The organism is Leucobacter chromiireducens subsp. solipictus (assembly GCF_016758195.1).
Classification (GTDB): domain Bacteria; phylum Actinomycetota; class Actinomycetes; order Actinomycetales; family Microbacteriaceae; genus Leucobacter; species Leucobacter solipictus.
Genome location: NZ_QYAC01000001.1, coordinates 113,807 through 161,368 on the forward strand (window position 1 = coordinate 113,807; position 47,562 = coordinate 161,368).

At 69.5% G+C, this 47,562-nt stretch carries 45 protein-coding genes and 1 tRNA gene (1 of these 46 running past the window's edge); 28 read left to right on the forward strand and 18 right to left on the reverse strand.

All coding sequences use genetic code 11. The annotated features are described in order from the left end of the window. The 6 genes from D3230_RS00505 to D3230_RS00530 form a co-directional block, all read left to right on the forward strand. On the forward strand, nucleotides 1-413 hold the final stretch of the coding sequence (locus D3230_RS00505) for a glutamate-5-semialdehyde dehydrogenase (RefSeq protein WP_202343065.1). Its footprint begins 841 nt before the window's first position; 413 of the gene's 1,254 nt are visible here — the last part of the coding sequence; its start codon lies beyond the left edge, outside the window; it ends in the stop codon at nucleotides 411-413. A 57-nt stretch (nucleotides 414-470) separates the two neighbouring features. Continuing rightward, nucleotides 471-680: a hypothetical protein gene (locus D3230_RS00510; protein WP_202343066.1), complete on the forward strand. Its 210-nt coding sequence runs from the start codon at nucleotides 471-473 to the stop codon at nucleotides 678-680. Beyond that, nucleotides 661-1,299, forward strand: coding sequence for a nicotinate-nucleotide adenylyltransferase (gene nadD / locus D3230_RS00515; RefSeq protein WP_202343067.1), 639 nt, complete (start codon nucleotides 661-663; stop codon nucleotides 1,297-1,299). The genes D3230_RS00510 and nadD overlap by 20 nt, the downstream gene beginning before the upstream one ends. Further along, nucleotides 1,292-2,887 (forward strand): hypothetical protein, encoded by a 1,596-nt coding sequence (locus D3230_RS00520; protein ID WP_202343068.1) that lies wholly within the window; start codon nucleotides 1,292-1,294, stop codon nucleotides 2,885-2,887. Before nadD ends, D3230_RS00520 begins: the two co-directional genes overlap by 8 nt. A 95-nt stretch (nucleotides 2,888-2,982) precedes the next feature. Further along, entirely contained in the window at nucleotides 2,983-3,348 is a 366-nt protein-coding gene (gene rsfS, locus D3230_RS00525) for a ribosome silencing factor (protein ID WP_337249020.1), read from the forward strand. A gap of 102 nt (nucleotides 3,349-3,450) precedes the next feature. After that, nucleotides 3,451-3,523 (forward strand) — tRNA-Ala (locus D3230_RS00530). Nucleotides 3,524-3,671: 148 nt separating this feature from the next. Here D3230_RS00530 and D3230_RS00535 read toward each other — a convergent pair. The 4 genes from D3230_RS00535 to D3230_RS00550 form a co-directional block, all read right to left on the reverse strand. Continuing rightward, nucleotides 3,672-4,703 carry a FecCD family ABC transporter permease gene (locus D3230_RS00535; RefSeq protein WP_202343069.1) on the reverse strand — a complete coding sequence of 344 codons (1,032 nt, stop codon included), beginning with the start codon at nucleotides 4,701-4,703 and terminating at the stop codon, nucleotides 3,672-3,674. Further along, nucleotides 4,700-5,737 (reverse strand): iron chelate uptake ABC transporter family permease subunit, encoded by a 1,038-nt coding sequence (locus tag D3230_RS00540; RefSeq protein ID WP_337249021.1) that lies wholly within the window; start codon nucleotides 5,735-5,737, stop codon nucleotides 4,700-4,702. The genes D3230_RS00535 and D3230_RS00540 overlap by 4 nt, the downstream gene beginning before the upstream one ends. 50 nt (nucleotides 5,738-5,787) lie before the next feature. Continuing rightward, on the reverse strand, nucleotides 5,788-7,416 hold the full coding sequence (locus tag D3230_RS00545; protein WP_202343070.1) for a siderophore-interacting protein: 1,629 nt from the start codon (nucleotides 7,414-7,416) through the stop codon (nucleotides 5,788-5,790). A 160-nt stretch (nucleotides 7,417-7,576) separates the two neighbouring features. Further along, entirely contained in the window at nucleotides 7,577-8,584 is a 1,008-nt protein-coding gene (locus D3230_RS00550) for an ABC transporter substrate-binding protein (protein ID WP_202343071.1), read from the reverse strand. A 193-nt stretch (nucleotides 8,585-8,777) separates the two neighbouring features. Between D3230_RS00550 and D3230_RS00555 the strand changes: the two genes are divergently transcribed. The 6 genes from D3230_RS00555 (at nucleotide 8,778) to D3230_RS00580 (ending at nucleotide 12,825) form a co-directional block, all read left to right on the forward strand. Beyond that, the gene (locus D3230_RS00555) at nucleotides 8,778-9,563 is read left to right on the forward strand and encodes a helix-turn-helix transcriptional regulator (RefSeq protein ID WP_202343072.1); all 786 of its coding nucleotides are present in this window, start codon (nucleotides 8,778-8,780) and stop codon (nucleotides 9,561-9,563) included. 99 nt (nucleotides 9,564-9,662) lie between these two features. Then, complete coding sequence (locus D3230_RS00560) at nucleotides 9,663-10,271, forward strand: helix-turn-helix domain-containing protein (RefSeq protein ID WP_202343073.1); 609 nt, start codon at nucleotides 9,663-9,665, stop codon at nucleotides 10,269-10,271. Beyond that, nucleotides 10,264-10,683: a hypothetical protein gene (locus D3230_RS00565; RefSeq protein ID WP_202343074.1), complete on the forward strand. Its 420-nt coding sequence runs from the start codon at nucleotides 10,264-10,266 to the stop codon at nucleotides 10,681-10,683. Before D3230_RS00560 ends, D3230_RS00565 begins: the two co-directional genes overlap by 8 nt. After that, nucleotides 10,680-11,582, forward strand: coding sequence for an EamA family transporter (locus D3230_RS00570; RefSeq protein ID WP_420029007.1), 903 nt, complete (start codon nucleotides 10,680-10,682; stop codon nucleotides 11,580-11,582). Before D3230_RS00565 ends, D3230_RS00570 begins: the two co-directional genes overlap by 4 nt. Continuing rightward, nucleotides 11,579-11,926: an antibiotic biosynthesis monooxygenase family protein gene (locus D3230_RS00575; RefSeq protein WP_202343075.1), complete on the forward strand. Its 348-nt coding sequence runs from the start codon at nucleotides 11,579-11,581 to the stop codon at nucleotides 11,924-11,926. Before D3230_RS00570 ends, D3230_RS00575 begins: the two co-directional genes overlap by 4 nt. 5 nt (nucleotides 11,927-11,931) lie before the next feature. Further along, nucleotides 11,932-12,825, forward strand: coding sequence for a dihydrodipicolinate synthase family protein (locus D3230_RS00580; protein ID WP_202343613.1), 894 nt, complete (start codon nucleotides 11,932-11,934; stop codon nucleotides 12,823-12,825). Nucleotides 12,826-13,118: 293 nt separating this feature from the next. Here D3230_RS00580 and D3230_RS00585 read toward each other — a convergent pair whose 3' ends face one another. The 3 genes from D3230_RS00585 to D3230_RS00595 form a co-directional block, all read right to left on the reverse strand. After that, nucleotides 13,119-15,356, reverse strand: a complete 2,238-nt coding sequence (locus tag D3230_RS00585) for an SGNH hydrolase domain-containing protein (protein ID WP_202343076.1) — start codon at nucleotides 15,354-15,356, stop codon at nucleotides 13,119-13,121. 167 nt (nucleotides 15,357-15,523) lie between these two features. Then, nucleotides 15,524-17,089: an amino acid carrier protein gene (locus tag D3230_RS00590; protein WP_202343077.1), complete on the reverse strand. Its 1,566-nt coding sequence runs from the start codon at nucleotides 17,087-17,089 to the stop codon at nucleotides 15,524-15,526. Between the two features lie 200 nt (nucleotides 17,090-17,289). Next, the gene (locus D3230_RS00595; protein WP_202343078.1) at nucleotides 17,290-18,231 is read right to left on the reverse strand and encodes a LysR family transcriptional regulator; all 942 of its coding nucleotides are present in this window, start codon (nucleotides 18,229-18,231) and stop codon (nucleotides 17,290-17,292) included. Nucleotides 18,232-18,342: 111 nt separating this feature from the next. Here D3230_RS00595 and D3230_RS00600 point away from each other — a divergent pair, with 111 nt between their 5' ends. Continuing rightward, nucleotides 18,343-20,202 carry a solute carrier family 23 protein gene (locus D3230_RS00600; RefSeq protein WP_202343079.1) on the forward strand — a complete coding sequence of 620 codons (1,860 nt, stop codon included), beginning with the start codon at nucleotides 18,343-18,345 and terminating at the stop codon, nucleotides 20,200-20,202. A gap of 513 nt (nucleotides 20,203-20,715) precedes the next feature. Here D3230_RS00600 and D3230_RS00605 read toward each other — a convergent pair. Continuing rightward, on the reverse strand, nucleotides 20,716-21,567 hold the full coding sequence (locus D3230_RS00605; RefSeq protein WP_202343080.1) for an AraC family transcriptional regulator: 852 nt from the start codon (nucleotides 21,565-21,567) through the stop codon (nucleotides 20,716-20,718). 116 nt (nucleotides 21,568-21,683) lie between these two features. Between D3230_RS00605 and D3230_RS00610 the strand changes: the two genes are divergently transcribed. Beyond that, the gene (locus D3230_RS00610) at nucleotides 21,684-22,223 is read left to right on the forward strand and encodes a carboxymuconolactone decarboxylase family protein (RefSeq protein ID WP_202343081.1); all 540 of its coding nucleotides are present in this window, start codon (nucleotides 21,684-21,686) and stop codon (nucleotides 22,221-22,223) included. Nucleotides 22,224-22,315: 92 nt separating this feature from the next. Further along, nucleotides 22,316-23,026, forward strand: a complete 711-nt coding sequence (locus tag D3230_RS16135; protein WP_272928966.1) for a metal-dependent transcriptional regulator — start codon at nucleotides 22,316-22,318, stop codon at nucleotides 23,024-23,026. Between the two features lie 89 nt (nucleotides 23,027-23,115). On the opposite strand, the gene D3230_RS00620 is transcribed toward D3230_RS16135, so the two are convergent. The 3 genes from D3230_RS00620 to D3230_RS00630 form a co-directional block, all read right to left on the reverse strand. Continuing rightward, nucleotides 23,116-24,726: a thiamine pyrophosphate-binding protein gene (locus D3230_RS00620; RefSeq protein ID WP_202343082.1), complete on the reverse strand. Its 1,611-nt coding sequence runs from the start codon at nucleotides 24,724-24,726 to the stop codon at nucleotides 23,116-23,118. Nucleotides 24,727-24,789: 63 nt separating this feature from the next. Next, nucleotides 24,790-25,596, reverse strand: coding sequence for an alpha/beta fold hydrolase (locus tag D3230_RS00625; RefSeq protein ID WP_202343083.1), 807 nt, complete (start codon nucleotides 25,594-25,596; stop codon nucleotides 24,790-24,792). Nucleotides 25,597-25,670: 74 nt separating this feature from the next. After that, complete coding sequence (locus D3230_RS00630; RefSeq protein ID WP_202343084.1) at nucleotides 25,671-27,032, reverse strand: MFS transporter; 1,362 nt, start codon at nucleotides 27,030-27,032, stop codon at nucleotides 25,671-25,673. Between the two features lie 216 nt (nucleotides 27,033-27,248). Between D3230_RS00630 and D3230_RS00635 the strand changes: the two genes are divergently transcribed. The 4 genes from D3230_RS00635 (at nucleotide 27,249) to D3230_RS00650 (ending at nucleotide 31,128) form a co-directional block, all read left to right on the forward strand. After that, nucleotides 27,249-28,244, forward strand: a complete 996-nt coding sequence (locus D3230_RS00635) for a winged helix-turn-helix transcriptional regulator (RefSeq protein ID WP_202343085.1) — start codon at nucleotides 27,249-27,251, stop codon at nucleotides 28,242-28,244. A 22-nt stretch (nucleotides 28,245-28,266) separates the two neighbouring features. Continuing rightward, entirely contained in the window at nucleotides 28,267-28,824 is a 558-nt protein-coding gene (locus tag D3230_RS00640; RefSeq protein WP_202343086.1) for a TetR/AcrR family transcriptional regulator, read from the forward strand. Next, nucleotides 28,821-29,384 carry a dihydrofolate reductase family protein gene (locus D3230_RS00645; RefSeq protein WP_202343087.1) on the forward strand — a complete coding sequence of 188 codons (564 nt, stop codon included), beginning with the start codon at nucleotides 28,821-28,823 and terminating at the stop codon, nucleotides 29,382-29,384. Before D3230_RS00640 ends, D3230_RS00645 begins: the two co-directional genes overlap by 4 nt. A gap of 112 nt (nucleotides 29,385-29,496) precedes the next feature. Next, nucleotides 29,497-31,128 carry a GNAT family N-acetyltransferase gene (locus tag D3230_RS00650; RefSeq protein ID WP_202343088.1) on the forward strand — a complete coding sequence of 544 codons (1,632 nt, stop codon included), beginning with the start codon at nucleotides 29,497-29,499 and terminating at the stop codon, nucleotides 31,126-31,128. Between the two features lie 48 nt (nucleotides 31,129-31,176). Here D3230_RS00650 and D3230_RS00655 read toward each other — a convergent pair whose 3' ends face one another. Continuing rightward, the gene (locus D3230_RS00655; RefSeq protein ID WP_337249022.1) at nucleotides 31,177-31,581 is read right to left on the reverse strand and encodes a GntR family transcriptional regulator; all 405 of its coding nucleotides are present in this window, start codon (nucleotides 31,579-31,581) and stop codon (nucleotides 31,177-31,179) included. Between the two features lie 159 nt (nucleotides 31,582-31,740). Between D3230_RS00655 and D3230_RS00660 the strand changes: the two genes are divergently transcribed. The 5 genes from D3230_RS00660 to D3230_RS00680 are packed head-to-tail and all read left to right on the forward strand — an operon-like array spanning nucleotide 31,741 to nucleotide 37,270. Next, complete coding sequence (locus D3230_RS00660; protein WP_202343089.1) at nucleotides 31,741-33,873, forward strand: CocE/NonD family hydrolase; 2,133 nt, start codon at nucleotides 31,741-31,743, stop codon at nucleotides 33,871-33,873. A 17-nt stretch (nucleotides 33,874-33,890) separates the two neighbouring features. After that, complete coding sequence (locus D3230_RS00665) at nucleotides 33,891-34,823, forward strand: ABC transporter substrate-binding protein (RefSeq protein WP_202343090.1); 933 nt, start codon at nucleotides 33,891-33,893, stop codon at nucleotides 34,821-34,823. A 7-nt stretch (nucleotides 34,824-34,830) separates the two neighbouring features. Continuing rightward, on the forward strand, nucleotides 34,831-35,859 hold the full coding sequence (locus D3230_RS00670; RefSeq protein WP_202343091.1) for an ABC transporter ATP-binding protein: 1,029 nt from the start codon (nucleotides 34,831-34,833) through the stop codon (nucleotides 35,857-35,859). Continuing rightward, entirely contained in the window at nucleotides 35,856-36,602 is a 747-nt protein-coding gene (locus tag D3230_RS00675; protein WP_202343092.1) for an ABC transporter permease, read from the forward strand. The genes D3230_RS00670 and D3230_RS00675 overlap by 4 nt, the downstream gene beginning before the upstream one ends. Further along, complete coding sequence (locus tag D3230_RS00680) at nucleotides 36,599-37,270, forward strand: ABC transporter permease subunit (protein ID WP_202343093.1); 672 nt, start codon at nucleotides 36,599-36,601, stop codon at nucleotides 37,268-37,270. The genes D3230_RS00675 and D3230_RS00680 overlap by 4 nt, the downstream gene beginning before the upstream one ends. 16 nt (nucleotides 37,271-37,286) lie before the next feature. Here D3230_RS00680 and D3230_RS00685 read toward each other — a convergent pair whose 3' ends face one another. Then, entirely contained in the window at nucleotides 37,287-38,696 is a 1,410-nt protein-coding gene (locus D3230_RS00685) for an aminotransferase-like domain-containing protein (protein ID WP_202343094.1), read from the reverse strand. Here D3230_RS00685 and D3230_RS00690 point away from each other — a divergent pair. Then, the gene (locus D3230_RS00690; RefSeq protein WP_202343095.1) at nucleotides 38,695-39,729 is read left to right on the forward strand and encodes a DMT family transporter; all 1,035 of its coding nucleotides are present in this window, start codon (nucleotides 38,695-38,697) and stop codon (nucleotides 39,727-39,729) included. The genes D3230_RS00685 and D3230_RS00690 overlap by 2 nt on opposite strands. Here D3230_RS00690 and D3230_RS00695 read toward each other — a convergent pair. From D3230_RS00695 to D3230_RS00705, 3 genes are read right to left on the reverse strand one after another with little or no spacing between them, the layout of a single operon-like run. Next, entirely contained in the window at nucleotides 39,726-40,622 is an 897-nt protein-coding gene (locus D3230_RS00695) for a metal ABC transporter permease (protein WP_202343096.1), read from the reverse strand. The two genes, D3230_RS00690 and D3230_RS00695, sit on opposite strands and share 4 nt — an antisense overlap. Continuing rightward, a complete protein-coding gene (locus D3230_RS00700) occupies nucleotides 40,619-41,362 on the reverse strand; it encodes an ATP-binding cassette domain-containing protein (RefSeq protein ID WP_202343097.1) in 744 nt (247 codons plus the stop codon). The genes D3230_RS00695 and D3230_RS00700 overlap by 4 nt, the downstream gene beginning before the upstream one ends. Beyond that, a complete protein-coding gene (locus D3230_RS00705) occupies nucleotides 41,359-42,369 on the reverse strand; it encodes a metal ABC transporter substrate-binding protein (protein WP_337249023.1) in 1,011 nt (336 codons plus the stop codon). The genes D3230_RS00700 and D3230_RS00705 overlap by 4 nt, the downstream gene beginning before the upstream one ends. A 140-nt stretch (nucleotides 42,370-42,509) precedes the next feature. Between D3230_RS00705 and D3230_RS00710 the strand changes: the two genes are divergently transcribed. Both D3230_RS00710 and crcB read left to right on the forward strand, forming a co-directional pair. Beyond that, nucleotides 42,510-42,950, forward strand: a complete 441-nt coding sequence (locus tag D3230_RS00710) for a fluoride efflux transporter FluC (protein WP_337249024.1) — start codon at nucleotides 42,510-42,512, stop codon at nucleotides 42,948-42,950. Further along, nucleotides 42,947-43,315, forward strand: a complete 369-nt coding sequence (gene crcB, locus D3230_RS00715) for a fluoride efflux transporter CrcB (protein WP_202343098.1) — start codon at nucleotides 42,947-42,949, stop codon at nucleotides 43,313-43,315. The genes D3230_RS00710 and crcB overlap by 4 nt, the downstream gene beginning before the upstream one ends. A gap of 68 nt (nucleotides 43,316-43,383) precedes the next feature. Here crcB and pdxY read toward each other — a convergent pair whose 3' ends face one another. Continuing rightward, entirely contained in the window at nucleotides 43,384-44,235 is an 852-nt protein-coding gene (gene pdxY / locus D3230_RS00720; RefSeq protein ID WP_202343099.1) for a pyridoxal kinase PdxY, read from the reverse strand. Nucleotides 44,236-44,421: 186 nt separating this feature from the next. Further along, nucleotides 44,422-45,045 carry a YdeI/OmpD-associated family protein gene (locus D3230_RS00725; RefSeq protein ID WP_202343100.1) on the reverse strand — a complete coding sequence of 208 codons (624 nt, stop codon included), beginning with the start codon at nucleotides 45,043-45,045 and terminating at the stop codon, nucleotides 44,422-44,424. 647 nt (nucleotides 45,046-45,692) lie between these two features. On the opposite strand from D3230_RS00725, the gene D3230_RS00730 reads away from it, so the two are divergent. Then, on the forward strand, nucleotides 45,693-47,562 hold a 1,870-nt coding region (locus tag D3230_RS00730; protein WP_202343101.1), incomplete at its 3' end, for a DUF222 domain-containing protein.

The window sequence follows — 47,562 nt, forward strand, 5'->3', positions numbered from 1 at the left end:
CGTTGCAGGATGGCGGCGTCGAGCTGAGCGGCGACGAGGGTGCCCGCGAGCGGGCCGAGGGCCTGCTCCCGGCGACCGACGAGACCTGGTCCACCGAGCACCTGGCGCTCGCGATGGGCGTGCGCGTGGTGGACTCGCTCGACGAGGCGCTCGCGCACATCGCGCGCTACTCCACGAAGCACACCGAGGCCATCGTGACGCAGGACTATGCGAATTCCGAGCGCTTCCTCGCGGAAGTGGATTCCGCGGTCGTCATGGTCAATGCGTCCACGCGATTCACCGACGGCGGGGAGTTTGGCTTCGGTGCCGAGGTGGGGATCTCGACGCAGAAGCTGCACGCGCGCGGCCCGATGGGGCTCGCGGAACTGACCAGCACGAAGTGGCTGGTGCGTGGCGGCGGCCAGATCCGCTGACGCAACGCGGTACACTGGAAGACAGTATTTCTATCCGTCACGAATGCAGGGGTTTTCATGTCACTTCTCGCCACGATGGCCGTCGCCGCTGAAGCGGGCCACCACGTCGTCAACGAGCTGCCGTTCCCGGCACCCGTCTACGGTGTCATCGCCTTCGTTGTCTTCACGGCCCTCGCCGCGGTGACGTTCTCGTTCCGCGACGTGGCAAACCGTCACGCGCAGAAGGCAGAGGCATACGCACGCGAGCATGGCGCTCAGCAGCACTAATTCTTCCCGTCCCGATGCGGCGCGCCGTCGCCGCATCGGGGTGATGGGTGGAACGTTTGATCCGATCCACCACGGGCACCTCGTCGCAGCAAGCGAAGTGGCACACCACTTCGAGCTCGACGAGGTGATTTTCGTACCCACCGGACGCCCCTGGCAGAAGAGCAACGTCTCGCCCAGTGAGCACCGGTACCTGATGACGGTCATCGCCACGGCCTCGAACCCGCGCTTCGCGGTGAGCCGCGTGGACGTCGATCGATCCGGCCCGACCTACACCGTCGACACGCTCCGCGACCTGCGCAAACAGTACCCCGATGCGGATCTGTTCTTCATTTCGGGTGCGGACGCGGTGCAGCAGATCGTGAGCTGGAAGGACGTGGATCAGCTCTGGGAGCTCGCGCACTTTATTGCGGTGTCGCGTCCCGGGCATGAGCTGTCGCTTTCAGGTTTGTCTGGGAAACACGTAAGCTTGTTGGAAGTTCCCGCATTGGCGATCTCGTCAACTGACTGTCGTTCGCGGGTAGCGAGGGGATATCCGGTGTGGTACCTCGTGCCGGACGGTGTCGTGCAGTACATTGCAAAGCACGAGTTGTACACCGAGGAAGCGACTGAGGATGACTGAGCAGGACGAACAACGACCGCTGACGCGGCGTGAACTCCGTCTGCGGGAGATGGGTGAGACCGGCGCGCTTGACCTCTCCGAGGTTCAGGCGGTCGAGCAGGACGCGCCAGCACCCGCGGCACAGCCGGACGCGCAGCAGCTTGAGATCGAGATCTCGCCGCTGCACGAAGACGGCACCCCGCGGAGTCGGCGCGAGATGCGCCAGCTCCGCGAAGAGGCGCTTGCGGCCCAGGCCGCTCAGGCTGCCGAGGCTGCGCCTGCCGAAGCGGCACCCGCCGAGGCGGCACCTGTCGAAGCCGCGCCCGCCAAGCCCGAACCGGTGGAGGCCGCACCGGCCGTGGCACCCGAAGCTGACGCGGATCCCGTGGCGGCATCGGCGGAAGCCAGTGAGCCGGCCGCACCCCTCACGGGGGAGATGGACTTTGACTCCCTGATCTCGCCTCCCACGGAGCCGTTCACGGTCGACGAGCTGCGCCAGGCGGAACACTCCGCCGATGAGGCCGCGCCCGAGGAGCGCGCTGCGGGCGACGCCGCAGCGGACGCCGACGTTGCGGCCCCCGCCGAGGACGCGGACTCCGCCGCGGACGCTGCGGAGCCGGTTGAGGCAGCTGAGGCATCCGAGCCGGCCGAGGCAGCCGAGCCGGGTGACGCGGCGACTCCCGCCAAGCCCAAGCGCCGCTTCCCCTGGAAGAAGAACCGCGCAGAGGACGAGGCTGACGCCGCGTCCGACACTGTGGCGGATGCCCCGGCGGCAGATCCTGCACCGGAGGCCCCCGCCGAGGCCGCACCCACCGAGGTCATCACCGGCATCGTCGTTGACGAGGCGCCGGCCGATTCCGGTCCCGAGACGATCGAGGTGCGCCCGGAGCCCGCGACCGCAGCCACGCCCGTGCCGGACGTGGTCGTGCCGAGCGAGGACGCGCCCGAGGTGCTTCCCGTGGCCCCCACGTCGGAGGCTCCGGTGGCGAAGCCCGACGCGGAGCCCGCACCCGCTGAGCCCGCGCCCGCGGAACCGGTGAGCGCCAAGCCCGCATACTCGTTCCCCGACATCGCTCCGCCGGAGGAGTGGCGCTCGGTGTTTGACGATCCCGCCACGCGGACGCAGCCGGGTGCCACGGGCACCGAGACCGGCGGCGATTTCGACGACCTCATCTCCCGCGCCGTGGCGCAGGAGGGATCCACTGCGGGTTCGAGCACCTCCGCGCTGATCCTGCCCGCGATGCCCGAGGACACGGGCGGTCTCACCGGCCCGCTCGGCGGGACCGGTGATCTCTACGTGACCGGCTCGCTGAAGCTCCCGAAATCGCTGGGGGAGACCGGTGGTCATTCCTCGCTGCACGACTCGATCGAGTTCGATCCCATCACGGGGGCGGCGACCGAGGATCCGCAGACCACCGGGCAGGGGCCCGCTCCGGTCTCGGCTCGCCACGCAGTGAGCGCCCGCATGGACTCGAGTATTCCCGTCGTCGCGAAGCCCGCCAAGGAACGCAGTAAGCTTCCTCTGGTACTCTCGCTCACCGGCGGTGGCTTGCTTGTCGCTGTTGTGGCCCTGGGCGTCTGGGGCGCGAGCAACGGGATGTTCGGCTAACTCCGACTCCACCCGTTCCACGACCAATCAAAGGAACTGAACTGAACACGCAGACCACTCCGCGGCGAGATTTCCTCGCCGACCTCGCGATCGCCGTGCGCGCCGCCGACAAGATCGGTGCCACGGCGCCCGTCGCGCTCGAGGTCACCGAACACTTCGGCCTTGCCGACGCGTTCCTCATCCTGACCGGCAGCGTTGAGCGCAACGTGCAGGCCATCTCCGACGCGATCGAGGATGCCCTGAACGAGTCCGGCGTCCGCACGATCCGACGCGAAGGCCGCGAGAGCGGGCGCTGGATCCTGCTCGACTTCGGCGATCTCATGGTGCACATCTTCCATCAGGAGGAGCGCGACTTCTACCAGCTCGAACGTCTGTGGCAGGACAGCCCGGTGATCGACGTCACCGGCATGCTGGAGGTCCCCGCGGCCGCCGGCACCGACGCCTCGGAGCCTGGCGCATAGCGCCACGCTCAGGGCGCGCCCGGGATCACAGGATTTGCATCGGTACCCGGGCCGTGCGGTAGAGTAGAGGAGTTGTCGGGGGAGCATTCCTCCGACTTCCACGGGTCTGTGGCGCAGTTGGTAGCGCACCTGCATGGCATGCAGGGGGTCAGGGGTTCGAATCCCCTCAGATCCACTCGTGAAAGGTCCGGCTTACGCCGGGCCTTTTCTTGTTTCGGGGATTCGCGCGGCTCTTGTGAACGCTGCGCGTCCACTGTGAAAGATCCGCGCCCCTCAGATCCAGCACGAAGCGTCCCGCCCTTGCTCTGGGAGTCGGGCTCCCCTCAGGACCGGCCGCCCTCCCGGAAGAGGATCCACATGAGGTACGCCCCGCCGAGGCACACGGTGACCGCCCCGACCGGCAGAGTGGCGTGGGGGAGCGCGTGCTGGGCGATCAGATCGGCCCCGGAGAGGAGTACGGCCCCCACGAGCGCGGCGCTCACGAGGTCGAGCGCGCCGCGTCGGCCGGTGATGCGCGCCGCAATCGGGGGAGCCGCGAGCGCGACAAACGCGATCGGACCGGCCACGGCCGTCACGAGCGCGGTGAGCGACACGCCAACGACCACGATCCCCGCCTTGCTGCGTTCCACGGGGACGCCGAGTGCGGCCGCGGTGTCGTCGCCGAGCTGGAGCTGGCGCAGGGGCCCGGCGAGCCACGGCAGCGCGCACATGAGGGGGAGCGCGATGGCTGCGGAGGCGAGGAGCACGGGCCACTCGATGCCGTGCATGCTCCCCGCACCCCACACCGCGGCTTCGGCCGCGAGGGCGAGATCGACGTGCACGGAGAACCAGACATTCACTGAGGAGAGCATCGCCGAGACCGCGATCCCGACGATCACGAGCCGGAAGCCGCCCATGCCGCGCCGGTAGGCGAGCAGGTAGATCAGGGCTGCGGCTCCGAGGCCGCCCGCGAGCGCGCCGGCTGCCTGCGCGCCGTACCCGGTGTTCCCGAGCATGAGCATGGCGACCACACCGGTGTACGCCCCGGTATTGAGTCCCACGATGTCGGGACTTCCGAGCGGGTTCCGGGTGAGCGACTGGAACACGGCACCGCTGACCCCCAGGCACGCGCCGAAGAGCGCGGCGGCGATCGCACGCGGGGCGCGCCACTCGACGACCACCATGCGGTTGATGCGGTCACCGCCGGGGATCAGCGCCTCGACGAGCTGATCGAGCGTGAGCGCTCGAGAACCCAGCGTGAGCGCGGCAAGGGTGCACGCGATCAGGGCGAGGACGAGCGTGAGCTGCACGAACAGAGCCCGCCGCGTCGTGCGACGGCTCAAGCGGCCCACGCGGAGCACCACGGTGCCCGTCATAGCGCACCGACTCGTGACCCGCGCACGAGCGCGATCAGCACGGGCGCGCCGAGGAACGCGGTGACGACCCCCACCTGCAGCTCGGCGGGGGCCACGACGATGCGGCCGAGCACGTCGGCGGTGAGCACGAGGACGGGGCCAAGGACGAGTGAGAACGGCAGGATCCACCGCTGGTCCGGCCCCACGAGGAAACGCACCGCGTGCGGCACCATGAGCCCCACGAAGCCGATGGGGCCCGCGGCCGCGGTCGCGGCCCCGCACAGGAGCGTGACCGCGAGCATGCCCCGGACCCGGGTCCACCCGACGCGGGATCCGACCGAGCGTGCGAGGTCGTCACCGAGCGCGAGCGCGTTCATGCCGCGCGCGCAGCTCAACGCGAGGATCAGCCCCGCCGCAATGAACGGCAGGATCACCGTGATCGTTCCGTCCGGGCGGTCGGCGAGGGTCCCGGCACCCCAGAACCGCATGCGATCGAAGACCTGCGTGTTCAGCATCGCGAGCGTGTGGGACATTCCCATCAACACGGCGCTCAAGGCGACGCCGACGAGCGTGAGCCGGAGCGGCGTAGCCCCGCCGGATCCGCGCGCAGCGACCGCGTAGACCACGGCCCCCGCCACCACCGCCCCGAGGAACCCGAACCAGAGGTAGTCGGAGATCCGCGTGACCCCGAAGAGCGACACCCCGAGGACGATGGCGAAGCCGGCGCCCGCGTTGACACCGAGGATGCCCGGATCCGCGAGCGGATTGCGGGTGAGCCCCTGCATCAGGGCTCCGGCAACGGCGAGCGCGGCACCGATCAAGAGACCCAGGAGGGTGCGGGGCACCCGAAGGGTGAGGATCGTGGCGTGGTCGATGCTGCCGTCCGGGCTCGTCAGCGCCGCCCACACGGTGCTGAGCGGGAGCGCGGCCGAGCCGACGGCGATGCTCGCGGCTACCGAGGCGCAGAGGAGCAGCGCGGCGACGGCGAGCCACGCGAGCCGGACGCGCGCGCGACCGGTCGCACGCGGTGCCCGGGCGGGCATCGAATCGGGCACGGGCGATGGTGCAGCTGTCGTCAGGGGTGTCGTCACGGGCGTGGTGCGGGTCACGAGTGACGTGCGGTGCGGCTGAGCTCGACGCGCTCGATGCCCCACCCGAGCTTGGCCCGGGTTCCCACACGCCAGCCCGCGGTTTCGGCGAGCTGGAGCACCTGCTCTGGGCCTCGCGCGGGGACGCCGACCGCGGCGTAGTCGCGGAGCGCGTGCGTCGCACCCGCGGCCTCGCTCAGGCCGTCCGGGGTGAGCCGTTCGACGAGGAGCGCTCGCGGCGCGACGTCGCGGAGCGCGCGGAGGAGCGCGACCACCTCAGCGTCGCTCCGAATACCGAGGGCGAGGGCGGTGACGACGAGGTCCTGTTCCTGAGGCTGCGTGGCGGAGAACGCCCAGTCGCGTTCCCCGGCCGCCGCGCGCAGTGCCGCGAGGGGGCCGGCCGCCTCGTGAACGGTAAGGATTCGCCCGGCGGGCGACTCGGCAACGGCGGCGAGCTGGATCGCGCCCGGACCCGTCACCGTGATGCGCTCGGCCCCCGCCCACACCGGGTCCTTACCCAGGCCCGTGAGGACGTGCGGCAGCGATCCGGCCTGCTCGATCAGCTCCTCGAAGTACGCGGGTTCCGCATGCGCGCTCGCGAGCAGTGAGGCCCCGTGCGTGTGCTGCCACGCCGAACCGCCCTCGGTGATTGCCTCGGGAAGCGCCGCGAGCGCGAGCACCTGCGCCGCCTCCACCCCGCTGTAGTCCTCCTGCGCGTGCTCATCCTCGCCGAGCTCTTCGCCCAGCCGGTCGAGGGCGTACCGGCCGCCGCCCGCCTCGCGCAGCACCCCGGCCTGCGTGAGGCATGTGAGGAGCGGCATCAGCGCCGTGGGGGACTGGGCGCTCACGCGCTCCGCGAGGGCACCGAGCGGCAGGGGCCCCGCCGCGAGCGCGTCGAGCACGCCGAGCCGGAGGGCCGCTCGAACCGCGAACCAGAGCACCGGCGGCTCCGGGAGCGCCGGCGTCGCCGCTCCGGCGGAGGCGGCCTCCTCCTGGTGATGGTGCCAGTAGCCGGTGATGTTGACGTGTGACTTCGGGGCACCGAGCGCGCGAGCGATCCGTCGCACCGGGAGGAGGGCACGGCTCTCCGCCGCCGCCCAGATGTAGGGCGTTCCGGGAAGCGGGGGCACCCGATCAATGGCCGCGGCGAGCGCGCGCTCGTCGGCGGCGTCGGCCACGACCCACTCGATGCGGTCGGCGTCGCGGAGGCTGAGCTGTTGCTGCGCCGCCGCGTCGGTGATGGTGATGACCACTCGGGCCGGGGCGGCCACCGGTCGCTCGGCCAAGAACCGCGCGATCGCGGGGAGCGCGGTTTCATCGCCGGCGAGCAGCACCCAGTCCGCATCCGTCGGAACGATCGTCGATGATTTGGGGCCCGCGAACCAGAGTTCCGATCCCGGTCGGGCGTCGCGCGCCCAACTCGCGGCGGGCCCGTCACCGTGCATGACGAAGTCGAGATCGAGTTCGCGGGTGACCGGGTCGAAGCGTGTGGGCGTGTAGTCGCGGCCCTGGCGCGCCTCGGAGGGGCCCCATTCGATTCCGTGCGCGAGTTGCACCGGGAGCGCCGCGGCAATGTTGCCGTCGGCGGCGAAGATGAGCTTGACGTGATCGTCGAACCCGGGGGAGGCGAAGGGGGGGTCGGGCAATCCCGTCCTGGGTGAATGCCCCGAGCTGTTCGCCGGTGAGCGTCACCCGCCGCATGCGCGGCGTGAGGTCGGTGACGGCCGCGACGCGGACGCAGCGGAGCACGAGCGGGTGGACGATGAGGTCGTGGTGTGCCATATCGGTGAGCCTGCGCCGGGTGGCCTAGGAGAACTGGTCCTCGATGATGTCGAGCAGGGCGAGCGCCTTGTCGTAGTCGCCGCGTACCGTCCAATAGGGCAGGTCGTAGGCGTGGCCCTCCGAGAACGCCCGGGTGCCGGCCCACACGGGTTGTGTGGCGAGCGTCGCGACGTCGGTCGTGTCGGAGTTGAAGCCGGTGATGAACAGCGTGGGGATATCCGCGAGCAGCTGGCCGACCTGTTCGGTGGAGAGCGTCGCCATGTCGCCGCCCGGGTTGTACGGTTCCAGTCCATGCTCCGCGACCAGCGGCGCGGCGGTGAAGCCGAGGGCCTCGAGCTCCTGCGGCAGCCCCGTGTCTTCGAACAGGAGGTACGGTGTGCCCTCCGCGGTGATCGTGAGCACCGAGGCCGGGGTGGCCGGGACCTCGATGGCGGCTTTCACCTCGGTGACTCGATCCTCGTACGCCGCGAGACGATCCTCGTAGTCGTCTTCGCGACCGAACACGTCATCCGCGATGAACGCAAACTGCTCCTGCCAGGTGGTGAGATCCTTCCCGACGATCACGGTCGGCGCGATCTGCGAGAGCTGGTCGTAGCTCTTGGACGCGAGGCCGTTCGGCAGCCCAAGCCCGCCGGCGAGAATGAGGTCGGGTTCGAGCTCCAGCACGGCCTCGAGGTCGAAGCCGTCCATGCCCCAGGTGATGAACTCGGTGTTGTCGTCCTTCGGGCCGTCACCCCAGAGTTCTGAGAACGCGGGGTTGTGGTCGAAGTCTTCCGAGGTGGTGCCCACCACGGGGACGTCGAGGTTGTAGAGGTAGCCCGCGAGCGCGTAGTTGAGCACGACCACGCGCTGCGGGCTCGCCGGAACGCCGACCTCGCCCTGATCCGTCGCCACCGTGCGTTCGGTCTGCTCGGTCACCGCGGCGGGGGCCGACTCGGAGGCCGGAGTCGATGCGCAGCCGCTGAGGAGGAGGGCGGCACCCAGGAGTGCAGCGGCACACGCGGTGGACGGTTTGCGGGAACGCAGGAGCATGACTTCTCACTTCAGATCGTGAACGAGTGGGCAATGCGGGGCCCCGCAGTAGGCGCGGCCCCATTCATATGATGAAAGTCAGGCTACACTTTGTACGCGACGTGGAGCGGCCAGAATCCGCGCAAGATCGGCGAAACCCGACACCGCGTGTGCACCAATGCGACATCGCCGAACGTCGGCGGAAGGGAAGACCATGCTGCGCGCCGATCTCCTCTCAGTGGTTGCGGAGAACGCCGTGCGGTTTCTCGGCCACGACACGCACGCGCACGAGGAGCCGCACCTCATTCACGTGGTGAGCGGCACCGCCGATCTTGTCGTGGCGGGCCGCGAGATGCGACTCGGTCCGCGGGAGAACCTGTGGCTCGCGCCCCGCGTGCCGCACTCCGCCCGGTACTCGGAGGAGAGTGTCGTGTTCGGGCCGTTTCTCTCCCCGCACACGATCCCGCAGGCGCGGGTGCAACTGCTCGGGATCGTGCCGGAGCTGAGCCGGATCGTGGCGACCATTCTGGGTGCCGGCCCCCGCACGAGCGCGGAGGTGCACCGTTTCCGCGTCGCGCTCGACGAGGTCCTGAACGCGATGCGACAGGAGTGCTTTCCGCTCGTGGAGCCGACGCATCCGGCGGCGCGGTGGGTCGCGCGCGAGAGCATTGCGGGCGGTGTCGGGGGGCCCGCAACCCTGGAGGCCCTCGCGGCGCGCGCCGGCACGAGCCCCCGGCACATTCAGCGTCTGTTTCGTGAGGAGACGGGGCTCTCGTTCCGCAGTTGGCGGGCGCGTGCGCGGCTCAACGTCGCCGTCGCCCAGCTCCGTGGGGGAGCGCCGCTCGCCGCAGCCGCTCGCACCGCGGGGTTTGCGACGCGGCCGGGGATGCTGAACGCCCTCTGTCGGGAGACCGGCCTGGCGCGCGAGGAGCTCGTGCCGGATCCGCTCGGCGCGCTCGAGCGGTGGGCCGCTGCCCGGATGGGGACGCTTGGCGCGTGAGCCGAGGCGGGTGGCGCGGGCCGCGGACGTGTGTCGATCCCGTGCGGTGACGCACACCTACGCTAGACAGTGCCAATAAGGTGCAATATGCTGCACTTTATGGAAGAAGAAGCAGCGGAGGCACTGGCGCGTGCGATCGGTTCGCGGGTCAAGCGCGAACGCAAGGGGCGTGACTGGACACTCGACCAACTCGCTGCCGCGGCCGAGGTGAGCCGCAGGATGCTGGTGAACGTCGAACAAGGATCGGTCAACCCCAGTGTGGGGACCCTGCTGCGGATTTCGGACGCGCTCGGCATCGGTCTCCCCTCGCTCGTGGAGGTGCCCACCCCGCTCGCGGCTCGGCTCACGCGTGCCGGAGAGGGGGCCGTGCTGTGGGCCGGAGCCGGTGGCGGTCAGGGTGTACTTGTCGCGGGCACAGAACCGCCTGACGTGGTCGAACTCTGGGATTGGACACTCATGGCCGGCGAGTACCACCGGAGCGAGCCACACAGCGCAGGTACGCGAGAGCTGCTTCAGGTCCAGGAAGGGACCGTGGACCTTGCGGTTGGAGACGAGGTCTTTACCCTCCGGAGCGGGGACGCGCTCACCTTCCGCGGAGACGTCGCGCATGCCTACCGCAACGAGACCGCGGAATCCGCGCGATTCGTGCTGACCGTGTTTGAGCCAGGCGTGGGTGCCTCCCGCCGATCGGAGACGGGACATGCCTAACACCGTGACTCCGGAGCAGTTCCTGGCCGCCGCCTCCGTTGACACGTCGGTGTTCGAATTACGCCCTGAGTACCGGGCACGATTGGTGGTCATCGACGGGCTGGACCCTGAGTCCGAGAGGCGACGGAACGGTGCGGTCGTCAACTCGATCTCGGCGCTGCACCAGATTCCGTTCGGTGGCGAGGACTTTCGCCGATACCAGGACCCGGCGAGACTCATCCGAAGCCTCGGTACGGAACCGTTTGACATCACGCTCAACGGGGAACTCGCCACCGCACACCCGGAATCGGGGGAGGTCGTGTGGCGTGACGATGCTGGCGTCACCTGCCGTCGCTGGAATTGGCGGCAGGGTCACCGGACCGCGTTTCTCAGCGCCGACGTGCAGGCGTCTCACCGCCTGATTCGTGCATGATGGCACGGAATCGTACCGCGCCCACGATTCCGCCGTGGTCGATGGCGGTCGTAGCGATGCTCGCCGTGCAACTTTCCAACGCCCTCTCGGTCCCGCTGATCGAGCACGTGGGGGCCGCGGGTGCCGCCTGGTTGCGGATGTCATGTGGCGCCGTGTTTCTCTGGCTGATGGTTCGTCCGCCGGTGCGCTCATTGCGTCGCGGGGACGTCCCAACGCTCATCTCGCTGGGCGTGGTGACGGGGTTCATGACGGTGTTCTTCCTTGCCGCTGTCGAACGAATACCGCTCGGTACCGCCGTCGCGATCGAGTTTCTCGGCCCGCTCACGGTTGCTGGACTCATGAGTCAGAACCGGAAGGCACTTCTCTGGCCGTGCGCCGCGTTCGTGGGTGTGCTGCTTCTCACCGAACCCTGGAGCGCACAGTTCGACCTGGGGGGTGTGGGGTTCGCTCTCGCCGCCGGTGTGTGCTGGGGGACCTACAACCTCCTCACCCAGCGCGTGGGGGACCGGCTCTCAGGGATCAGCGGGCTGTCGCTCACCATCCCGGTCGCGGCACTCGCCACGCTCCCGGTCGGGCTTCCGCAGGTCATCGGGGGTGAGTATGCCTGGTGGCTCCTCCCTGCTGCCGCGGGAATCGCGTTCCTCACCCCGGTGATCGCATTCGGGATGGAGATGCTCGCCCTCCGCCGTATGACGCACACCGCCTTCGGCACGCTGCTTTCCCTCGAGCCCGCATTCGGAGTCCTGATCGGACTTCTGGTGCTCGCTCAGCAGCCGTCGGCGTTGCAGCTCCTCGGAATCGCGCTGGTGGTGGGTGCCGGTGCCGCGGCACAGCGGGGCGGCCGGCGGAGCCCCGAACTTCCCGCTTCTTCGACGACTCCAGAGAAAGGACACCGATGAGTACCACACCGAGGTACAGCTCCACGTTTATCTTCGAGACCAAGACCCTCACCGCTGAGTTCACCCGCATCGACAGTGAGATCGCGGACCGAGCTCGGCAGATCCCGGGTTTCCTCGGGGAAGAAGCCTGGCACAATCCGACCACCGGCCTGCACGCGGAGGTCTACTACTGGGCAGACATGGATGCCCTGCGTGCGCTGGTGGGCATGGACACGCATCGACTCGCGAAGTCCCGATACGGTGAGTGGCTTGGCGAATACCGCGTCGTGATCTCCGAGGTGCAGGCTGTGTACGGCAACACAGCCCTGGGCCTCGAACATCAGCCGGGCGGGGACAAGCCATGACCGGGATGTTTGCTGGACTCAGTGCGTTCCCGCTGACGCCGCTGCGTGGCGACGTCGTCGATGAAGACGCGCGTGTCGGTCTCATCGAACGCTTGACCGTCGCCGGGGTGGACTCGATCACCGTACTGGGCTCGACTGGGTCCTCCGCCTATCTTTCCGCTCCGGAACGGGCTCGAGTGGCGCGCCTCGCGGTCGAGCACGCCGGGACAACACCAGTTTTCGTCGGGGTGGGAGCCTTGCGAACGTCTCACGTGCTCTCCCACGTGGACAGCGCGGCGGCGGCGGGCGCAGCCGGCGTGATGCTCGCTCCGATGTCCTACCAGCCACTCACCCCCGACGACGTGTTTGAGCTCTACCGCGCGGTCACTGCGCACACGGGGCTCCCCGTGATCGTGTACGACAATCCCGCAACCACACACTTCACCTTCACTACCGATCTCTACGCACGCATCGCCGCGCTGCCCGGAATCGCGTCGATCAAGATCCCCGGGGTTCCTCCCGATCTGGACACAGCGCGTGCGCATGTCGCCAAGATTCGTTCAGTGATCCCTGCTCGCATCACCATCGGAGTGTCCGGCGATCCCTTCGCCGCCACTGGCCTCATTGCTGGCTGTGAGACGTGGTATTCCGTGATCGGTGGCACGCTCCCCGAACCGGCGCTCACCATTGCCCGGGCAGTCCGCGACGGTCGAGACGAAGACGCGCTGGCGGAATCAGCACGCCTTGCCCCGCTGTGGTCACTGTTCTCCGAGTACCAGGGGAGTCTGCGCGTCACGGCCGCGATTGCGGAACACTTGGGGCTTGCCCCTCAGCGGTGTCTGCCGCTTCCGATTCAGGGGCTGAGCGAGGAGCAGCGGAAGCGTATTGCCGCGGTGGTGGAGCAGCTTGGCTTTAGCTGAAGAGCGGGCGGCTGTGGTCGTGCACGCCGGCTGGTGCGCGGCAGGAACCGCGCGCGCCGGGACGCCGTGGCCCGTCACCACTCGGGAGAAGGGATCTCGCGTGTGAGACACACGCGAGTGACGGCGTGTTCGTTGAGGAGGATCCGGCCCAGACTGGCGTGCACCTCGAACGTCGTCCCGTATCTGCCAGGCGAGGAGCGTTCCGCATTGCCGAACTGCGCGCCGCAGTTCGGCTTCGACGGGCGGTTCAGCACGCTGGCGAGTGCGGGCCGCTCGCTGGGCGATCGGCGTTCTCAGTTGAGCTCGGGCCGCGGCGACGCCACCGCCCAACCGGTGGCGCGCGCGAGCTCCGTCGCGAGCGCCGGGGCGAGGCTGCGCGCGTAGCTCCGCGCGAGGTGGTCGGCGTCGAAGAACACGGGAACGCCGCCGATGACGCCGTAGCAGGTGTCCGCGCGGCAGAAGCGGTCGCTCAGGTCGATCGCGGCGACCCGCGGGTCGGGGCTTGCCGCGGCGGCGTCCGCGACGGCGTCGGGCGGGAGCACCTCGGACGCGGGGGCGGTGCACGCGGCGGCCCGAGCGAGGTCGAGCTCGACACAGTCGGGACCAAGCCGCGCCTCGGCGTAGGGGACATCGCGCACGACGACCACGTTCGCGCCGGTCTCGCGCCACTGCGCGAAGCGCCGCGCGCTCGCATCGGCGACCTGCTCTGCCTGCGGCCGCCCGCTGCCGTCGTCCACCGTCTCCTGCGCGGTGAAGGTGGACACCAGAATCAGCGCCGGATCGCTCGCGCGGATCCGCTCGGTGACCTCGGCACTCCAGCTCCGGCAGGCCGTTGCCTTCGCGGGGTTCGCATCCGGCACGCCCCTGAACGCGACGCGATCCACGTCGACGATCGGGCAGCCGCCCTGCATGGAGGAGTTGACGCGCCACCCGTTGCCACGCGCGACGTCGTAGACGGCGGCCTTCCAGTGCTCGGCGTGGGAGTCGCCGACGAGCCACACGAGCGGCGCTTCGGTGCCGGATCCCGCGGTGTCCGATCTCGCGGCCGAGAAGTCGCACTCGACCAGTGATGGCTGTCCTTCGGCGAGGATCTGCTGTTCGGCGAGCGCGCACTCCGGCGGCGAGTACCAGGGCGCGTTGTCGTCACCGCGGGGTGCCAGCTTCGCCGCGCCGAACGGATCGCCGCAGTCGGTCGGAGAATCGAGGGCCGCCTCGGGCGCGAGCGCGCCGGCCCCGAAGCAGCCGCTGCGCTCGAACTCCGCGGCTGCACGCGCCGCCTGGGCCGTGACTTGCTGAGCCGCCACGTGCACGCCGCCGGCGAGCAGCGCGACAACCACCACGCTCGCGGCGGTGGCCCAGAGCGTGCGCCTCGGCCGTGCGCCGCGGAACAACCGGGTGCGGCCCGGATCCTCAACGTAGCGCTTCGTGAGGGCCGCGAGCACGATCGTGAGCGCGAGGATGGCGACGCGATCCTGAAGTTGGAGCTCGCGGGACACCACCGCGGGGGCGAGCACGATCAGCGGCCAGTGCCACAGATAGAGCGAGTAGGACGCGTCGCCCGCCCACTGCGCCGGCCGCCAGCGCAGTGCGACCAGCGGCGACCAGCGCGGGGCGCGGTCGCCGGTTGCGAGGATCAGCGCGGTGCCCGCGACCGGGAGCGCAGCCCACGGGCCGGGGAACGCGGTCGTGTCCGAGAAGGTGAGCGCGGACCACCCGATCAGCCCGAACGCCAGCCAGTGCGCAACGCCGCGGACGAGCGTGACTCCCGCGCCGTCGCGGGAGAGCCAGCGGGCCCAGGCCGGTGCGGCAAGCGCGATCGCGGCCCCCACCATGAACTCCCATACCCGAGTGCCGGTGTGGAAGTACGCGAGGCTGCGCTCGGTGCCCGTCAGCCATACGGCGAAGGCGAAGGAGAGCACGCCGAGCAGCGACACCGCGAGCAGGAGACCCACCCGGGGAAACGCGGGCGCAGGCTGCGGTGCCGGGGCGAGCGTACGAGCGCGCCGGCCCAGCAGCATGGTCAGCCCGAGGAGCGTGAGCGGCCACAGCAGGTAGAACTGCTCCTCGACGGAGAGCGACCAGTAGTGCTGCACGGTGGTCGCGGCCTCACTCTGCGCGGAGTAGTCGACCGCGCTGGCCGCCAGGAACCAGTTCTCCACGTAGGCGGTCGCCGCGAAGGTCTCGTTCGCGATCCGGGGCCAGCGTTCCGCGGGCAGCCACAGCAGCGCCCCGGCGAGCGCGGCGAGGCTGACCAATAGCGCGGCGGGCAGGAGCCTGCGTGCGCGTCGCGCGGTGAACTCCGCGAAGGCGATCCGGCCCGTGTTCATCAGCTGCGAGATGAGGTGGGTGGAGATCAGAAACCCCGAGATCACGAAGAACACGTCGACGCCGACGTAGCCGCCGGGGAGCCGATCCGGCCACAGATGGTTGAGGATGACGAGCCCCACCGCGATCGCGCGGAGTGCCTGGATATCGGTGCGCGTGGGGCGCGGGGTGCGGGGTCCGCGCTTGGGGCGGGCGTCGCTGGGCACCGCGGTGCGCGCCAGTGGTGTGCTGCTCAGCGGTCGTCCTCTCGTGCGGCTCGGCGCCACACGCCAAGAATCTTGAGTCTAGTCAGCCCGCGAGTGCGCCTCTCGCACGGACGGAGCCCCCGGTCGCTCCGCGTGGAGTGACCGGGGGCTCGCGCGGGAGGATCGAGCTAGCGGCGCGGACCCTGCGGCTCGTCGGCGTCCTCGGGGTCGAGCCCGACGGCATCGATCTGGTGTGTGTCGGGCCGCTGCGGCGTGAGCCCGCCTTGCCGATCGAGTTCGGCCTCGCGCGTACGCCAGGCCTGGTACCCGGGCTCCTCGGCGAGTTCGCGCTCGATCTCGGCCGAGGTGGCGCGCAGCTTCGGATCGAACTTCAGGTAGGCGCGCGTCTCACGTGCCACGAGCCCGGACAGGATGATGAGGCCGATCAGGTTCGGGATCGCCATGAGGCCATTCATCATGTCTGAGAACGACCACGCGATCGCGAGCTGGGTCGTGGCCCCCACGAAGACGATGAGCGAGAACACGACACGGAACGGCATCACGACCCTGCGGCCGAAGATGCGGACGATGTTGCGTTCGCCGTAGTAGGCCCAGCCGAGGATTGTGGACGCCGCGAACATGACGAGGCCGATGGTGACGATCCAGTGACCCCACTCGCCCGGCAAACCGCTCGAGAAGGCTTGGCCGGTCATGAGGGCCGGGGAGAGCTGTTCGCCCGTCGCCGGGTCGATGGAGGTGTAGGTGCCGGTGGTGATGATGACGAGTCCGGTCATGGTGACCACGATGATCGTGTCGATGAACGTCTGCGTCATCGATACGAGGCCCTGGCGCACCGGGTGACTGGTCTGCGCCGCGGCCGCCGCGATCGCGGCCGAGCCCATCCCGGACTCGTTCGAGAAGATGCCGCGGGCGAAGCCGTACTGGATCGCGATGATGAACACCGATCCGGCGAAACCGCCGGCCGCGGCGGTGCCCGTGAACGCGTCCGCAAAGACCAAGCCGATCGCCGCGGGGACATCGCCGAGGTTGGCGAACAGGATGTAGAGGGCTGCGACCACGTAGAAGACGATCATGATCGGGACAAAACCTGCGGTCACCTTACCGATGGACTTGATGCCGCCCACGAGCACCACGAGCACGAAGATGGTGAGGATCACGCCCGTGACCCAGGTGGGGACCCCGAAGCTGTGTTCCACGTTCGCGGAGATCGAGTTCGACTGCGTGAGGTTGCCGATGCCGAAGCACGCGAACACGGCGAAGATGGTGAAGGACCAGCCGAGGATCTTGCCGAGCGGCCCGCGAATGCCCTTTTCCAGGTAGTACTGCGGCCCGCCGTTGCGCTCGCCCTTGCTGTCGGCCTGGCGAAACCGCACACCGAGGAAGGCCTCGGTGTACTTCGAGGCCATGCCGAGGAGGCCGGTGACCCACATCCAGAAGAGCGCGCCGGGGCCGCCGATGCCGATGGCCGTTGCGACGCCCACGATATTGCCCGTGCCGACGGTCGCCGCAAGCGCGGTGGTGAGGGCCTGGAACTGGGAGATGTCGCCGCTCGAACCCGGATCGCGGCGCCTGATAATCCCGAGGTTGAGCGCCGCCCCGAGCCGCAAGAACTGGATCCCGCCCAAGCGGAACGTGAGATAGAGGCCGGTGAGAAAGAGCAGCGGAATGAGGACAAACGGCCCCCAGATGACGCCGCCGATGGAGTCGAGAATGCTCTGCAGTGTGTCAGTCACAGTGGTGCCTATGCCCTTCGCATCGTTGCGGGAAGGGACGTGCGTCCCTTGGCGGATGTGGCGACTGTAGCAGTTGGCCGATCGGGGGCGCAAGCTGCCGCGCGGCGTGGGTGATGATCGCGGTGCACGAACGGTGGAAGCGCGGTTCAAGCGCCGTGCACGAGCGACGCTGCGCCGTGCACGAGCGGTGCTGAGTCGAGCTAGCGCTCGCGCGGGGGCAGAATCGCGGTGCGGATGGTGTCCTGGCCGTCGCGGCCCAGCTCGTGGACGCGGTGGGTGCGGAAGCGGTGCAGGAGCCAGGATTCAACCCGTCCGAGTCGCCGCCCGCGCCGCCAGATCAGGTCAACGGAGACGATCCAGTCCGTGAAGGGGTACGCGTCCAGCTGCAGCTCAACGAGCTCGCCCGAGGCGATTTCCTCGAGGATCAGCTGCCGGGGGAGCGTGGCCCAGCCGACGCCGGATCGAGCGAGCGAGACGAGCGCATCGTAGGAGTCCGCGTGCCAGGTCTGCGCGGACTGCAGGTACTCGCTCGTGGGCAGGGCGCTGGAGTGCGCGATGTAGGCGAGGCGGCGATGCCCGCGGAGTTCGTCAAATGAGGGGCGGTCGCGCGCTGCGAGCGGGTGGTCCCGGTGGGCCACGTGGGTCATCACCAGCTTGCCCATCTGATGGAACCGCAAATGCTCGGGGTACTCGGGGAGCGCGAAGGCGATCCCGAGTGCGGCTTCATCGTCGAGGACCAGGCGGCTCGCGTCGCCGCGCGCCGGGTTCCGGATCACGAGGTCGGTGTGCGGAAACGTCTCGGCGAAGTCTTCGAGCACGGGCACGACCTGCTGCGGGGGGATGCCGATGGCGAGGGTCACGCTGGGAGCGTCGTCGGCGGCGAGCGCGTCCCCGTGCCGCTCGAACGATACGGCCTGGTCGTACAGCATCCTGGCTTCGAGGAGCAGGGTCTGCCCCGCGGCCGTCAGCGTGGGGCTCCGCGAGGCCCTGTCGAAAAGCTCGACGTCGAGCGCGATCTCGAGGTTTGCGACGGCGGCGCTGATCGTCGACTGCGAACGTCCCAGGGCGCGCGCGGCCGCGGAGAACGAGCCGTGCTTCGCCGCGAGAACAAACGCTTCCACTTGTTCGAGGCTGAGTCGCATACCGCGCATCCTATCGATCAGGTCGATGGAAGCTCACTTCGTCCATCGACTACTCCGACCTTAGCCTGGCCATGTGCACACCGGAATCACGAAATCAAGGAAAGGAAGACTATGAAAACCGCGGTCAACGAAGCCCGCCTGCGTTCGTCCGATCCCGTTGATGAGGTGCTCCCGCCGCGCTCAATGGTGACGCTGGGGCTGCAGCACGTCCTCGTCGTCTACGCCGGTATCGTGGCGGTGCCCCTCGTCCTGGGGAGCGCGCTCGGCCTGGGCCAGAGCGAGATCGTCATCCTCATCAACTGCAATCTGATCATCGGTGGTCTGGCTACCCTCCTGCAGACCCTCGGGCTCTGGCGTTTCGGCGCCCGACTCCCGCTCATCCAGGGTGCCTCCTTCATCGCCCTCGCGCCCATGGTGCAGATCGGCACTGAGCACGGGATCGCGACGGTGTTTGGCTCGGTGATCGCCGCGGGCGCGCTCGCGATCGGGCTGGCCCCGCTGTTCTCGCGATTGCTGCGATTTTTCCCGCGGGTGGTGATCGGCTGCCTCATCACCACCGTGGGCATCTCCCTCATGCCGGCCGCCGCCGGGTGGCTCGGCGGCGGGTTCGGGAGTGAGACCTTCGGGCAGCCCCAACACCTCCTGATCGGCCTCCTCACCGTCGTGGTCACCGTTGCGGTCTACGCCTCATTCAGAGGCCTCATGGGGAGCCTGTCGGTGCTCATCGGCATGCTTGTCGGAACCGTCGCGGCCTTCCTCGCCGGCATGAGCGACTTCGCGGGCGTGTCCGAGGCCGCCTGGGTCGGGATCGCCGCGCCGCTCAGCTTTGGGCCACCGCAGTTCGATCTCGTCCCGATTCTCATCATGACCCTGGCGATGATCGTCATCATGGCCGAGACCACGGGGAACGCGTTGGCCATCGGCCGCATGGTGGGCGCCGACATCACGCCGCGGCGGCTGGGCAATGCGTTCCGTGGGGAGGGGCTCGCCACGATGCTCAGCGGCGTGTTCAACGGATTTCCGCTGAACGCTTTCAGTCAAAACACCGGGCTGATCGCCATGACCCGGGTCCGCAGCCGCTACGTCGTCGCGGTCGGCGGCGGGATCATGATTCTCATGGGTCTGATCCCGAAACTCGGGGCGATCGTCGCCGCGATCCCACCGGCGGTGCTCGGCGGCGGAGCGATCGTCATGTTCGGCATGACCACCGCGGCCGGCATCCAGGAACTCGCGGGAGTGAAGTATGAGGGGACCCACAACGCGCTGATCGTCGCCGTATCCCTCAGCGTGGGCGTGCTGCCGATGGCTATGCCCACCCTGCTCGAACACGTCGAGGGGCCGCTTGCCCTCGTCCTGGAGAGCGGCATCTTCCTCTGCGCGATCGTCGCCGTCCTCCTCAACGCCGTCCTCAACCGACACCCCCAAGCACTCACCACCCCACAGGAAGGAACCGACCCTATGTCGACCATTGAGAACCCCACGCCCAGCGACGCCGACCTCGCCCACTTGCGCGCGACCATCGCGCTCGCGGACGAGGCCCGCCAGGCCGGGCGGCATCCGTTCGCCTCGATCGTCGTGGCCGCCGACGGGCGCGTGATCGCGTCCAAGGGCAACAACTCGATGCCGCCCGAGGGCGATCCCACGCAGCACGCCGAACTGCGTGCCGCCGCAGAGGCGGCGACCGCGGTGCCCCTGGACGAGCTCGCCGGTGCGACGCTCTACACGAGCGCGGAGCCGTGTGTGATGTGCACCGGTGCCGTGTACTGGACCGGGATCGGGCGAATCGTGTACGCGCTCTCCGAGCACCGGCTGCTTGGCCTGACCGGCGACGACCCGGAGAACCCCACCTTCGACCTGCCGTGCCGCGAGGTGATCGCCCGCGGGCAGCGCCACATTGAGGTCCTCGGACCGCTGCTGGAGGACGAGGCCGCGGCGAGCCACGCCGACTTCTGGACGCGCCAGACGAGCTGACCGGCTGACACCGTACCGCGCCCCGCACGCATAGCCACGTTCTCCGCTGTGCGTGCGGGGCCGTGAGCATTGTTCGCTCGAATATGACATCTGAAGGCGTCAAGTTGGTGCTGTGCTGACAGCTATAGATGTCATCTCCGGGAGGAACGTCGGATGGTTGACCGGACGTCGTTGGTGCGGAAGCAGCAGCACGGTCGCTTTGGGGCACGCGCGCGCTCGTGGCGGGACCTGTCGTGTCGGCGCTCGGATTTGGCGACGGTCTGGTCGCCGCGGCCGACCCGCTGGCGACGGAGGCCGGTCGGGCGCTCGCGATGCAGTCGGTGCGGCGGCGAAAATGACCGTTCCCCGGAGGCTCGCGAGCTCCGCGACTGAAGCTCGGCGACCGTCCCGACGTGTTCCAGACGTGCTTTTCGCCGCCGCATCGACTGCGAGGAGGAGCCGCCTGTCGCTGCCGCATCGCGAGGCGGGCGGGTGGCGGTATCCTGCGCACGCTCTATGGCGAGACAGCGTGCATCACGTCCCCGCGTGCGCCTGCGCCCACGCGCGGGGTGACTGCCCCACCCGCTGGGTAAACAGACGCGAGAACGAGGTGCCGCTGTAGCCCACAGCCGTCGCAACGTCGATCACCGTGTGATCCGCGGCGAGGAGGTGCTGGGCGACGGTGATGCGCCATGCGATCAGGTACTCGTGTGGGGGAACGCCGACGAGTTCGCGGAACCTGAGGGAAAACGCACTCCGAGAGAGATGCGCGATCTCCGCGAGTTCCGGGAGGGTCCACGGGTGCTCCGGTGACTCGTGCATCGCGGTGAGCGCGCGGGCCAGCTGTGGCTGCGCGAGCCCGGAGAGCAGGCCAGGGGTGTGTGAGTGGTAGCCGGTGTCGGGGTGTTCGAGCAGGTGTCGGATGAGCTTGATGAGCACGATCTCGAAGAGCCGATCGATGACGTGGCGGTGCCCGCACAGCGGTGACGACGCCTCGGTCGCGAGGAGTTCCAGGGTCGGCCCCAGCCCGGGAACCTCGGCGAGCGGCACGATCACGTACTCCGGCAGCATGGTGACGAGCGGGTGGGCCTCGCCGCCCTGGAAATCCAGCGTCGCGCACGCGAGGTCCGCGGTGGTGCCCGCGGGGACGGCGAAGGCGTGCGGGGTGGCGCGGGGGAACAGGAGCGCCGCGGGCTCCGTAATGGTGACCGCGCGCTGCGAGCCCGGGGGCGTGAACGCGACTTCGCCGGCGCGGAGCACATGCAGAAAGCCGCTCCCCGGACGGGGATCGTACCGTTGCGTTTCGCAGACCTGGCCGATGTGGAACTGCGCGGCCTGGACGCGGAAGCGTTGCAGCAGGGCGTCCAGGCGGTCGAGGATCTCCATGCCCTCAGTGTAGATGATCGGGTAAGAAGTGTGGCGTTTTCGTGTCATATCATCTCGCAGGCTCCGTCACGATGGAGTGACCGGCCCCGCTCGGGGCGAGAACGAAGGAGAGAGTGATGAGTGTGTTTGAGCCGATCACGCAGGAGAACGCAGCCCCGGCCGTGAAGGCTACCCTCGCGAAGATCGAGGCGGCGTTCGGTACGGTGCCCAATATGTTCGCAACGGTGGCGAACTCGCCGGCCGCGCTGCAGTCCATGTGGGGATCGTTCGGGGCATTCTCCACGGGGGCCCTCGGTGCCGCGCTCACCGAGCAGATCGCGGTGGCGGTCGCGAACCGGAACCGGTGCGAGTACTGCCTCGCGGCGCACACCGCGCTGGGCACCCAGGCGGGCCTGACCGCCGAGCAGCTTGCTGCCGCCCAGCGGGGCACGGCCGAGGACCCGAAGACCGCGGCACTGCTCCGCTTCGCGCTCGCCCTCGTCGACGAGCGCGGCGCCGTCGACCCGTCGGTCTTCGCCGAACTGCGCGGACTCGGCTGGAGTGACGAGCAGATCGTGGAGACCGTCGCCCAGGTGGCCCTGAACATCTTCACCAACTACGTGAACATCGCCCTCGCGGTTCCCGTGGACTTCCCCGAGGTGCCGTTCCAGTCCTAGCGGGATTCCGCGGATCCCGCACCGTCCGAATCGCCGGAGCTCGCCGCACACGTCACGGCGGGCTCCGGCACCACGTCCGTTGGGAGCGCCCGTTGGCAACCGATCTCGTTGACACCGTTGAGATGTACCTCCGAACCGTCCTCGACCTCGAAGAGGAGGGAATCCCTGCCCTGCGGGCGAGACTCTCCGAGCGGCTCGGCCATGCCGGTGCCACCGTGTCGCAGACCGTGGCTCGAATGCAGCGCCGCGGCCTCATCGCGGTCGCGTCGGATCGGGTGCTCGAGCTCACCGCCGACGGGCGAGCGTTGGCGGTGTCCGTGCTGCGCAAACACCGGATCGCGGAGCGTTTCCTGACCGACGTCGTGGGGCTGGAATGGGCCTACGCGCACCAGGAGGCCTGCAAATGGGAGCACGTGATGAGCGACCGGGTTGCGGAACACCTGTTTGCGCTGCTGGATGGTCCGCGCTGCTCGCCGTATGGGAACCCGATCCCGCCGCGGCCGGCGAGGTGTCAGATGCGCGCCCCGGACGCGGTTCCGCGGCGGCGAGCGTACGCGCTCGCACAGCTGATTCGGGACGACGCGTTGCCTCAGCGCGTCACGTTGGTGTGGGTGTCGGAGGGGCTGCAAGCTACGGCGGGAGCACTCGCGGAGCTGCACGCACAGGGCGTGACGCCCGGGTGCGGGATGATGATCCGGCGTCGCCCCGGCGGTGCCATCCGGGTCCGGACCGACCACGAGACCCCGACGACCATCCGCACGGACCTCTGGCCGCACCTGTTCGTTCAGGAAGCTCTCGCGTGACGGGGGCCGGCGCGCGGCAGAGCGCCGTGCCCCCGGGGAGACCCGCTCGGGGGCCCCGGCGCACAGCGCTCCGCCGTGAGTCGCGGGTGTTAGGACGCCGGGACGAGTTCCTGCCGCACGTGAATGAGCTGCAGGCCACCCGCCGCGTCGGCTCGGGCGACCGCGCCAGCGAGCTCAGCGAGCGAGGCGAGCGAGGTGCCCGCGCCGCCGAATGCGCGCGCCAGGGCGGGCCAGTCGGGCTGCGCAAGGTCCACACCGATTGGCGCGATGCCGACCGCCGCCTCGTTGTCCTTGATCTCGAGGTAGCCCCCGTTGTCGACGACGATCACCGTGAGGTCCAGGCCCTGCTCCACGACGGTCATGAGTTCCTGGACGGAGAACATGAGTGCGCCGTCGCCGAGCACCGCGAACACCGGCCGCTCCGGGGACGCGATCTTGGCGCCGAGCGCGGCGGGCACGCCGTACCCGAGGGTGGCGTAGGTGGCCATGTACGGGGTCGAGCCGGAGACCGTCGCCTGATAGCTGTTGAGGAACCCTCGGTACGCCACCGTCGACGAGTCCAGGGCCGCAATCGCGTCCCGCGGGAGTGCGGCGGCGATCGCCTCGCCCAGGAGTGTGTTCACCCGGTCCGCGTCGAAGGATTCCGCCCGCGCCTGAGCGCGGAGGGCGGGAATGTCGGCGACGCACTCTCGCGGTGCCCCCGGCACGAGTGCCACGAGCTCGGCGAGTACCGCGGGCGCGTCTCCGATCAGCCCCACCGTGGCCGGTTGATTCTTGTGGAGTTGCGTCGCCAAGCGATCAACGCGAATCACGCTGCCCCGCGCGTCGAGCGTGTCCACCCACAGCTCCGCGTCGCCGAGCTTGGAGCCCACGACCAGGAGGACGTCCGCCTGCTGTGCGACGTCTCGGATCGCCGCGAACCTGAGTCCCGCCCCGAGCGAGAGCGGGTGGTGCTCGTCCACGACACCCTTGCCGTTACTCGTGGTGATCACCGGTGCGCCGAGACGCTCCGCGAGGGCGCGCACCTGTTCGGCGGCCCCGCGGGACCCACCCCCGGCGAGAATCACGGGCCGAACCGCGTCGCGCAGCAGCTCCGCGGCGCGGTGACACTCGTCGGCGCTGGGATGCGCCGGGAACGGGAATGTCCGGGGGGCGAGGAGCTGCTCGTCGATGGCGGTTTCGGCTTCGAGGACGTCGATGGGGATCTCGATCGCGACGGGGCGGGGCCGCCCTGTTGCGAAGAGCTCGAAGGCATCGTGCACCGCCTGCACCGCCTCCGCGGCGGTTTCCGGACGACGCGCCCAGGCGGTGACCGCGCGCGCGGCCCCGAGCTGGTCCTGGGTTTCGTGCAGCGTACCCCGGTCGGTGAAGCCAGCACCCAGTGGGGCGCCGGGCGTGAGGATGATCATCGCTCGCGATTCCGCGAAGGCCGTGGCGGCCGCGGAGAGCGCGTTGAGCAGACCCGGGCCGCTCGTCGTGATCACGACGCCGGGGAGCCCCGTCTGCGTCGCCCAGCCGTCGGCGCCGTATCCGGCACCCTGCTCGTGCCGGGCGGTGACCGCGCGGATGCCGAGCTCATCGAGCGGCCGGTAGAGCTCGATGTTGTGCGTGCCGGGAATACCGAACACGGTGGTCACGCCATAGCCGCGGAGGGTTCGGAGGAGGTGTCGACCCGTGGTCTGCTTCGGAAGTGTCTGCACTCTGGGTTCCTTTCGTTGTGTCTGAGGACGGGGCCCGTGGGGCGGATCCCGCCGGGAAGCGGTCTAGCTCGCGCGTCGGACGAGGGCCGCGAGCGCCGCCGAGAACGCGGCGGCTTCCTCCGCGTGAGGGCTGTGCGCGGAGTCTTCGAAGACCACGAGCTCGGCATTCGGCAGGCCTTCGAGGAGCACGGCCGCGCCGGAGAATCGCTGCTTCGCGTCGTGCCGACCGTGCAGGATCAGCGCGGGCTGCGTGATCTGGGGGAGTGCGGCACGGTGGTCAAGCTCCAGCATGTCCTCGTCATAGCGGTCGAGCACGTAGAGCGGCCACTCCAACTGCTGCTGGATCGTGGCGGTGCGCACGTCGGCGCTGACCGGGGCGTGAAACAGGTACGTGTCGGTCATTGCGGCCAGGAGGTCCGGGTAGGCACCGCCCGCCCCGGACGACGAGCCGTTGATGAACTCGAGCGACATCCCGCCCGCGACGCCGTCGCGCTCGCCGCAGTACCAGGGGCCGGAGCTGGCGACGCCGAGGCCAGCGACCCACTCCGGGTGCTGCTGGGCGGCGAGGATCGCGATGTGTCCGCCCATCCCGTGCCCCACGACCACCGCGGGTGCGCCGATCACTTCGGAGATGAGGGTGACGACGTCGCTGACGACGTGGGCCGCGGTGTAGCCGGTGCGCGGCCGGTCGGAGCGACCCGTCCCGCGCCAGTCGAAGGTCACCGTCCGAAATTCGAGCGCCAACTCGGCGACCTGCGCGTCCCACATGGCGTGTGTGGCGTTTCCGGAGCTGACGAAGACGACCGGGGTTCCGGTGCCGAAATCCTCATAGTAGATGTTGGTGCCGTCGGGCATGGCATACATGGGCATGTGCGTGTCCTTTGTGGTGATGGTGTGGGTGGCTCGCCGCGGGTGCGCGCCGGCCACGTGAGTGGGCTTGTGGGTCAGCGGGGGTGTGGGTCAGCGGGGGTGTGCCGGAGCTCGGGTGTCACGTCGGCGTGCGGCGTCGACGGAGACGGCTCTGCATCCACGTGCTGCGGGGCGAGCGCCAACGCCACCGCGTTGAGCAGTGCCATGCCCGCGGCGAGGAGGACCACGCTCCAGACGGTGCCGGTGATCGACAGCAGCCAGACCGCGGCGATGGGAGGCAGCGCCCCCCAGATCGCGGCGCCGATGCCGTGGGCGAGGGACATGGAGGTGTATCGCGCGTGCGGGCGGTACATCTGGGCCATCACGGTGGCCAGGGGAGCCCAGGTCGCGCTCATGGTGACGCGGATCAAGGAAACGAAGACGTACATGAGTGTGAGCTGGCCGCCCCCGATCACGAGCAGCAGCGGCACCATTGTGAGGAGGGAGCCGAGGACGCCGATGGTCATCATGGTCTTGCCGCCCCAGCGGTCGCCGAGGTACGCCAGGGGGAGTGTGACCGCAAACTCGATGAACGACGCAATGGTCATAGCGAGGAGCACGTGTTGGGCGGCAATCCCGACCTCTGGGCTGGTCGCGTAGTTCTGAATGAACGTGGTCGCCAGGTAGTAGAAACCGAGCGGGATCGGCAGCACGCAGATTCCCAGCAGGATCGGCCACCAGTTGTGCGTGAGTGCGAACGCGAGCGGGAACCCGGGTTCCTGTCCCTGGACCGACTCGGCGAAGACCGGTGATTCCTCGACGCGGCTGCGCACCCAGAAGCCGACCGCGATCAGGAGCGCGCTCGCCAGGAAGGGGATCCGCCACCCCCACGCCAGCATGAAGTCCTCGCCGCCGAGGGAGATCAGGAAGAAGGCCCCGCTCGCGAGGAGCGCGCCGGCGGGATTGCCGAGCTGGGTGAATCCCCCGAAGAAGACGCGCAGGCGGGTCGGCGCTGATTCGACGCTCATGAGGGCGGCTCCGCCCCACTCGCCACCGACCGCAATGCCCTGGATGGCGCGCAGCACCATGAGCAGCACCGGTGCCGCGGTCCCGATCGCGGCGTGGCTCGGGAGGAATCCGACGCCGACCGTCGCGAGGCCCATGAGGACGAGGGTGAGCACGAGCGCGGGGCGGCGGCCGATCCGGTCGCCGATGTGGCCGAAGATGATGCCGCCGAGCGGCCGAACGACAAACGCGATCGCGCTCGCAAAGAACGCGGCGATCGTGCCCAGGGCGCGATCCTGCTCGGGAAAGAACACGCTTGGGAACACCAGCGCGGCCGCGGTGGCGTAGATGTAGAAGTCGTACCACTCGATCGAGGTCCCGACGAAGGCGCCGAGCCCTGCGCGGACCGCGCGCCGGTGGGTACGACTGAGAGGGGGTCTGTGGATGGTCATGCTGCAGCTCCTTTGCTCCGTTAGCGAGAGACCTTACGGAGCTTGGAACGGTTCCACAAACGAGAAAAACGGAACCTGCGTATAGTTTCCGCGCTTATGATGGAGAAAGGACGCCATATCTTCGATGAATGTGTAGATGAGGCGGAATCTCCAACAATATGAATGCCGCCCGGTCGCACAAAATAATCGGCGATGAGGCCGCAGAGAGGAGCGAATGTGGACAACTCGGACATCGAAGCGGCGATGGTTCGGCTGCTGCAGGGTGACGGCAGGATGAGCGTGAAGGAGCTCGCTGCCCAGCTGGGGCTGCCCCGGGCCGCGGCGTCGCGGGCGCTGCGCGAGATGTTGGCGTCGGGGACGGTGCGGGTGGGGGCCGCGACCGATCCTCGGGTGGCCGGATATCGCTTCTTCCTCCACGCGCTCGTTGCGGTCGATGGCCCGGTCGAGGCGGTCGCGCGGTCACTGCGCGACCTTCCGGAGACCGTGTTTGTGGCCTCCCTCGCTGGCAGCCACGGCCTGGCGTTCGAGGCCCGGTGCGCGAGTGAAGCGGAAAAGGCGGCGACGCTCGCGCGGGTCCGCGCGATCCCGGCGGTGCGGCGCGTGCGCACGACGTCCTATACGGAGATTCTCAAGGGCCCCTTCGCCGCCGCCGTGGCGGGGCCCGAGGTGGCGCTCGACGCGATCGATCGCGCCCTCATCGCCGCGCTCGAGGCGGACGGGCGAGCGACATATGAGGCGCTCGCCCACGCCGCAGACACCAGCGTGTCAACGGCGCGGGAGCGAGTCTCACGGTTGCTGCGGGCGAAGGTGATCCGGATCTCCGCGGTGGAGCGCCGCGGCGTGCGGAACACGCAGCTCGGCATGGGCGTGGGGATTGTGGGGCACGACGGGCGCGGGGAGCTGGCGAGCTACGTGCGCGGCTCGCGGTACGTCGAGTTCGCGGCGGCGGCGTACGGGCAGTTCGACTTCATTGTCACCGTCGTAGCACCGACGCCGGCCGAACTGCACGGGGTGCTCGAGGACCTGCGTCGCCTGGTGCCCGGTGGGGAGGTCGACGCCTGGATGCAGCTCAGCATGGTGAAGGAGAGCTACGCGAGCGCGCCGCGGACGGCGATGCGACTCGGGGTCGCGGGGTCGGGCGTCGACGCCGCACACGGCGCGACAAGCGCGTCCGGCGGGGCCAGTGGGGTCAGCGCGGCCAGCGGGGATTAGTGAATGCCTGTACACTAATTGCATGGCCAGACCACAACGCGCGAGCGACGAGGAGATCGTCGCCCGGATCGCGCACCACCTCGGCAGCCGCGACTGGCCCGCGTCCTCGTGGAGCCTGGCGGAGGTGGCACCCGCTGCGGGGCTCAGCCCCGCCGGGCTCGTGAAGCGCTTCGGATCCCGCGCCGGGCTACTCCGCGCGCTCGGAGACCACTGGGTGACAACGATCCCCGACGCGCCGCAGCTTCCGGGGCGGCCACTCGAGGAGCTTCGGCAGTTCGCCCGGGATGGCTTTGCCGCCCCCACCGCGGCCGCGGCGATCGGGGGCCTAGGAGACCTGCTCGCGGATCTCGCCGACGATTCCGCCAGGGCCGTGCTCCGCGAGGGCCTCGAGCGCCAGGTGCGCTATGTGGCGCTGCTCGTGGAGCACCTCGCACTTCCGCGCACCGGCGACCCGGTGCGGGCGGCGGCCCTGCTCCTCGACGCCCTGCACGGTGGCCTCATTCGGCGCTCGGCCGAAGAGGATGGGGCGTCCCCGACCCCTGACCGCACAATCGACACGTTTTTGGAGTGGTGGACATGACCGCAGATCGCAACTGGACCGGCCGCGCGTTCCTCGGAATGAGCCTCGACGGTTTCATCGCCGGGCCGGGCGGGGACCTCGCGTTCCTGGAATCCGAACCGGGAAAGGGGTGCCACGCGGCACCGAGCTCCGATCGGCCCGCGCTCGTGTGGGAGACCTTTTTCCCGCAGATCGACACGCTCCTCATGGGGCGGTCGACCTACGAGAAGGTGCTGACCTTCGGCGACTGGCCGTTCCCCGGACTGCGGGTCTATGTCCTCAGCGGTGGGCTTTCGGATGATCAGCCGCACGCCCGCGTGGTGCGGTCCCTGGCGGAGGCGCATGACGCGCTCGCCGCAGCGGGGGCGTCGCAGGTGTATGTCGACGGCGGACGCACGGTGCAGGCCTTTCTCGCCGAGGGGTGGCTCGACGAGCTGACCGTCTCGATCCTGCCCATCGTAATCGGGGAGGGGGTCCCGCTCTTCGGTCCGGAGGCTCGCGCGGAGCTCGCGGTGCGTGGCGCGCACGTGACTGAGGATGGGCTCACGCGGATCACGTACGACGTGCTGCACTCGGCGTAGTTCGGGGATTCCCAGGCGTTTTTCGGGCACCGCACCCATAGTCTGGATGCCCGTAAGTTTGTACGCTCGTACAGATTGTGCCGGATCTCGGCGCACCACCGAGAGGCCCCGCATGAGCACATCGTTCCCACCCGGCATTGCCGATTTCCGCGATGGTCAGGCGTCGGCGGACCCGTGGGTGAACGGCCCGCCCCCGCGCGAACAGCTCGCGGTGGTCGCCGCCGACCCCGCCTGGCCGGGGCGCTTCGCGGAGCTGGCCGCCCGCATCACCGCCGCCCTCGGGCCCGTCGCGCGGTCGGTCGTGCACGTGGGATCGACCGCGGTTCCCGGGCTCGCGGCGAAGGACGTGATCGACATCGACCTGTGCGTCGCGGATCCCAGCGACGAAGCGAGTTACGTCCCCGCGCTCACGGCGATCGGGTATCAGCTCACCGTGCGGGAGCCCGAATTCGAGGACCACCGGATGCTCCGGCTTGCGGTGCCGCGCGTGAATCTCCACGTGACCGGCCCCGGCTCCGCCGAGGCCGCACGGCACCTCCTGTTCCGCGACTGGCTCCGGGCACACCCCGCCGAGCGAGAGCTCTATGCCGCCGCGAAGCGGGACGCGGCCGCGGGAGACGCGCAGACCGCGATGGAATACAACGCCCGCAAGACCGCGGTGGTCCGCGAGATCCTTGCTCGCGCCTTCGCGGGCAACGGGATCTCGCTCCGCGACCGAGCACTCGACCCCGAGCGCCTCCCGGACCTTCCGGCCGAAGCCGGGGGCGAACGGATCACCTGGCGTGCTGCGACGAGCGACGACGCCGAGCTGATCCACCGGGTGAGCGCGGCCGCGGGGCGTGTCGATCACCCGAACGACCTGTACTCGCTGGAACAGGTACGGCTCGCGCTCCGTGGGGAGCGCTTCACGCTCGCCACGGACACCGTGCTCGGCCTGAGCGAGGCGGGCGAGCCGATCGCGTACGGCGAGGCGCGGCTGGGGGACACCGACGCGGACACCATCGAGGTGTCGCTCGAGGGCCTGGTGCACCCCTCCTGGCGGGGCCGGGGGATCGGCACCCGGCTGCTCGCCTGGCAGGAGGCGCGCGCCCGGCAGCTCTTCGCGAACTCCGGCGTGGACCTGCCCGCACTCATCTCGCTCGGCACGCGCGAGGACAACAGCTCGAACCGGGCGCTCTACGCGGCCGCCGGGTTTCTGCCGGTGCGGTGGTGGATGGAGCTGTGGCGCTCACTCGCCGACCCGATCGTCGCGCGCCCGCTGCCGGACGGGCTGCGTCTCCGGGACTACACCGCTGAACTGTCCGAGGCGACCCGCCTGGCCGTCAACGACGCGTTCCGCGACCACTGGGGATCCCGCCCCGCCTCGCAACAGGAGTGGGAGGAGGAGCACGCCCTCGCCGACTTCGCCCCGCACCTCTCGCGCCTCGCCGTCGTCGGCGACGGGTCCGCGGCCGATCCGTTCCGCGTTCTGGGCGCGGTCCTGAGCGAAGTCGACGAGGAAGAATGGGCGCTCAACGGGGGACCGTTCGGCTACATCTCGACAATCGCGGTGATCCGTGGCCGTCGCGGGGAGGGGATCTCCTCAGCGCTGATCCTGGAAACGCTTGCCGCCATGCGTGAGGCTGGGTTGGAGCGCGCGGCGCTCGATGTCGACGCGGCAAACCCGAGCGGGGCGCTGGGGATGTACACGAAGCTCGGCTTCGCCCTCCGGGATCGTTCCGTGACCTACGGGAAGCGTGCGTAGCGCCTCGCCGGAGGTGAGCACGCGCGCCACGGTCACCGGCGGTGACGTTCAGCCGCGCGCCCGAAACGCATCCCTGAGGAGCTCTTGCGCACGCTCGGGGGCGAGCCCGAGCTCGATGATCCGGTCGGCGTAGGCCTGCGCGGCGGCGCGGGCCGCCGGGTCGCCGAGCGCATCGAGGCTCACGAATGTGCCCGCTCGGCCGCGCCCCTCCGCGATGCCATCCTCCTCGAGCGCGCGATACGCGCTCGCCACGGTGTTCGCCGCGAGCCCGGCCGCTGCGGCGAGCGCGCGGACGGTCGGCAGGCGTTCCCCGGGGAGGATGCGGCCGTCGCGGATTCCGCTGTGGACGTGCGCGCGAAGCTGCTGAAATGGCGGATCCGGCAGCGCGGGATCGGCCCGGAAGTCCAGGACGGCGGAGAGGTGCGCGTCGTCGCGCGATGCGAAATCGGTCACGTGCCTACCCTAACGCCGTGCCGATGGTCCGGCGTGTCGATCACGCTGGACCATCGTGATGTCCCTGGTCAAAGCTGATTTATCGCCCAAATTTCGCGGGCCGTGAAGCGCCTTTTGCTTGCCGCGCCGATGCGCCCACCCGTTAGTGTGGATCGGAACATGTCTGAGAACTCACTGATTCCGAGTGCCCACCGCTTCCGTTCCGCCCCGCGTCAGGTGCGGGTACTGGAGCATGTTCGTATCCCACTCGACGACGGCGTCGAGCTCGCTGCCCGCGTGTGGTTGCCCGCGGATGCGCCGGAGGGCGGCGTCCCCGCGATCCTCGAGTACATCCCGTATCGCAAGAACGACATGACGGCGGGTCGGGACCAGACGATCCACCCCGAGTTCGCGCGTGCGGGCTATGCGAGCGTCCGCGTGGACCTGCGCGGCGCCGGGGACTCGACCGGGGTGATGACGGATGAGTACTCGGAGACTGAGTTGGCGGATGGCCTGCAGGTGCTGCGCTGGATCGCCGCGCAGCCGTGGTGCGCCGGGAAGGTCGGCATCATCGGCAAGTCGTGGGGTGGGTTCAACGGGCTCCAGCTCGCGGCGCTCCAACCCCCGGAGCTGGGCGCGATCATCACGGTCTGCTCCACGGACGATCGCTACGCGGACGACGTGCACTACAACGGGGGCGCGATCGTCGGCGATCAGATGCTGTCGTGGGCGTCCACGATGTGGGCCTACAACGCCCGCCCGCAGGATCCGATCGGCGTCGGTGCCGGCTGGGAGGCGGATTGGAAGCGCCGGATCGACGAGGCGCCCGTGAACATCGAGGACTGGCTGAGCCACCAGCGGCGTGACGCGTACTGGAAGCACGGCTCGGTGATCGAGACTCCGGACGCGATCCAGGTGCCGGTGCTCGCGGTGGGCGGCCTCCTCGACGAATACCGCACCACGCTGTTCCGGCTGATGGAACGGGCGGCGGAACGCGGCAGCGCCGACGCCGCACCGATCCACGCGCTCCTGGGGCCGTGGGCGCACAACTACCCGCATCAGGCGGCGCCCGGCCCCGGGATCGATTTCATCGCCGAGTCGATCCGGTGGTGGGATCAGTGGCTCGGGGGCGTCGAGAACGGGGTCCGGACACAACCGCAGTTGCGCGCGTTCATCCCGGACAGCGCGCCCATCGGCACGGATCATGCCGTGCGTGCCGGCCGCTGGATCGCGGAACCCGTGTGGCCTTCGGCGCAGGTGACGGATCGGGAACTCCCCGTCTCCGCCGCGGTGCAGCGCGGACCGCACACGCTGCGGAGCACGGAACTCATCGGTTTCGCGGGCGGCAGCTGGTTGCAGTTCGGCGAGGCCGCGGGCGTCGCGGGGGATCAGGCCGCCGACGACGCGCGCTCGTACTGCCTGGACTGGGCACAGCCGGCGGGCCTCGAGATCCTCGGGACGCCGCGCGTGCGCGTGCGCGTCGCCTCGGACCGTGACCGCGGCGCGATCGCCGCGCGGCTCACCGACGTGGCACCCGACGGATCCTCCCGCCTGCTCACCGTGGGCCTGTACAACCTCGCCCACCACGCGAGCCACGAACACCCGGAGCCCGTGGTGCCCGGAGAACCGGTGACGCTCGACTTCCCGCTGCTCGCCACCGCGCACCGGCTGGCGCCGGGCCACACGCTGCGCCTCAGCGTGTCCGCGAGCTTCTGGCCGAACCTCTGGCCCGCGCCCGAGGACACCCGCGTGACGATCGTGTCGCCCCCGACCCTCACGCTGCCCGAGCGCAACCCCGCCTCCCCGGCGGATGACGCGGCCACGACGACCGCGCTCACCGCCGCGCTCGGGTTGCCGCCCACCCCGCCGCACACCACGATCGACGCGGCCGGTCCACCGATGACGCGCGAGCTCACGGTCGACCTGGTGTCCGGCCGCACGACCGTGACCACCTTCGTGGAGGAGTGGCAGACGGATCGCAGCGACGGGCTGTTCTACGCTTCCTCGGAGCGCGACAGCTACCACCGCACCGCGGGAGATCCCCTGAGCGCGGAGGCCGTGTGCGAGCGCACCATCCGGTACCGCCGGCCCGCGCTTCCGGCGGAGCACAGCGATGCCGGCCGCGCCGCACTGGCGGCCGCCGGTGCGCGCGTTGCCGCAGACACCGGGTGGGACGTCGAGATTCGAACCCGCAGCACCATGACCGGCGACGCGACGAACTTCATCGTCACCAACGAGCTGGACGCGTATCGGGACGGGGAGAAGTTCCATTCCCGGTCGACGTCCGCGAGCATTCCGCGCGAGCTGAACTAGCGCGGGCGAGGACACACATGACACTGCAACGACGCACGATCACCCGCCGCTCCGCGCTCGGGCTCTGGGGCCTGGGCGCGGCGGCCGGCGTGGCCGCACTGAGCGGCTGCGCCGCACCCGCGACGGACGGCCTGGGCAAGGAACGCACGGTAACGATCGGGTCGAAGGGCTTCGCCGAGAGCTGGATCATGGGCGAGCTCTACGCCCAGGGCATCGAGGCGCTCGGCTACACGGTCGCGCTCAAGACGAATATCGGCTCGACCGAGATCATCAACACCGCCCTACAGGCCGGGCAGATCGACCTCTATCCGGAGTACACGGGCGTGATTCTCGTGGTCCTCGCGGGCGAGGAACGGCTCATGGATTCCGCCGAGGAAACGTTTGAGCTCGCACGCGCCTGGGAGGCGGAGCAGGGGATCACGACGCTGAACGCGACGCCGTTCGAGAACAAGAACGCGATCGCCGTCACCGAAGAGTTCGCGGCCCAGCACGGGCTGCGCACCATGTCGGACCTGCGCGGAATCGGGGATTTCACCTACTCGACATACCCGGAGAACGTGACCGGTGGGCAGGGCTACGAGGGCATCGTCGACACGTACGGGCTGGACAACATGCAGCTCAAGACCCTGAGCATCGGCCTGAACTACCAGGCCATCGAGCGCGGCGAGATTCAGGCGGCGGACGTGTTTACCACCGACCCGCAGCTCTCCCGCTCGAACCTCGTGGTGTTGGAGGACGACCTGAAGCTCTTCGGGTTCCAGAACGTCGTCCCGCTCATGCGCGACGACGCTTTCGACGCCGTCGATGACGACGTCCCCGCGTTCCTGAACGAACTCCACTCCCTGTTGACGGTCGACGCGATCCGCGTGCTGAACGCCGCCGCCGCGGTCAACCGACTCGATCCCGCGCAGGTCGCCCAGACCTTCCTGCGGGAGAACCACCTGATCTAAGGACATCATGACGACACCCACCGAAGCCGCGCCGACGCGTGCCGGGGACACCTCGATCACCTTCACCGCCGCGACGAAAACCTACCCCGGGCAACCGACCCCCGCCCTCGACGCGCTCGATCTTGCCGTGCACTCCGGCGAGCTCGTGTGCTTGGTCGGCCCGTCCGGCGGCGGCAAAACCACCGCGTTGCAGCTCGTGAACCGGCTGGTAGACCTCACGAGCGGAAGCATTCACATCGGCGGCCAGGATATCTCGGGCCTCGCGCCGATCGAGCTGCGCCGCACCATCGGGTACGCGATCCAAGAATCCGGGCTGTTCCCGCACTATACGGTCGCCGAGAACATCGCGATCGTGCCGCAGATCCTGAAGTGGGATCGGGCGCGGATCCGGGCGCGGACCGCGGAACTGCTGGAGCTGGTGGGGCTCACCCCCGTCGAGGACTGGCTGGACCGCTACCCGGCGCAGCTTTCGGGCGGGCAGCAGCAGCGCGTGGGGATCGCGCGGGCGCTCGCGGCGGATCCGCCCGTCATGCTGATGGACGAGCCCTTCGGTGCGCTGGATCCGATCACACGGCTCTCGGTGCAAGACGAGTTTCTCGCGATCCACCAGCGCGTCGGAAAAACGACCCTGTTCGTGACCCACGATATCGACGAGGCGATCAAGATGGCCGATCGGATCGCGATCCTGCGTCCGGGGGGCACGCTGGCCCAGTTCGACACCCCCGAACAGATCCTGTTGCACCCCGTCGACGATTTCGTCGCCGAGTTCCTCGGGGCCGAGCGCGGGCTGAAGCGGCTCGCCCTGACCTCCGTCGGGGATGTTTTGGAACGCACCGCACCCGAGGCGGCGCTTCCCGTGGAGGCGGACGCCTGGCCCGAGGTCGCAACCGCGATGACGGTGCGCGAGGCGCTCGCGCTCGTGTCCGTCGCGGGAACCGCGGGGGCGCGCGTCGCGGACGCCCCGGGCCGTTTCGTGACCCTGCGTGAGCTCGTGCATCCGCCGGCCGCGCGAGATGCCGCGGAGGCCACCGCATGACCAGCTTCGTGACCGAGTTTGCGACCGAGTTTATGCCGGTCGGAGACCCCGTCATCCCGGACTACGGCGTGGCGTCCGAGTGCGTGGTGAACAACGGCTTTTTCTGCGCGGACTGGTTCGCGGCGCAGTGGTCCACGGTGTTCTGGCCGCCGCTCCTCAGCCACATCGTCATCACGGTGATCGCGGTGGTCATCGGCTTCGCGATCGCGTTCACCGCCGCGCTCATCGCGTACCGGCGGCAGTGGCTCGTGAAGCCGATCGGCGTGGTGGCGACCTTCCTCTACACGCTGCCGCCGCTCGCGCTGTTCCAGCTGCTCGTGCCATTCACCGGGCTGACCCTCGTCACGGTCGAGATCGCGCTCGTGTGCTTCACCCTCGTGATCATCTTCCAGGCGGTGCTCACGGGGCTCGCCTCGACCTCGGCCTCGGTCATACAAGCGGCGGTGGGCATGGGGCTGAGCCCCGGGCAGATCCTGCGCCGCGTCGAGCTGCCCTTCGCGTTCCCAGCGATCATCAACGGGCTCCGGATCGCGACCGTGCTGACCGTGAGCATCGCAACCATCGCGGCGTTCGTCGTCGATGACGGCCTGGGCTCGCCGATCCTGAAGGCGATCTCCTCGCCCTTCAACACCCAGTTCATCGGGGCGGGCGCCCTCGCGGTACTGCTCGCGTTCGTGCTCGACGGGCTGCTCGTGCTGCTCGGACGCGCGCTGACGCCCTGGACGAGAGTGAGGATGTCGTGAACGAATTCCTCGGGGCCTTCCCGTTTATCGCGGAGAACTTCGGCCTGCTGATGGAGAAGACGGGGGAACACCTCGTCATCAGCCTGATCCCGATCCTTGTCGCGATCCTGCTCGGCGTGCCATTGGGTGTGTGGCTCGGGCACATTCACCGCGGCGAGTTTCTCGCGGTGAGCCTCACGAATATCGGCCGCGCGCTGCCGAGCCTGGCGCTGATCGCCATCCTGCTCGGTCTCGTGGGGATCGGCCTCCTGAACGTCGTGATCGCGCTGTTCGTGCTCGCGTTCCCGCCGATCCTCAGTTACTCGTTCCAGGCTGTGAACTCGGTGGACCGGAACCTGACGCGCGCCGCGCGCGGGATGGGACTGACGCCGCTCCAGGTGCTGCTCCGGGTGGAGCTGCCGCTCGGCCTGCCCACCATGATCAGCGGCGTGCGCACCGCGGTCGTGCTCACCGTCAGCTCCGCGACGGTCGCGGCGATTGCCGGCAGCGGTGGGCTCGGCGACATCATCCTGAATCAGGTGGCCTACGGCATGTCCGGGGTTATCGCGGGTGCCATCTGGGTGGCGCTGCTCTCGATCATCCTCGACCAGCTCGCGGCGTTCCTGCTGCGGCGGGCGACCCCACGCGGGGCGCGCTTCGTGCAGCAGTCGGCGGTCGTCGCGGCCTAGCTCGATGCCGGGGTGCTCAGTTCCCGCTGAGCACCCCGGCGAGGATCTGCGCGGCCTCCGGGAAACGCTCCGGTTCCGGCCCGCAGAAGGTGAGCCGAAGTGCGGGCGTCGATGGCTCGGCGGGGAACCACGCGTCGCCCGAGGCGAGTGCGAGGCCGCGCGCGGCGCACTGGCGCGCGACCTCGTTCGGGTCCGATCCCGCCGGCAGGCGCGCCCAGACGCTCAGCCCGCCCTGCGGAACGGCGTCCACGCGCACGTCCGGGGAGTATTGCGCGAGACTGTCGAGGAGGAGGTCGCGGCGGTGCCGGAGGCGCTCGGGGAGCGCCGCGCGGTGCGCGCGCCAGCCGGGACTCGTCACCGCGTCCAGCGCGGTCGCCTGGAGCAGCGGGCTGACGTACATGGTGTCGGCGACCCGGTCGGCAAGGAGCCGATCGCGGGCGGGCCCGCGCGCGATGAGTGCGCCCACGCGAAGCGCCGGGGAGAGGCTCTTGGTCAGCGAGCGGAGCGTGACGATCCGGCCATCGGGGTCGTCGTGACCGAGCGGCCGGGGTGCCTGTTCGAGTCGCGTGTCGATCGCGAAGTCTCGGGCCCAGTCGTCCTCGATGAGGAAGGCGTCGTGGGCGCGGAGCACCGTGAGAATCTCGCCCGCGCGATCGGGGTGCCAGCTGCCGCCGAGCGGGTTCGCGAAGGTGGGTTGTGCGTAGAACACGCGGGCCCCGGACTCGCGCAGGGCGCGATCGAGCTCCTGGGGGTCGGGGCCGCCGGGCGTGGTCGAGATCGGCACGAGCGTGACGCCCTGTTGCGCGGCGGAACGCAGGGCGCCCCAGTAGCTCGGCGATTCGATCACCATGGGACGACCGCGCCCCACGAGGGCGCGGAAGATGCTCCCCAGCGCACTCTGCGTGCCCGGCACGATGATCGCCTCGCGCGGGGCGTGCGGGGCGGGGCCGCTGCCGCTCAGTTCCGTCGCGAACCAGGCCTGCAGCTCGGGGAGCCCGGCGGCGGGTGCCCGGTGCAGCGCGTGGGGGGAGCGCGCCGCGCGGGCGGTCGCGGCGCGCACGAGCGCTGCGGGGAGGAGCTCGGCGCACGGGTAGCCCGAGTGCATCTCGATCGTGCCGGGAGCGGCCTCGCGCTGGGTCTCGGGCACCGGGAGTGCGGGCGTCGGGAGCGCTCCCAGTGCACCCGTCTGCCACCCGTAGTCCGGCGTGCATGCGGCGTCGCGTCGCCGCACGAAGGTGCCCACGCCGGGCCGGCTCTCGATGAGTCCGCGGGCCGCCAGGGCGTGCATGGCGCGCTGCACGGTCACCGGTCCGGCCCCGAACGACTCCGCGAGTTGGCGGCTCCCGGGAAGCCGGCTCCCGGGGGCGGCCTGGGCGATCCAGCGCTCGAGCTCGGCGATAATGCGATCAGTGCTACTCTGACTCATGAATATAGATAATAGCGCTATCGAACAGTCGTCGCCCGTGCTACCGCGCCGTCCGCGAGGCACACGCGGTTCTGGTGGATCTGGTGCCACCGGGACCGGTGGCACCGACGCCGGTGGTGCCGGTGCCGGTGGTGCCGGTAGCTCCGGCGGTCTCTGGTGGGGGCTCCTCGGGGTGGCGGCGTTCTCGCTGACGGTGCCGCTGACCCGCGTCGCCGTCGCCGGACTCACCCCGGTGTTCGTCGGGAGCGGGCGGGCGGTGGTCGCCGGCGTCCTCGCCATCGCCGCGCTCGCGGTGACGCGGCAGCGCCTCCCGCGCGGTGCGCAGTGGGCGCGCGTGGCGCTGGTGGCCGCGGGCATTGTGGTGGGGTTTCCGATGTTGACGTCGCTCGCGCTCACCGAGGTGCCCGCGGCGCGCGCGGCCGTGGTGATCGGCCTGCTGCCGGCTGCGACCGCGGTCGCCACGGTGTGGCGCACGGGAGAGCGGCCCGGGCGGCGGTTCTGGGTGAGCGCGGGGCTCGGAGCCGCGGCGGCCGTCGGCTTCGCGCTCGTCCAGGGTGGCGGGGCACCCGGGACCGTCGGCCTCGGATGGCCGGATCTGCTGCTGTTCGGCGCGGTGGTGCTGGCGGCGCTCGGCTACGCGGAGGGCGGACTGCTCGCGCGCGAGCTCGGAGCGTGGCAGACCGTCTCATGGGCGCTGAGTGTGGCGCTCCCGGTGATGCTCGGGATCACGCTCACCGCGCTGCCCGCGGCGACCGGCACGGTGACGTGGCAGCAGTGGGCGGCATTTGGGTACCTTGCGGTGGTGAGCATGTTCCTGGGCTTCTTCGCGTGGTATCGCGGGCTCGCCCAGGGCCCGATGGCCATGGTGAGCCAGGTGCAGCTCGTGCAGCCCGTCCTGAGCATCGTGTGGGCCGCGGTGCTGCTCGGTGAAGCACTCACCCCACCCGTGGTGCTCGGCGGGATCGCGGTGATGCTCTGCGCGGGTCTCGCGGTGCGTTCCCGGTTGCCGGGCAACGCACCGCGAGGACGCTAGGCGGTGGGCGCGGGGCTGGGTGCCGGATCCGGCACCTCGCTCCGCGCGCGCCGTGCGGCGAGGCGCTTGCCGAGCAGGCCGTGTCGGGGGCTGAACAGGTACACCAGCCCGAACGCAACGCCCTGCACCAGCACGACGAGCCCGCCCGACGCGGCGTCGAGCCAGTAGCTCAGGAAGATGCCGAGCACCGCGCACGCGGCCGACAGGACCGGCGCGATCACCAGCATGCGATCGAAGCGATCGGTGAGGAGGTAGGCGGTCGCCCCCGGGATGATGAGCATCGCGACGACCAACACCACGCCGACCACCTGCAGGGCCACCACCGCGGTGAGGGCGAGGAGTCCCAGCAGGAGCGCCCCGAGAAACTTCGGGTTCAGGCCGATGGCCTGCGCGTGGGTCGGGTCGAACGCGAAGAGCGTCAGGTCCCGCCGCTTCACGATGAGCACCACGAGCGCGACCGCGGCGAGGACGGCGATCTGTGTGAGATCGGCGGGGGAGACCCCCAGGATGTTGCCGAAGATGATGTGGTTCAGGTCGTTGTCGCTGGGCGTCACCGATATCAGGACGAGACCGAGCGCGAACAGCGTCGTGAACACGATCCCGATCGCCGCATCCTCCTTCACCCGGCTCGTGTTCCTGATCCCGCCGATCAGCGCGACCGCGAGAAAGCCGAACAGGAGCGCCCCGAGCGCGAAGGGCGCGCCGACCACATAGGCGAGCACGACCCCGGGGAGCACCGCGTGCGAGACGGCGTCCCCCATCAGCGACCAGCCGATCAGGACCAGCCAGCACGACAGCAGGGCGCACACCACCGCGGCGATCACCGTGGTGAGGAGCGCGCGGGTCATGAACTCGTACTGCAGGGGTTCGAGGAAGAAATCGAGCGGGTTCATACGAGGCTCCGAGGATCAATGGTCGAGTCGAGTCCGAAGGCGAGGGCGAGTCGTTCCGGCCGCAGGGCTTCCGCGACAATGCCATGGAACAGGATCCGGCGCTGGATCAGCGCTGCCTCGTCCGCAAGCGCGGGGAGCGCGTGGAGGTCGTGCGTGGAGACGAGGATCGTGTGGCCGTCGGCGGCGAGTTCCCGGAGGAGCCGCACGATCGTGCCCTCGGAGCGCTTGTCCACACCCGCGAAGGGCTCGTCGAGCAGCAGGATCCGGGCCCCCTGGGCGATGCCGCGCGCCACGAACGCGCGCTTCTTCTGCCCGCCGGACAGCTGGCCGATCTGGCGCGCGGCGAAGTTCGTCAGCTCCACCCGATCCAGCGCCTCGGCCACCGCGGCGTGATCCGCGCGGCGCGGCCGGCGCGACATCCCCATCCTGCCGTACCGCCCCATCATCACCACGTCGCGCACCGAGACCGGGAACGCCCAGTCCACAGCCTCGCTCTGCGGCACGTAGCCCACGAGGCCCTGCGTGCGCGCCGCGGCGGGCGTGACCCCGGCGATGCGGACGTCGCCGCGGTCCGGGCGCACCGAGCCCATGATCGATTTGAAGAGCGTAGACTTCCCCGAGCCATTCATGCCGATGAGGCCGGTGACGCGCCCCGACGACACCGTGAGGCTCGCGCCGTCGAGCGCGCGGACCTCGCCGTAGCGGACGGCGACATCGCGCACCTCGATCGCGGCGGTCACTCGGCGCCGCCGTTCGGTGTCGCACGGTTGTTCGGTGTCGCGCCGGCCGTGAGCGCGGCGGTGATGACCTCGGCGTCGTGCCGAATGAGGTCCAGGTAGCTCGGGACGGGGCCGTCGGGCTCGGACAGCGAGTCGACGTACAGCGTGCCCCCGTACGCGGCATCGGTGGCGGCGACGACCTGCTGCATGGGCGCGTCGGAGACGGTCGACTCGCAGAACACCGCTGGGACATCGTGCGCGCGCACGAACTCGATGGTCTCGGCGATCTGCCGCGGGGTCGCCTGCTGCTCGGCGTTCACCGGCCAGATGTACTGCTCCGTGAGTCCGGCGTCGCGGGCCAGGTAGGAGAACGCGCCCTCGCAGGTGACAAGCGCGCGCTGCGACTCGGGGAGCACGGCGAGCTCGGCGACGAGCTCGTCCTGAACCTCCTGAAGCTCGGCGCTGTAGCGGGCCGCGTTCGCGGCGTAATCGCTCGCATGCTCGGGGTCGAGCTCGGTGAAGGCCGCCGCGATTGCCGCGACGTACTCCTGCACCACCCGCGGGCTCATCCAGGCGTGCGGGTTGGGCTTCCCCGCGTCGACGTCGCCGGCGATTGCGAGCGGCTCGATATCCTCGGTGACCACGGCGTGGGGCACGTCAAGCTGGTCCACGAACTTCGCGAACCAGGCCTCCAGGCCGAGGCCGTTGTCGAGGATCAAGTCGGCCTCGGAGGCCCGCGCGATGTCACCGGGCGTCGGCTCGTAGCCGTGGATTTCGGCACCCACCTTCGTGATCGATGCGACGCGGAGATGCGGGCCGGCGACGTTTTCCGCGATGTCCGCGAGCACCGTGAACGTGGTGAGGACGACGGGGCGGTCGTCCTGCGCGGCGGATCCCTGCTCCGCGGTGTTGCGCGGTTCCCCGGGGTTCCGCTGATCCCCTGCGGTGCCGGGGGCTGCGCAGCCCGCGAGGAGCAAGCTGCTGAGGAGGGCAATCGCGGCTGCAGTGCGAGCGCGGGGTCTGATCACGTGGGGCTCCTTCGTGGTGAGAAAGTTAAAAGTTCGTCATGCCGAACTTTTAACATCGTAGCGCCTTTAGTGCCGCGCGGTGGGCCCCGTGCGTGGCAAGATGGAGGCGGTGCAATCGGCACCGGGAGTGGGAGGTGCGCGTGGCGGAGCCGCTCGGACAGCCCACGCCTCGCGCGGCACCGCCGGGCCTGCTCGCCACCCTCGGCTGGGTCGCGCTGGGCGGAGCGTTCGGATCCCTCGCGCGCGCTGGCGTGTCGCACGCGATCGGGGAGCTGGGGGAGTGGCCGCTCGGAACGCTGTGCGTCAATCTGCTGGGCGCGTTCCTGCTGGGGCTTCTGCTGGAGACGCTCGCGACTCGCCCGCACGAGCGGCTCCGGCTGCTCCTGGGGACAGGCGTGCTCGGCGGCTTCACCACCTACAGCCTGCTGGCGTCCCAGCTTGCCGAGCAGATTCTCACGGGTGAGCTCTGGGTCGCCGCGGGCTACGCGGCTGCGACGCTGTGTGGTGGACTGCTCGCGAGCGCCGCCGGGGTGCTGATCGTCCAGCGCGCTCGAGCCCCACGGCGGGGGGAGGTGCGGTGACCCCGGAGATCTGGACCGTGGTCGGAATCGCGGTGGCCGGAGGTGCCGGCGCCGCTGCCCGAGCCCTCGTCGACCGCAGTGTTCCTGCGCGCGTGCGGCAGCGTTTCCCGTGGGGGATCTTCGTGGTGAACCTCACGGGATCCTTCGTGCTCGGCCTCATCACCGGGGCGGCGCTCGCGCAGCCCGTCACCGCGATCCTGGCGACCGGCTTCCTGGGCGGCTACACGACCTTCAGCACCGCGAGTCTCGACACGTTCCGGCTGCTGCAGCAGCGCCGCATCGGTGCCGCACTTCTGAATGGGCCCGGCATGCTCTGCGTCACCGTGGGCGTCGCCGTGTGCGGGATCCTGCTCACCGCGGGGTAGCGCGGGGTGCTCCGGGCGGTGGGCAATGGGGCGCGGGGTGCTCCGGGCGGTCGGCAATGGGGCGCGGGCTACCGAACCTGTCGCACTGCGAACTGGGCTTGTGGGGCCACGTACGACTCCTGCGCCGCGACAAGCTGCAGTTCGCGTTCGCCCGAGGTGAGCGTGCGTTCCAGAAGCTCGTAGACGCTTGCGGCGGTCGCCCCCAGCGCCGCCGCGGGGTCGCCCGTGCGGCGCAGGTGCGCGGTGAACAGTGCCGCAGTGACGTCGCCGGATCCGTTGGCTTTGATCGGGAGGCGCGGCTTCTCGACGAGCCACGCGCCCTCCGGAGTGACGGCCAGCATCTCCATGACACCCTCCGGGGCTTCCGGGCGCTCCACGCTGGTCACGAGCACCGAGTGCGGGCCGAGATCCCGCGCCGCATCCACGGAGGCAAGTGTCGATTCCAGAGTGTCCGGTGACGTGCCCGTGAGGAAGCCGAGCTCAAACTGATTCGGGGTGATGAGGTCCGCCTGCGGCACCACGCGATCGCGGATCAAATTCTGCACCTCGGGTGCGACGTGGCACCCCGACTTCGCGTTGCCGAGTACGGGATCGCACGCGTAGATCGCGTCGGGACTGTGGTGCTTGACGCGGGCCACCGCATCGAGGATCGCGTCTCCGATGCTGTCGCTGCCCTGGTAGCCCGAAAGTACCGCGTCGACACCAGCCAGGCCGCCGCGCTCTTCGATCCCGGTCACGATCTCACGGACGTCGTCGCCGGAGAGAAGCGGGCCCCGCCACGACCCGTAGCCGGTGTGGTTGGAGAAGTTCACCGTCGGGACCGGCATGACCTCCACGCCGAGGCGCTGCAGCGGAAATACGGCCGCGGAGTTGCCGACGTGCCCGTACGCGACGGCCGACTGGATCGAGAGAATGCGCATGACGCGATTCTGTCAGTGGTCCCTGTTGTGGACCAGTTCTCAGGAGTGAAGGTGGACCAGTTGGGTGGGGTGGGGCGGGGTGATCGCGTCGGGGCCGGCGGGGTGGTGTGGTCGCGTAGGGGCCGGCCGGGTGGTGTCGGCCTGCCGCGCCGAAGTGTGGACCTGCTGGCCCGTGATGTCGGCCGGTCAGCCCGTGGCGTCGGCCTCTCGGCCCGTGGTGTGGACCGGGCCGGAGTCTGTATCCGGAACGTCGAGTCGCGCGATCAGCGCGGCGATCCGGCGCTCCTGAGTCTCGGGCCTGGCAGCTGTCAGGATCGGGTGCAGCGCGCTGTAGCGGGCGGTGCTCGAGAGCGCAGCGAATGCTGCTTCTGCGCGGGGATGACGGGCAAGTGCGGCACGAAGGCCGTCCGGTGCCACGGCCTGCGCTGGTCCGGCATAGGCGCGATCCCAGCGCCCGTCAGCCTGAGCTCGCGCCACCTCGCGCTCTCCACCCGCCCGGAGTCGGCCGCTGTGGCGAAGTTCGGCAATGAGATTCACATTGCGCTGCGACCAGATCGAACGTGCGTGACGTGGGGTGAACCGCTGCAGAAATGTGGTGTCGTCGTAGCTGCGCCGCTGACCGTCGATCCATCCGCTGCAGAGCGCTTCCTCGAGCGCAAGCTGGTAGCTCAGCGACGTCGGAAGCTCGGTGCCTTTCTTTGCGAGCACGAGCCAGACCCCATCCGAAGTGTCTCCATGCCCGATCAGCCAGTCACGCCACGCGGCTTCGTCGGGCACGCAGAGTGTGTGCATCTCGCCTTGAGTCGTCATGGAGTGATTCTCGCAGGCATCGGGAGGGCGATGGGCGCTGGGGCGGGACTTTCTCGCGCGTCTGGGTATCCGGCGTGTGGCCCGACTGAGCGTGGTCACCCGGGACGAGGCTGCGCCCATCGAGATCGAGCGGTGCTGCGCATCCTGTTCTGGTGTCCATGCGATCCTTGCGCGCCGTCTGCTCGGCGAGGGCTCGCGGTTGATCCAGGACGGATCTGGATGGGGTCCGCGGCTCGACGCGTTCGCGGTCCGATCCTGCCTGAATCGGGTGCGTGACGTCGCGGTCGAAGCGCGGCACATTGTCGGCCGTCCGGCCTCGCGTGGCTGGTCCGCCCGCGGCTTCATCTCGAGCTGTGCTTGGGGCGGAAGGTGGGCCGAAGTGGGGGCTAAGGTGGGGGTGATGACGGGGTGAAGGTGGGGACAGATGGTGCCGATCTCTCAGTCCGGCTTGTGGGTCTCAGGTGACCGAGCTCGGCCCGTGGGTTATTCGAACAGAGTTTCGAATCGTTACCTTTCCGTGTCCTCTTCGGAAACGTACTACACCCATCAGGACTTCCTCCCGCACGCGTCCCCAAGTGGGCCAACTTCCGTGTGTTTTCAACGGTTTCGCGGGGTTCGTTGTCGGTGGTGTGTGCTGGAATGGCTGCATGACGTTCACCGGAGACACGCAGCATCCCGAACCCCTCCCAGGGGGTGGTTCGGGTGCGAGTTTTGGGTCGATGGTGCCACCCCGGATCGTGCGCGTCGACGCACTATTGACGTCGCTTGAAGTGTGGGAGCGGGAGCAGCGGCGGCGTGACGCGGAGCGGTTGAGTATTCTCGCGGATCTTCACGAGGCCGCCCTGGGCGGGGACGATAGTGGGGAGGCTGACGGAGAGGCAGTCGGGGGCCTTGAGACTGCTTCGGGTATGGCGGCCGGCTCGGGCGCGGGAGCGATTCCGGCCAACGATACGCGTGCTGGTGGTGGTGGTGAAGCGGGTGCTGGAGGTACCGACACTGATCCCGACGCCGAGGTTGATGCCGATGTCGACGCGGATCCCGATGTCACCACGGCTGGCACCCCTGCCCACCCGGAACTCCCCGGAACCAACGCCGCAAGCCCCGAGCCTGAAGTGCACCCAGCCCCGCATGATGTTTCCACCCCATGCACGTCGGCGCAGCCACAGTCCCCGTTGCGGGTATCGCCCGCCTTCCAGGGGAAGAACAGCGAACTCGCGTTCCGTTCCCTCCGGGCGATGGTCGCGATGGCCTGTCACACCAGCGAACACGTCGCCGCCCGCGACCTGGACCTTGCTTACGAGACCCGGCACACGCTTCCCGCGACGCATGACGCGTTGCGTGCGGGGACGATCGCGCTGCCACATGCACGCATCGTGGTCGATGAAGGGGCAATCTTTCACACCCTCACCACCCCAAACCCCGATACCCCTGACGCGCTCACGGTAGAGGAACAGCTCGTGGATATTGCGAGGCGGCGCACCCTGTACGAGCAAGACGCGATCCGGTACGCGGAGAAGGAAACCCCGAACCGGTTTCGCCCGATCGCCCGCAGGCTCGCCGCGATGTACGCCCAGAAAACCCTTGCCGAGCGGCACCGGGAAGCGCTCAAGCGTCGGCATGTGCGGGTGGTGGAGCTTGAAGATGGGATGGCAGAACTTCGGGCGGTGTTACCCGCGGAAGAAGCGTACGAGATCTATGACCGGCTTACGCGTCTCGCGAAGCATGTCCACGACCGCCCCACAGAACACGCTGCAAAACGCTCCGCAGAACACCCCGCAAAGCCCGCTACGGACCACACCGAACCCGGCACAGGAGCTGGTGAAACCAGTGACACTGACACGCAGGGCGAAGCCGGTGGGGGTGAAGCGGTGCGTGTGCCCGTGAGTCCCGACACGGTAAACACGATTTGCCCCGCAGGGGCTGCTGACCCCTCGAAATCCGATGGCCTATCAAGCACGGTTCCCGGCACGAGCCCCCAGAAGTCTTCTGGCGCCCCGCACACTTCTCCGGGTACCACCGGGAACACCGTGGAAGCCGGGAATACCGGGGCCGCCGGGAGTACTGCGGGTATCGAGAGCACCGAGAGCACCGAGACCACCGAGACCACTGAGGACGAAGCAAGGCTCCCGGGGAGCACCACCAACATCGACGTCGACATCGACACCAACTCTGACACCGAGGGCGCGGATCCCAACACCGTGGAGGTCACCGCCGTGGATGTTGATGCCACACACGATGACGCCCTGACCCTCCCCGGAACTCCCACCGAGAGCACCGAGAGTGCTGAGAACACTCCGGGCAACACGACCACCAACACCGGCACCGATACCGACACTGATCCCGGCACCAACACCAACACCAACACCAACACCGACACCGGCACTGGCACTGGCACCGACGCCGATTCTGACGCCGAGCTCGACACCACCATCGAAGCCACCACCCAGGACCCGACCCCCGCTGACACCTCAGACGGCGTCCCGGACGCGCGGTCGCGTGACGAACTCCGCGCGGATA

What these genes read in the sequence shown, in the direction of transcription:
- D3230_RS00510 (WP_202343066.1), top strand. Translation starts at nt 471, where the DNA reads ATGTCACTTCTCGCCACGATGGCCGTCGCCGCTGAAGCGGGCCACCAC.
- nadD (WP_202343067.1), top strand. Translation starts at nt 661, where the DNA reads ATGGCGCTCAGCAGCACTAATTCTTCCCGTCCCGATGCGGCGCGCCGT.
- D3230_RS00520 (WP_202343068.1), top strand. Translation starts at nt 1,292, where the DNA reads ATGACTGAGCAGGACGAACAACGACCGCTGACGCGGCGTGAACTCCGT.
- D3230_RS00535 (WP_202343069.1), bottom strand. Translation starts at nt 4,703, where the DNA reads ATGACGGGCACCGTGGTGCTCCGCGTGGGCCGCTTGAGCCGTCGCACG.
- D3230_RS00550 (WP_202343071.1), bottom strand. Translation starts at nt 8,584, where the DNA reads ATGCTCCTGCGTTCCCGCAAACCGTCCACCGCGTGTGCCGCTGCACTC.
- D3230_RS00555 (WP_202343072.1), top strand. Translation starts at nt 8,778, where the DNA reads ATGCTGCGCGCCGATCTCCTCTCAGTGGTTGCGGAGAACGCCGTGCGG.
- D3230_RS00560 (WP_202343073.1), top strand. Translation starts at nt 9,663, where the DNA reads ATGGAAGAAGAAGCAGCGGAGGCACTGGCGCGTGCGATCGGTTCGCGG.
- D3230_RS00565 (WP_202343074.1), top strand. Translation starts at nt 10,264, where the DNA reads ATGCCTAACACCGTGACTCCGGAGCAGTTCCTGGCCGCCGCCTCCGTT.
- D3230_RS00570 (WP_420029007.1), top strand. Translation starts at nt 10,680, where the DNA reads ATGATGGCACGGAATCGTACCGCGCCCACGATTCCGCCGTGGTCGATG.
- D3230_RS00575 (WP_202343075.1), top strand. Translation starts at nt 11,579, where the DNA reads ATGAGTACCACACCGAGGTACAGCTCCACGTTTATCTTCGAGACCAAG.
- D3230_RS00580 (WP_202343613.1), top strand. Translation starts at nt 11,932, where the DNA reads ATGTTTGCTGGACTCAGTGCGTTCCCGCTGACGCCGCTGCGTGGCGAC.
- D3230_RS00595 (WP_202343078.1), bottom strand. Translation starts at nt 18,231, where the DNA reads ATGCGACTCAGCCTCGAACAAGTGGAAGCGTTTGTTCTCGCGGCGAAG.
- D3230_RS00600 (WP_202343079.1), top strand. Translation starts at nt 18,343, where the DNA reads ATGAAAACCGCGGTCAACGAAGCCCGCCTGCGTTCGTCCGATCCCGTT.
- D3230_RS00605 (WP_202343080.1), bottom strand. Translation starts at nt 21,567, where the DNA reads ATGGAGATCCTCGACCGCCTGGACGCCCTGCTGCAACGCTTCCGCGTC.
- D3230_RS00610 (WP_202343081.1), top strand. Translation starts at nt 21,684, where the DNA reads ATGAGTGTGTTTGAGCCGATCACGCAGGAGAACGCAGCCCCGGCCGTG.
- D3230_RS00625 (WP_202343083.1), bottom strand. Translation starts at nt 25,596, where the DNA reads ATGCCCATGTATGCCATGCCCGACGGCACCAACATCTACTATGAGGAT.
- D3230_RS00630 (WP_202343084.1), bottom strand. Translation starts at nt 27,032, where the DNA reads ATGACCATCCACAGACCCCCTCTCAGTCGTACCCACCGGCGCGCGGTC.
- D3230_RS00640 (WP_202343086.1), top strand. Translation starts at nt 28,267, where the DNA reads ATGGCCAGACCACAACGCGCGAGCGACGAGGAGATCGTCGCCCGGATC.
- D3230_RS00645 (WP_202343087.1), top strand. Translation starts at nt 28,821, where the DNA reads ATGACCGCAGATCGCAACTGGACCGGCCGCGCGTTCCTCGGAATGAGC.
- D3230_RS00650 (WP_202343088.1), top strand. Translation starts at nt 29,497, where the DNA reads ATGAGCACATCGTTCCCACCCGGCATTGCCGATTTCCGCGATGGTCAG.
- D3230_RS00660 (WP_202343089.1), top strand. Translation starts at nt 31,741, where the DNA reads ATGTCTGAGAACTCACTGATTCCGAGTGCCCACCGCTTCCGTTCCGCC.
- D3230_RS00665 (WP_202343090.1), top strand. Translation starts at nt 33,891, where the DNA reads ATGACACTGCAACGACGCACGATCACCCGCCGCTCCGCGCTCGGGCTC.
- D3230_RS00670 (WP_202343091.1), top strand. Translation starts at nt 34,831, where the DNA reads ATGACGACACCCACCGAAGCCGCGCCGACGCGTGCCGGGGACACCTCG.
- D3230_RS00675 (WP_202343092.1), top strand. Translation starts at nt 35,856, where the DNA reads ATGACCAGCTTCGTGACCGAGTTTGCGACCGAGTTTATGCCGGTCGGA.
- D3230_RS00690 (WP_202343095.1), top strand. Translation starts at nt 38,695, where the DNA reads ATGAATATAGATAATAGCGCTATCGAACAGTCGTCGCCCGTGCTACCG.
- D3230_RS00685 (WP_202343094.1), bottom strand. Translation starts at nt 38,696, where the DNA reads ATGAGTCAGAGTAGCACTGATCGCATTATCGCCGAGCTCGAGCGCTGG.
- D3230_RS00695 (WP_202343096.1), bottom strand. Translation starts at nt 40,622, where the DNA reads ATGAACCCGCTCGATTTCTTCCTCGAACCCCTGCAGTACGAGTTCATG.
- pdxY (WP_202343099.1), bottom strand. Translation starts at nt 44,235, where the DNA reads ATGCGCATTCTCTCGATCCAGTCGGCCGTCGCGTACGGGCACGTCGGC.
- D3230_RS00725 (WP_202343100.1), bottom strand. Translation starts at nt 45,045, where the DNA reads ATGACGACTCAAGGCGAGATGCACACACTCTGCGTGCCCGACGAAGCC.